We start from the raw sequence: 57,671 nt of genomic DNA on the forward strand, positions 1-57,671 counted from the left end.
ACATATGCTCATGAGAAAAAGACACCTATCAATACTCTTTTGCACGTCGGCTATGGCGGCGATCACCGCACCAGCGTCAGCTCAGAGTGTAGCGACGACTTCAGCGACTGAAGCCAGTGATAACCAGCTTGGCGAAATCGTCGTTACCGCGCAGAAGCGCGAGGAAAGCCTCCAAAAAGTGCCAGTGCCGATTGCCGCCTTCACGGGCGCGACCCTGGCCGCGCGAGGCGTCAAATCCATTGCCGAACTGACCTTCATAACGCCGGGCCTGCAAATTGGCTCGCAGAACGGATCGGTGCAGCCATTCCTGCGCGGTATCGGCAATTCGGGCGCGGCCGTCGGTAACGAGTCGAGTGTCGCAGTCTATATCGACGGCGTATATTATACGACGGTGCCTAGCGGCGCCTTCGCGCTCGGCAATATCGCCCGTGTGGAGGTTCTGAAAGGCCCGCAGGGCACGCTTTTCGGCCGCAACGCCAGCGGTGGCGTCATCCAACTGATCACAGCGGATCCATCCCATAGCCAGAAGCTCAAGGGCAATATCAGCTATGGAAATTACAAGACTGTCAATGGCGATCTCTATGCCTCGACAGGGCTGAGCGAGACAGTCGCTATCGACTTGGCGCTGAGCGCCAACAAGCAGTTCGATGGATATGGCCGCAATGTTGTGACGGGTGCGCGTAACGGCTATGCCGATTATTATACCGCCCGTTCGAAGCTGTTGTTTGAACCGTCAACCGAAACCAAAATTACGGTCGGCGCGGCATATTCCTACTCGAAGCCTAGTTTCCAGGGCGGCACCTTCCCCGGCACGACCCACGGAACCTTCACCGCCCCCTTCGTTCAAACGCCCACCGTGGGCTTTTTCGACCGCACCGATGATATCGAATCCTTTACGAGCTTTAAACAGTGGCTGGTCTCGTTGAAAGCAGAACAGGAACTGTCATTCGCGAAACTGACGAGCACGACGGCCTATATCCACAGCACAAGTTACGGAAGAACCGATGGCGACTTTTCGCCGCGTCCGGATTTCGATATCGTCCTACCTGCGAAGACGAAGCAGTTTACTCAGGAACTGCAGCTATCATCCTTAATGGACAGCCCTTTGAAATGGGTTGCTGGCCTCTATTATTATCATTCTCTGCAAGCCTATTCGGGCGTGGAGTTCCGCGGAACGATCTTTGGTCCAGGCTTTGATACCTATGGAAAGCAGATAGCGGATTCCTACGCTGGCTACGGCCAGGCCAGCTACGAGATCATTCCAAAATTGTCGCTGACCGGTGGGCTGCGATATACCTACGACAAGGCGAAGGGATCGGGAGGTTCGACTGCACCTGGCGCTCCGTTGACGGCCGCCGGCACAGTCACCGATACTGCGAGTACGAAGAAGGTAACATTCAAAGCCGGAGCGGACTACCAGCTGAACGATGATGCCCTGCTATATGCGTCGATGAGCAGGGGATTTAAGTCGCTTGCTTATAATATTATTCCATTCGGCTCGCATAATGAACCTGAGGTACTGGATGCCTATGAGGTCGGCTTAAAGAGTGACCTGCTCGATCATCGGGTGCGGTTGAACTTGTCGGCATTCTACTACCAACTTAAAAACCCGCAGGTTCAGCTGCTCGCTACGGCAGCGGTGATCCTCTCGAACGCCGACAGTGCTCGCGTCAAGGGCCTCGACCTGGACATCACGGCGCTTATTACCAAGGGCCTCACGCTCCGGATCAACGGGACCTATCTCAACGCGAAATACAAGGTCTATGGCGAACTCGATGCGGCGGGCAATTGCACGATCCGTTGCGCGCCTTCCAATCCTCCGGCTCCGGCACCTGGTTACGGCACTTTGCCACCCATCGGCATCCAGGCTGGCGGAAATGCCATGCCGCGCTCGCCGAAACTTTCGGGGGATATCGGCGTGGACTATGTAGCCGATGTCGGCAGTGGAACACTGACCTTTACGGCCGATTATTCGTATAATAGCGGCTATTATTTTGAGCCGGACAACTTTCTGCACCAAAGAAAATTTGGCCTCATCAGCGGTCAGGTCAAATATTCTCCGGAAGGAAATTTCTACGTTTCGGTATGGGGGAAGAATCTGAACAATAAGCATTATGTCCAATATGCAGGCGCGCAAAATGGACCGGCGGGTTATCCCTTCACGGGTGGCGCTCCCCGGACATATGGCCTGACCCTGGGCTTCGCCTTTTAGACCCGCATGATTTGATCGCCCCTCAAAAGTAGGGCGAGCTTACCGCCATTGTCACCGGTCGATTGGTGTCACGTCACCGATCCGACCGTGCCAATGGCGGTATCGCTATTTAGGGCACGGCTAACACCGCAATGTTACGGCGCTGGGGCACCACGCGATGCCATCCCGCCCTCGATCGGTATCCGGCCCAGGAGAGGCACCCGCTACATTGGCGTGTTTGCGCCATTCGTTGATGGCGAAGGCGTCACATGGACCGGAACGGAGAGCTGCAATAATCTGATATCCCGCCTCGCCCGGGCAATTGGGAGATCCACGCACAGGGCATGGTCGCGCCAGACCACGGCTGCAAGCCAGGCTGGAATAGAGGCCGGGAAAGCTGCGCAACTGGCCGACCTCCCATCGGATCAGCATCATGCGAGTATATCGCGATCATTCGGCCGCCCGCCGCTCATGAGCAGGCTCCAAGTCTGACGCAGAAGCTCCGGGCCAAAAATGAAAACATCACGTACGCGACTACGCGCACGTGATGGAGTCTTACAGCTTGTTCCTAGTCTTCGTCTTCACGAATCCCGAAGGATGCCCAATATTTATAGGGCCGGCCGCCAATCGGCGTTCCGCTCTTCCGCTCCCCGCTCGAGCGGGGAATTGGCAAGAACCGTCCAGCTGAAATCGTCCTTGGTCGCGCCGAAGCTTTGCTGCGGCATATTGGCGAACGGAAAGATGCTGTCATCCCACGGAACGCTTGGGCCAACGTCGCGATACCAGTCATACATCACGGCGCGGTGGATAAATTTCCATGTGTCGCCGCGCTTTTCGATGCGATCGGCAAATCGAGCGCCGATGAAAACATCTTTGGTTGCACCGCCCTCACCAATCCGATGGTAAGCAAAAGCATAGGTTTCGGCATTGGCAAAATTACCCCGCAATTCGATGTAGGACTGGCCGATTGTGTGGTTCATCCGCATCGTGGGCCAAATGGCGTCCAGAGATTCACAGAACTCATAGCCTGTGCATTCCAGCATGCCGTGACTATCCCACGCCTCCGGCCAATAGGTCGAGGTTACGAGCGCCATATCCTGACGATCCACGCCGCGCGCATAGCGGGCGATGTTCTGCCGGATTTTTTCGCGATCGAGAAGGTTCTCGAGAGTCGCTATAGTGTCGTCGCTCATAATCTCTCCATCGGTTATATGGTCAGCACTGTGCCCGTGAGCACAAGAGCTAATATGTCCGAAGCTTACCCATAAAACTGAGCCACATTCGGGTTCTGTCGACGGTATGACCCGCCGCTATTTTTTCGTTTCGTAATCGAGCACGGCTTTCTCTTGGGCTTGGGTAAGGCCGCCGATGAAAGCCGGCGCGTTGGCGCCCACCCATGCCAGAGAATTATACCGCGCGGTGTTGGAATGTTGAAAATGCGGCATGACGTAGCGCGCAAAAAGCTCATAGGAGCGCCGGGTCGCGTCGAACGACGCACAATTGTGGGCCAGAAACAAAAATGTTCCGAAGCCTCCCGATCGGGCCTGTAGATTTTCGATATAGGCAATCGCGTCGTCGGGCGTGCCGGCCATCAGGACGCCGAACATTCCCAAGCCCTCCCCGGTCCACAATTTGATCGCGTCATCGGCGTTGGCGACTTGAGTCATCGAAGGCGGGGCAAAATCCCCCAAGAGGCTGCAGAAATATTTCACGAATTCGAAGGTGCCTTCCTTGGCCTCTTCCCATGCCTGTTCACGTGTCGGCGCGATGTGCATCGGTGCGGCAACCCGCCAGCGATCGCGCGAAACATGTTGTCCATGCTTCGCTGCTTCGCTCTCGCAAATGTGCCAATGCTCCGGGAGCGCAGAATAACCGGCAACGCTCGACGCAGCGAGCGACAGCATCGACAAGCCGAGGCGGCCAGCAAGCGCCGGGCCCGACGGCGTGACTGACGCCGCAACCGCTATTTCCATACGCGGGGTCTGATAGGGGCGAAGATGGAGCTGGGCCTCGCGCAATTTGAACCAGTCGGTGTCACGGGAGACAACCTCGCCTTCGAGCAACTGGATGATGCTTTCCAGAGATTCCACCATCATACGACGCTGATCGGTACTCTTTATGCCCATCATCGATGCGTCCGAGGGAAGCTGCCCCGGCCCGGCGCCCAATATGATGCGGCCACGCGTCTGATGGTCGAGTTGGGAGAAGCGGTCCGCCACGATCAACGGGTGATGAAACGTCAGTGATGCCACGCCAGCGCCGAGCCGAATGTGCTTGGTCCTCTCCGCGGCAGCGGCCAGAAAAACCTCTGGACTACCGATAAGTTCGGTGCCGGCGGAATGATGCTCCCCCATCCACGCTTCGTCGTAATCCAGCTTGTCCAAAAGAGCGATCAGCTCCAGATCGCGTTCAATCGCAAGCGTCGGATTTTCTTTGAGCAAGTGATAAGGCGCTATGAATGCTCCAAAACGCATTCGCTGCGAGGACCGTGTCATTCTATTCTCCGGTAACATCAAGGTAATGAGATCTGACAGATCATAATGTTGGGCCGAGCAGCCGAAGCCGACCGGGTTCATTGGTCTATTGGGACTATCTGTTGCCAGGTATCCAGGCCCATGGGCGCTGATACAAAGGGAGGTCGCGAGATGGCTCGTCGCGCAGTGCCGTCCTCTCGCATATCCGCCCCAGCCTAATAATCGAGCTGAGAGCCCCGTTCTGCAACGCAGCTGCCAGAGGCTTATTTTTCTACGGATCCGCCCCTATGCGGTCAAATAATTTATCGTGATCAGACAATAGATATTATGCATTATCACGAGACTTAATCCGGGCTGGCCCAGAGATGAATAACGACAGTTTCCCCTGCAGTACGGCGCCACAGGACCGAAGAGCGTGCGAGGATGGGTACAGTCCACGATCGTAACGTAGCTTAGCCGACTTTCGCCGAAGAAACCCAGAAACACATGCAATCGACGCATTATGTGATCAGTTTATATTATTTGACTGCATTTCTACGCGCTGTGTAATCACCGTGGGCATGCCTTATATCTGGGCGATCGGAGAGACGGCCTAAGGAATCCTGCAGACCGCTCGGCCTCACGCTGATGTCGCAGCATAATATACCCATGCCGTGCTGAAATCAGAAGGAACAATATGCCAAGCGAATTGCCGACAAGCATCATTCAGCCCTGTTATTCTCCCGGGGATGACTGGCTTACGCGCGCGGAGCTGGCAGAACTGACGCCAGACATCATTCGGCAGCGGATGGTCGCTCTTCAACCTCTGATCCGCGAGCATTCGCGCGCGAGCGAAGAAATGCGCCGCCCTGCGGATGAGGTAATATCCGCGCTTCGCCGAAGTGGCTATTTCTACCTTCTGATCCCCAAAAAATATGGTGGTCTGGGCGCTACCCCCGATGAATATGCCCTTGCCACTATCCCAATCGGCGAGGCGTGCACCTCGACGGCCTGGGTGGCGTCCTTCGTCGCTGTGCACAATTGGTTGCTGGGTCATTTTCCCGAACAGGCCCTCCAGGAAACATGGGGCGGGGGATTTCCCTATGTCTTTGCGCCTGTCGTAACAAATCCCGCGGGCAAGGCAGATCCAGTCGAGGGGGGCTATCGGATAAGCGGCCGGTGGAAATTTGGAACGGGCGTCATGCATGCGGACTGGATCGTCGGCTTTGTGCTCGCTCATGGCCCAGATGGGCCGGAGATGAGGATGGCGCTATTTCCGGCAAGCCAGGGGACCGTAATTGATACCTGGCATACCGATGGCATGCGGGGGACCGGAAGCCACGACATCATGGTCGAAGACATCTTCGTGCCGCATCATATGACAACGCCGCTGGCACCCATCTTCAACGCTGAAAGTGGCGCCGCAGAGCGGCACGAAAGCACCAATTATGATTTCCCGGCGATGCCCTTCCTGTCCTTTGCCGCATCGCTTTCCGCGATAGGCGCGGCCAAGGAGGCCGTCGCCGCAATAGCCAAAAGGCTCGCAGTGCATAAATGGATCGGCGAAACCGTTGCCCAGGTCGAAAAGCCGCTTTCGCAAGCACGCCTTGCAAAAGCCGACCTTCTAGCCCGGACGGGCGAATTACTCATCCGTCAGGCAGCGCAGGAAATGCCCGGATACAGGTCGTTGAGCGTGGCTGAGCAGCTTGCGGCGCGGTTGCGCTGGCGCGCCCAGATCGCCGAAGGACTTCACCGGTGCCACGAGGCGATCACCACCGCCTGCGCGTCGGCAGGCTCCAGTCTCCATTTTCTGGACAATCCCCTGCAGCGGCTGATGCGTGACGTCGCGGTCCAATCGACGCATGTCGGCTTCGATATCGACGCGGCGCTGGAGCAATATGGCCGCAACCTGGTCGGTCTTCCGCCCACGGCCGTGCTGTTCTGAGGCTCGAGCGGCGCATCCTTCTCGTTGCGGTGCTCGACCCGCCCGATTTCGCAGCGACGAGGACTGGATAGCCATGCGCGCCGCCATGATTACGGAAAGAGCAGGGACGCCTGCGGTCGGCTACGCGACCGAGCCGGATACGCAAGATGGCTGTTACAAGCTGAAAGTCCTGGCGGCTGGACTGCAGCCAACCGATATATTGCGATCGCGCGGTATCTATAAAGCGCCGGAGCTTCCCTACATTCCGGGGGGCGAAGGTGTTGCCCTTCTAGCTGACGGAAACAGGGTCTATTTCGGGCACGCTATTCCATCCTGCGGCGCGTTGGCCGAATGGACGATCGTACCCAAGGAAGAGGTCTGGCCGCTTCCCCCGGATATCGACGAAGGACAGGCAATCGCCCTCGCGATCGCTGGCACCGGGGCGTTAATTCCGCTCCGGCAAGCCAATATTATGCCTGGGGACAATGTGCTCATTCTAGGCGCCACCGGACCGGTTGGACAGGTAGCGGCGCAGGTCGCGCGAGCCATGGGGGCGGGACGGATTGTCGCCGCCGCGCGTAGCCTGCAGCCGCTCCTCAGGCTTCGAGAGCGCGGCATCGTCGATGATATCGTCCAATTGGGTCTCGGCGACGACGAGAAATCTTTGAAAGACAGCGCGGGTGAAGGATTTACCGTCATCTTCGACGCGGTGTTCGGCGCCCCCCTTCGCGCCGCGCTGCGGGCATCCCGATATCATGCACGGATAATCTGCGTGAATCTCGCCGGCGGCGATGATGTAACGCTTAACGGGGGGGATATCGCCCGCCGCACGCTTCATGCCGTCGGGACGGGTTATCGCCCGCCGGCCGAGCGCCGGGCCGCATGGGAATATCTCCTGCTATTGGCCCGAAAAGGGCGAATGGCGGTCGATTGCGTCTGGTTCGACCTTGGTCAGATATCGTCGGCATGGGCACTGCAGCGCGCCAGCCCCGCCGGGAAAATCATCGTGCGCGTTTCGCAGTGACCAGGCAAAGATCGACCTGATGAACTGATGGTTTGCTGTGCGCGAACATCTTTGACGGCCTGGTGATCCCCCCGATTGCCGCGCCAATATCAAGCGGAGAAAAAAGTGTCGGCGAAATGCTTTACTCCTGAAGCTCTCGGGCCGCTGAGGGATTGGCTCGTGAACAAGCTTCCCGGGCTGAACGACATCGAGATCACAAGCCATGCGAGCCCAGGCGCCGGCAAGTCAGCGGAAACGATCTTGTTTGATGTGCAGGGCAACGCCAATGGATCGAGAAAGAGGGTAGAACTGGTACTCCGTTGCCAGATGGAAGGCATGGAACTGTTCCTGAACGCCGATCTTCGCTGGCAGTATAGGGTCGTCGAAGCCCTATCTGCCTTTTCCCGGATAGCTGTTCCCGAGCTTCTTGGTATCGAGATGGATCGCTCCGTTTTGGGCGTTCCATTTTTCGTTATGAAACGTATGCCCGGACGCGTGCTTCCTCAGGTTCCGAACTATAACCTATCCGGTTGGCTCGTCGACCTGGCCCCGGCTGAGCGGGAACGCGTGTGGCTCAATAATGTCGAAGCGATAGCCGCGGTCCACCGCCTAGCGTGGCGGAACGGATTCGAGTTCATGGGGCAGCTCGACGCGGGCGCTCCGGGGCTCGAGCAATATCTCAATCATATCGCGCGCTGGTTAGACTGGGCCGCCGATGGTGATGAACAGCCGACGATCCGCGAGGCACTGGATTGGCTAGGCCGTAATCGGCCGGCCGCGGCACCCGTCGGGCTGTTGTGGGGGGACCCTACCCCCGCCAATACTTTATTTGGCCCCGACCTGCGCGTGACCGCACTTCTGGACTGGGAGATGGCGTGCCTGGGCCCGGGAGAGATCGACCTGGCGTGGTTTCTCATGTTCGATAGCTTTTACAGTCGCTTGCGTGGGGTATCACGCCTGCCAGGGCTTCCGGACCGAGCTCAGATAATTTCGGCCTATGAGCAGGCAGCAGGGCGCCGGGTGGATAATATCGAATATTATGAAATTCTTGCGCTTGTGCGGTTCGCGATCATCTTCATCCGCGCAAGCGCCAACTTCACGGCGCGCAATCAGGGCGAGATCATTGATGCCCATACCCACAACCCGCTCACCGCTGAAATAGCCAGGCGATTGAGCCTGCCTGTTCCGCAGCCGGGCGATGGCTGGAATCGATTGATGTCGCCCCGACACAACTGAGCGCCGAATGGTCGCGCCTAAGGCCGGCTACACCGCCTGTTCGTCCTGACAGCGAGGACACAGGCTATGGTACGGACGCCCGTCCCGCGCCAGGCAGTGCCGCGCTGCTATCCGTGTACGGTAATATTACCCAAGGCGCGCTCACGCTCGATCGCGTCAAACAATGCCTTGCTCACATCACTGCCTTTTTCCGTGGCCTCTGATTTGACCTGCTCCCAGAGCGCCAGATCTCTGGCGGCCTCTTGAGGGTGGTCGTTCCAGGTCGGATCGAGAGTCGTCGTGATTTCGGACCGGAGCCCGTTATTGTCGGAAAAATAAACGCTGTAGATGATCCCGTGATCGATCGGCCCGGCGATCACGACACCTTGCGATGTAAGCCACTCCGCCCAGGCATCGACATCCTCCCGGCTGTCCACCTCAAGTGCCAGATGGTTGAATACGTGATGGGCGAGATGCGGGACCGGCTGCCGCGCGGGAATCCCCGGGCACTCGAAAAAGGCGATGTGCGAACCGTCGAGCAACCGAAAGAAAATGTGGAAATAGGGCATTGGCTCGCCCGTGGATGGGAGCCGGCTGTCCATGACGGCGCTGCAAAATTCCAATCCCATGACGCGCGTATAAAAGTCCACCGTGGCCTTGGCATCATAGGTTATATAGGCGGTATGATGCACCATATTTGGCGTCGGGTGTAATTTCGCGGCCGGCTGTTGCATATCTTTACCTTGTTATACACGCTGATGATGCAGAACCGTTTTGCTGCTTCTGGGCGCGCTTGTGGGCGCGCTTGCCAAAGCGTCGCTTCCCCCGAATATTAATAACGATGGAAATTCCGTCCAATAATATTCGATAATCGAATTATAGCCTTTCCACATATTGCGATTGCTTGAGGGAAGCTCTGCGAAGGCGATGCGCATCAGCCTCTTTCGCGTTGCACCGCGCGCTCAATACCCCTGATGATCGAACGCTCATAAACATTTTCGAGGAAAGTCACGGTGTCTTCAAGCGAGGCCGCATCCGCGACATCGAACATTGCGCTGCACGTGACGCGCGCACTGGTTTCGCTCAACGCATCGACGAAGGTGGTGGCCATATAGTTGGTCAGACCATCGGGCACGCCATTGAATGTGTAGAAAATCCGGCGTGCCTCGGGATAGGCGTAAAGCAAAGTCTCCTCGAAAGTCGGCGGAAAGCCTGTCGAGGTGTCGAAATGCATGATCCGCGTGCAGGGCAGCATATTGACGTCATCGCCGTCCTTCAGCGTTACATTGAGCAGCGGCGCCGGCTTATCCTCGGTGGGAGTCCATTTCATTACCGCCGGCCAATCGCGCAGCATCGTCCAGAACGCGTCAGCAGAAACGGCGACATCTCCGGTAAAATGGGCAGTTCCGCGAACATATTTCATGCTGTTCTCTCCAGATTATATCAAACGGACGCGCCCGCGAGGTGCCCCTCCTGAACGGCGATCGGCAGCTGGCGCGGTGAATTGGCGTCACCGACCAGTCGGACGTCCGCACAACGGCCGGCAAGCGTGGTGAACAGCGCCCGGTCAGAACGGTTCTGCGACACGAAGATGACGGTGTCGGCGGGCAACACGGTCGTGGGACCACCATTGGATCGGAAGTAGACCGGCCCGATATGAACCGAGTTCTTGTCGATCCGCAGGGCACGACTGCGCAGATGTGCCGTAAAGTCGGTCCCCGTCATACGCTGCAACGCCGGCTCGACCATCTGGGGACTTTCCATGCGCGGCGCGAGCGAGGTGAAGCGCGTCACCAGAGCAACCGCGAGACCTTGGCCGGCCAGGTGTTCCGCACAGGCCAGTGCCTCATAGTGGCCGCTGTCGTCAATCACGACCGCGCTGCTGCCCAGCATATGCGGACCGCCAAGAAACAGGTCGTTGCTCGAGAGAACGTGCGACTGCTCCATGCCCAGAATCGGAGCCCCTGGGTTGGAGTTCTGAACCCCGTCCATCCGAGGAAGCGCGCCCGTCGCCACGATGACCGCGTCCCATTCCGCCGCGTCCACATCGCCTTCCTCGATGTAGGTGGAAAGCCGCACTTCGACGCCGAGCCGATAGACTTCCTCTTCCAGCCAGGTCGTGAAATCGCGCAGCCCATGTCGCATCGGCGCGCGGGATGCAGCGATGATGGTGCCGCCGAGATCTGCGGTGGCCTCGGTCAACGTAACCTTATGGCCGCGCAAGGCGGCCACGCGCGCCGCCTCCATCCCCGCCGGCCCGCCGCCGACGATCAGCACGCGCTTCGGCATCACGGCCGGGACGAGCCTGTCATCCCCTACCCTGAGTTCCGCTCCAACGCCCGGATTGACCGCGCAGCCCAGATGATAGGGCGCCTCCATCACGCGCCCCAGGCAGCCCTGATTGCAAGCGATGCACGGCCGGACCTGTTCAGGATGCCCCGCGGCCGTCTTGTTCACCAGATCAGGATCAGCGATCAGCGCTCTCACATAGGATACCATCGAAGCCTCGCCCGAGCGGATGACCTGATCGCCTTCCTCCAGGGTACGAAACCGCCCGGTGACGATGGTTGGCAAGCCGGTCGCGCGGGCGATGGGGGTGCTCGTCGGCAATTCATATCCGGCCGGTTCGTGCATGCCGCCGATGATCTTGGCGAAATTCTGGTAATTGCCGAGAGATATGTTCACATAATCGACAAGCCCACGATCCTCCAGCGCCTGTACGATCCGCAGCGTCTCGGCGACGTTGATGCCGCCTTCGATCTCCTCGGGCGCCACGCGCACCCCAACCGGGAATCCCCTGGACACCGACGCGCGCACCGCGTTCAGAATCTCTTCGAGAAAACGAAGCCGGTTCTCGAAGGAACCGCCATAGTCGTCATCGCGAAAATTGGTCGACGGGGACAGGAATTGTGCGATCAGATAGCCATGAGCCGCGTGGACCTCGACGCCATCGAGACCCCACGCTTCGCAGCGCCGCGCCATATCTGCATAGGCGCCGACGATCTCATCGATCATCGCCTTCGTCATCGGAATTGGCACCTGGCCAAACATCGGGCTGGGCAAATCCGATGCGGACCATGGCGGGCTCCCGTCCGCCGGCAGGGCGTTATGCCCTCCATGCCACAGCTGTTGGAACAGCTTCATCCCCGTCGGCGCAACGGTATCGACCAGCTTACGATAGCCATCGGCGATATTCGGCGCGAAACCGTTGATCGTCGATGGAGTACTCCAGTGCACGGCGAGGATCTCGATGATGGAAAGCCCTACCCCGCCGCGCGCACGCGCCGCATGATAGGCGATCAGGTCGTCGCCCATTATGCCTCGACCAAGATAGCTGCCATGGGCAGTTCGCACCACGCGGTTTTTGATCTGCGCGGTGCCAAGTTGAATCGGCTTGAGAATGTGGGTCAGCATCGTTGGTCTCGCGCAGGCGGTGCTGATTGGCGCGTCGGCCCATCAACACCGAAAGCCGCTAGAGGAATTGTGTCTCGAGCTCGCCGCTGCTCGGATGATGACTGGACGCGCCGGCCGGAAACGCGTCGAATATGCTTCGATCACTCTCCAGACCACTGAGCATTTGCAACGTCATCGGCTCGGAGCAGCAATCGATCATCTTTGGTATCGCCTCCTTGAAGCGCTCCGTGTTGCGCACCTGCTCGGTCGCTTCCTGGCTCTTCCAGGACTCAATCAGGACAAGCTCATTGGGATTGCGGGCCCAGCCATAGAACATGAAATTGGTGTCACGTTCCATGACGTCGATAAAGCTCTGCCACAGCCCATTGAACACCGATAGAAACTCTTCCCGGCGACCTTCTTTGATCACGAATTTGCAAATGAACGCGCTTTCCTGGGTGAAGATTTTGGCCATCTGCATGTCTCCTGTCGTCGCCTGATCGCCGGAAAAAAGGCGGCTCTAGAACGAATATTGAACCGTCGCGCCGTAGGTCCGCGGCGGTGCATAAGAGACGCCATCGGTAGCCGATGTGATGAAGCTGCTCTGAATTACTGCCTTGTTGCTCAGATTCTTGCCCCACAGGGTGAACCGGAGGCCGGAAGCTGGCAGTTCGTACCAGATCTGCGCGTTAAACAGCGTATATTGCTTCTGCCGCACGCGGTTGCTCTGTTCGAGCGGAACGTCGTCGGTGTGATACATGTTGGCCGATCCGCCAAGCTTACCGAACTCGAACTCATGCTGGTAAGTGGCCGCAAGGTTCAGTGTCCACTTGGGCGCTCGTGATACTTGCTGCCCGCTCAGATCGGCGTTGGGGATGACGACATTGCCGCCGATCGGTACGCCCGCGCCATTGGTGATGGGCACCAGGATGCTGGCGGGGTTATACCGCCGATACCGCGCATGCAGCAACGACAGGCCGCCGTTGAGGCTGAAATCAGGCGTGATCCGCACCGTTGCATCGGCGTCGAGACCATAGTTGCGCGCCGAACCCGCATTCTGCAGCGCGTCGAACAGGCCGTTGTTGAACTGCACCTGGAGATTCGAATAGTTCAGCAGAAACGCGGCGACGTTGAAGTCGAAGATCCGGCTGCTCGTCTTGAACCCGACCTCATATGATTTGATCTTTTCCGGGTTGACTGGGATCGTAGCGAAGCTGTTGAGGTCGTAGACGCCGCTTTTGAAACCTTGGCTGTAAGTGGCGTAGACGTTGGTGCGCGGTGCCACCGCATATTTGAGCGAGAACCGTGGCGTGATCGCATCCCAATGCTTCTTGTGAAGATCCGTGCCGGCGATGAGCGCAGAGATGCCGCCGGTATATTGTACGGTACGGCGCTCATAGGAATAACGAACGCCCGCGATCGCCGTCAGCCGGTCGGTGACGCTGACATTTGCCTCGGCATAGGCCGCATAGGCTCGCACCGTTTCGTCGCCCGGGATCTCTACCGGCACGCCCAGCGTATTGCCCACGCCAAATGCGTAGCCCGAATTGTCCCGATAGTAGAACAGGCCGGCGACGATCTGCACCGCACCAAACTTCTCGGAAGAGAAGTTCAGCTCCTGAGTGAAATTCTTGTCGGGCTGATAGGTCGCGAAACTTACGATCTCAGACGGGCTGGAATCACCGTCTGCGGAAACCCGGATCTTGGAGTTCTGATAAGCGGACAGGGTCGATAGCGTGCCGACGCCCTCTATCGCCCAATAGGCCTTCAGGAACGCATTCCAGCTCTTCACATCCAGCAGCGACGGGAAATTGACCGAAGTGGTGTACGGCTCGGTAGCGATCGGACCTCCGAGCGACTTCCCCGAGGTATTGCCGTCGAGCGCGGCGAACAGGAACAGGCTGTTGTCGATCCGGTGCGAATATTGCCCGCCGACCACGAACTTCAGATCTTCGGTGGGCTCGTAGAGCATCTTGGCGCGGATAAGGCGCGACTGCACCTTGCCTTCGCGCTTGCCGCCATTGAGCAGGTTGTGGATCCAGCCGTCATTATCCTGATACAGGCCGGAGATGCTCACCGCGAGTCGATTGTCGATCAGCGGCGCGGTCACGAAGCCCTTGGCCAGGAATTCGTTGAAGCGGCCATAGCCGAGAGTGAAGGACCCGCTCGGCGTATATTCCGGATCGCGAGTGAATATCTGCAGCGCGCCGCCGGTGGCGTTGCGCCCGAACAGCGTTCCCTGCGGCCCCTTCAGCACTTCCACCCGGACGACATCGGGAAGGTCGATATTATTCGCGGCCTGATTGGGCTGGTATATCCCATCGACATACAGCGCGACATTGGCTTCGGCGCCGGGCGCAGTGGATGCCGCCGTGACACCGCGGATCGACGGCTGGGTGTAGACTCCAAGCCGTTCCATGCGCAGCCCCGGCGTGACCATGACCAGTCCCGTGCTATCGGTGACGCCGGCCGCCTGGAGCTGAGCGCCCGACTGTACCGACACGGTGATCGGCACGTCGGTCAGCCGCTCGGCCCGGCGCTGCGCGGTAACGACGATTTCTCCGGGCACAGCATCGTCAGCCGCGACCTCGGCCGTCTGGGTCTCCGCCGCGGATGGTTGAGCACCTGACGGCACAGCCTGGGCGTAGGCCGCCACCGGCATCAACGCTGACACCGACGCGCAAAGCATCGCCTTCACCGCGGCGTGGCCGATGACTGCACGATCGAGATTGCCTAATACCATGTGTTCCCTCCCAATAGTTCTTTATATTTTCTTCCGCGGAAACCCCTCTCGGCGGAAAACGACGATCCATAAACCATCTCACTCGCCCAACTGAGCGAGTGAGATTTCTACTGTCCTTCTTCCTAAAATGTACTGTACGAGGACATTATCTGAAAGAATTTTGACTGTGGATAATGAGGCATTTCTTTGCAGTTTTGTCGTGCTGACACTCAATTTCGACGAATGTAACCAGGCTTTCCGTCAGGCCGCCACATCGGGCGCTCGCCCGTCAGGCCGCCGCCTCCAGATATTCCTCCAAAAAGTCGATCCGGTCATTGCCCCACCACATTTTGCCATCGGCGATAATGGTCGGAACCCCGAACACACCTTTGGCGACGGCATCGACGTTGCTGGCTTCGTAGCGCTCTGCGGCTTCACCGCCCCCTACAAAGGCGACAAACTCGGCCTGGGACCATTGCAGTCGGGCCGCCATGTCATGCAAAAAGGCTTCATCCCCAGGATCCCGGCCCTCACCCCAGATGCCGTGCCACACCTCCCGGACATAGCGATGGCTCGCGTTGCGATCAGCAGCAAAGAACAGGCCCTTATTCACGCCTGCGGTATCGGCACCAGGCAGAGCCGCCACGATACTGATGCCGTATCGCTCTGCCCAGCGCGCCAGATCAGTGGTGAGATATCGGATTTTGGTCGGGATCTGGCGATTAGTCGGCCCATTATTCCCTGCCGCCAGCTTAAGGCGCGGCAGATCAACCGGATGATAGCGAATCTCAGCCGCGGGGAAGCGCGCGCCGAGGCGCTCGAGACGATGCCGGGCCAGATATCCGAACGGACTGATAAAATCGAAATAGAAATCGAGAACGGGCATTGCCTCTCCTTCGTTACGCCGCGACGAGTTCGAGAAACGCGCAGCCCGTCACCCATTCGTTAATTGCGTTGTACGAGATGATTTCGGTTTGCATCTGTCCGACAGCCGCCATCGCAAAAATCCAGTTTTTGATTTCGAGCGCGCCATTTCCGGCCTGAGCGATGATGTCTTCGTCCCGCAATGCGATAAGGCCCTCCAGGTCATGCGCCTGGACCATGCGGATCACGTCGCGATCCCATGCCTCGTTGACATCGCCCATACGGGCCATGCCGACCCAATGGCTGAGACCGCCGGTCCCGACGATCGCCACCCGTCGCGCAGCGGGAAAACTGCGCACAGCCAGCCCGGTGATCTTTCCGATCGCGCGGGCGCGGGCGCTCGATATCAGCGGCTCGACAGCACAGCTAAGATAGATAGGCACGATCGCCATGTCCGGCGAACCCGCGACGCCAAGATGATATGGCACCATGATTGAATGGTCGAGGACGAGGGATTTCGACACCGCCCAATCGACGCCGTTGTCGAAGCCGAAGTTCATGATGTGGCTCGCCAACGCGCCATCGTTAGGGACCTTCTGGCGCGGAATCCCAAGCCATGGCTCGACAGGACCTTCAACCTCTCCGATGCCGACCAGGCAGCGAGGCAGGTTTTGCGGCCCGAAAATGGTATAATGGTCGTCACCGATCATCACCACGGTATCGACCTCCAGCGCCTTGAGCCGATCACGCAAGTGCGCGAAGCTGTCAGACACCGCTCGCCGCTTGTCCTCAGGCGCCATCATCGGCTCCGACGAGATCAGCGGCACATGTGGAACCAGAAAGCCTCCGACTATTTCGGCCATGATAAATCCAATTCCGATTGTTGGTATCAGCTCGACGCCGGAGCGTTGAGCCGGGCCAGATATTCCCCGATCTTTTCCGGTCCGACGAGAATGTTCCAGGTCATCATGATCAGCATCTGATTGACATCGTAGGCCGCGAGCCCGCGGACGTTCAGCTCGGAGATCATCGATTTTTCATACGAGTCGAGCGGCCGGCCGTCGAAGAAGGCTTCAGGATCGCCGCGCAGGACCGCGCCGTTAGCCGGTTGGGTACAGATCTCCCACAGCGCCTGCTCAACCGAATGTACCGACATCAGACCCCTCCCGCGCGCATACGCATTGGCAACATCACAGTGAGTTGTGTTTGGCCGAGGCGCCATCGTGGCGGCTTTGAGAAAATGAGCATTATATTGGCTCTCTAGGCATAGCCCGACGCCGGCAGCACCGGCTAAAACGGGTAGGCTGGAACGGTGTCCCGCGTGGTCACCCACTGCCATTCGGTAAACTGGTCGGCGTTTACGCCGGTGCCGTAATTGCCGCCATTGCCAGAGGAACCCACGCCGCCAATCGGTCCATAGACCTCGTGCAGCACGGTCTGGTCATTAATATGGATGATGCCCACATGGATCCTGTCGGCGAGACGCCGGGCGCGCGCCTCATTGGCGGATACGATCGACGCGACCAGGCCATAAGCGGTCTGATTGGCCAGCGCGACGGCCTCATCGTCCGTCGAGAAGGTTATGATGGGAGCCACCGGACCGAAGATCTCCTCTTCGAAGGCCGGCATCCCGGGCCGCACGCCCGCGAGTACGGTCGGCCTGAAGAAAAGGCCGTTTCGTGTCCCGCCGGCGATAAGGGTAGCGCCTTGTGCCAACGTTTCCGCGACGATCCGGTCGACATTTTCTGCCTGACGTTCGTTGACGAGCGGACCGAGATGGACTTCTCCCCGGAAGGGGTCACCTACCACCATCCGATCTGCACGCACCGCAAGGCGCTCCGCATAGGCCGCAGCTACGCTTTCATGGACAAGGTGCCGGCCTGCGGTGAGGCATATCTGCCCCTGGTGGAAGAATGCACCCCAAGCACCGGCGCTCGTCGCCCGGTCGAGGTCTGCATCCTCGAGCACGACAAACGCATTGTTGCCGCCAAGCTCGAGATTGACCCGTTTAAGCTGCTCGCCCGCCATCGCGCCCACCCGGCGGCCCGCGCGCGTCGAGCCGGTGAAGGAAATCATCCGCACAAGCGGATCGACGACCAGGGCTTCACCGGTCTCCACACCACCGGGCAGGACATGGAACAGCCCATCGGGAAGGCCCGCCATCTCCAGAAGCCTCGCCAGCAGCACACCACCGCACACCGGCGTCTGGGGGTCGGGCTTCAGGATGACGGCATTGCCCGTTGCAAGCGCCGGGCCGAGTGCGCGGCAGGCCAGCAGGAAGGGCGAGTTCCAGGGCGTGATCACCCCGACGACGCCAATCGGAATCCGCCGCGCGATGCTGCGCCGGTCGCCATCGGCGCTCGCAAGAAGCGTCCCGATCGGCTGGCTCCCCAGCGCCGCTGCTTCAAGCACCTCGCGGGCGGACGTATGTACTTCCCACTGACCCTTGCCGCGGATCGACCCGGATTCGCGCACGATCCAATCGGCAATCTCATCACCATGTTGGAGCATCAGATCAGAAAAACGGCGCAGCACGTCTCCGCGAGACGGTCCGGGAACCGCTGCCCACACGGCCTGGGCGTGGACTGCCGCCTCTGCGGCGCGCGCGACATCGGTTACACTGGCGATTGCGACATTGCCGAGGCTTTCACCGGTAGCCTTCTCGATCACCGACTGGCTGCCCGTTTCGCCCGCCCGCCAGCCAAGACTGAACATATTGCCTTCCCACAACTCGAGCGGCGCCAGCGAGGTCGTGGAATGGGAGATTTTTGCGACTTCGGTCATCGGTCGTTCCTTCGTCAATCGGCCGAGCGGGATGGAGTTGGTACCGGTCAGGATCCGGCCAACGCCACGGGCGCCGAGGTTGCGAACGCGCCCGACAACAATGCTCCGGCATCGGGCACAACCTGGTCCAGGCCGAGCTTCTCCAGCATCTGATGCACCGTGCAGATCGCAGCCGAGATGACAGGGACATCCAGCCTGTGTTCCACCTCGGGAACGGCAGCCAGCGAGGGCATCTGCACACAGGCGGACAGCACTACTGCATCAACGCCCGAAATGTTCAGCTTCTTGGAAATATCGACCAAGGCGAGCGGATCGCGCGCACCGACCGCGATATTATCCGATATCTCGAGCGAGATGCTGTCGAGCACTTCGAAGCCCTCGGCTTCGATATAGTCCACGACCAGCTTGGTGAGCGGTTTCATATAGGGCGTAACGATCGCGATCTTGCGCGCTTTCAGCGTACTAAGCCCGTGGATCAACGCTCCTGCGCTTGTGACGACGGGAGCGGGCGCCCCGTTTTCCACAGTGCGGCCATGGAGCCTCGTTTCTGAAATCCGATGATAGCCGTGACCCATGCTCATGATAGCCACGAGGCAAGCATAGCCAAGTACATCTACGCGGGCATCGGACAGTTCCAGGGCGCAGCGATCGGAATCGCCGTCCATCTTGACCAGTTCCTCCTTGGTCACATGCTTCATGCGCATGCGGCTGGAATGAAAGGTGAAGCGTTCCGCGAACTCCTTTTGCCGCCGTAGCAGCATGGCCGGAATCTCGGTTTCCATCGTGGTATTGGAACTCGGGACGATCTGCCCGATCCGGAAGATACGCTGTGTCATATGGTCTGCTCCATCGGCGTCGAATGGCTTTCCGCCGCAATCCGCTCAGCGATGATCCGCCGCAGGGTAGCGCGGTCGATCTTGCCGACGCGGGTCAAGGGAAAGGAATCTATGATCTCGATCCGCTCGGGGATCTTGAACCGGGCTACGCCGAGCGTTTCGAGGAAATGTGCCAGGGCATCGACATCGGGCGATCGCTTGCCCGCATAAGGCACAATGAACGCGCAGGCTTTTTCGCCATAAACGGGATCGGGCATCGCGACGACCTTCGCGTCGGCGATCGCCTCATGGCGGACGATCATATTCTCGACCTCTTCCGGGCCGAATTTCTCCCCACCGCGGTCGATATTGTCCTTGATGCGCCCTTCGAACGCGAAGTAGGTGCTCGCACCCACCGTCCGGGCGCTCATCAGATCTCCGGTACGGAAAAAGCCATCTGCGCTGAGCGACGCTTCGGTGCTGCCAAAATAGCCGCGGATACTTGACGGCCCTTTGAAGGCGAGCTCCCCGGCTGTGCCCGGCGGAACCTCCTGATCGCTGCGCGGGGCCAGCAGCTTGAACTCATCGAAGGGCGACACCGGGCGGCCCACCGAATTGTGGCGTGCCTCGACAGGATCATCAGGGCTTGATGCCGTCAGGGCGCCTTCGCTGATGCCATAGACATTGACGACCGGGACGTTGAGGTGGGCCTCGATCGCACTCGCGCGGCTCAACGTCGTGAACAGCTTGATGGACGATAGATCGTGACTGGCGGCATCCGCATAATCGAGGATCATCGCGGCGATCGGCCCTATGCTGCCGGTTATCGCAACATGTTCACGTTCGATAGTGCGAAAGAATTCGACGATGTCGAAGCGCTCCATCAGGACGAGCTTGCGGCCCTGCATCAGCGCGGGGACCAGATGGTAGATCATCGCCGCGTTGTGAATCAGCGGCAGTGCCCATAATCCAGGGTCCTCGGCTTTCAGGCCGATCATGTCGGTCCACGCCTGACAATAGCCAAGATATTCCCCATGCAGACGAGGAATGACCTTGGGAGTTCCGGTGGTGCCGCCCGATAGCTGGAATACAAGAACGTCGTCGGGCGCGATCGCGATCTCGGCAAGCCGCCCCCGGGCTTCCGCGTGCGGTATGTCTCGAACGAGGGACGCGATCGTCGGATCTCCTGCATCCGGTAACCCGTCCGTGACGATCAAATGCCGCAAGGTCGGATGGCCTTCGGCCATCGCCCGGGCGAAGCCGACCAGATCAAAGCTCCTGCTGGCCCGCCTCTGGACGAAATATCCCGCAGCGCCGGTGAGGCGGGAAATCGTGCCGATCTCCATCTCACGATGCTGCGGCAACGTGCATACCGGGATCAGGGCGGCCTTGAAGCAGGCCAGCAATGCGATCGCCGTCTCGATCGCATTGCCCATCTGGAAAATTACCCGGTCTCCCGGTTTCAGGCCCAGCGCCAGCAGTGCGCCGCCCAGCCGCTCGCTCTGCTCGTCATATTCGGCATAGCTCAGCCGTTCGTCACCACAGACAAGCGCCACGTCCTGCGGCACACGAGCTGCCGTCGCGCGCAGGGCATCGCCAACGGTCGAGCGGTGCCACGCGCCTTGCGCGATATAGGATTCGGACTCCGCCTCTGATGGATAGGCCACACCTGATATCCGCTCAGTCATCGGAGATGCGAAGCTCGTCGTCGTCGAACCGGACGACCGTGCCCAGATACCCGCCGGTGAGCGCGCCGTACCAGACCGCCTTACCAAGCCCGGCGTCCCTCCGCCGGAGCAGCAGGTCACCCTTGGCCTCGATACGGGTATAATGCGATAGCTCCGTAACCCCGATATCGGGGTTGCTGGCGGAGGCGAGCCGAAGCGGCTCGAATTCAGGCACATTGAGAACAAATAATGTCGCCATATCGTCCCCCTTACGCTGCCTGACCGAGGGCTGCCGCGACCATCCGGCCCTTTCTGCGCCACATGTCGGCGGAGCTGGGATTGCCCGTCGCCACCGTCTCCAGAAGCGCAGCGACAGTCAGTTCGGCATCCGCGGCATCAATCGCCGCCATCGGACGCAGCGGGCGGGTGATCTCAAGCGGATAGCCGTTGGGATCGGTGAAATAGATCGACTCGATCAACTCATGCCGGATCGGGGGCGACACGTTCACCCCATGCGCCTTGAGATGGGCATGCCATGCCGACAACCCCTCCTCGGTGTCGCAGTGGAGCGCCATGTGCCGGCCATTGCCGACATAATCCTTCGACCGCTGATCGCGCGCTTCAACATCGAAATAATAGAAGAAGGCGGCATAATTGCCTCCCCCAATATCGAAGAAGACATGCGCGAAATCAGCATGATCGTCCTGACCCCACCCCTTGGCGGTGATCGCGTGGACCAGCGGAAAACCCAATATGTCGCGGTAGAATTTGACCGTCGCGGCGGGATCCCACATCACGAACGCGTTATGGTTGATCCCCACGGTTTTGGGCGGCTGCATCATATCCTCCATCAACGGTCGAACCGATCGGAAAGCCAGGCTGCGATGGCGCGCCCGGCCGCATAGCGCCCCGGCTCTTCGTCACGGGACAATGCGCGCCCGTGGTGATCGCCACGAATGCGCAGGTGGGTCTTGTCGTCGGTGGCGAGCAGTTCCACGATGCCTCGGATCGTCCCCGGAAAGGTCGAAGCATCGCCGGTATATTCAATCACCAGCGACGGGATCGATACCGACGGCGCGGTCTTCCCGAGCGCGGCGTTGGAGGACAGTCCGGACCAGGTCGACAGCCAGGATTCGGGGGTGCAGAAGCGAGCGAAGCCCACCGCGCCATAGTTGGAATTGAAAGGATTGCGTCCCCAAAGGGTGCCGACTTTCCGGTCAGACGGATCGATCGACAGATCGAAGCACCGCAGGTCGGCGTCGGTGCGCCAGACCGTGAGAACGGGGGTGTGACCCGCAAGCTTCCGACTATCCAGGCTGATCCCGCCCTTGGCCTCCCGGCGTGTCGCGATCATGGCGCGCGCGGTATCATCGAGACGGGCGATACGCGCCCGCTGCGCCGCTCGGTAGATTTCCACAAATTCCGGCGGATAATGGGACGTCGCAGGCGGCTCGACGAAGCCGTTCGCCGGGTTGAACGGATCGAGCGCCGAATCGACCGACAGCGCGTCATGTTCGTCAGTGATCGAGGGATCGATACATCCCATCAGCAATGCGCCCTGCCCCGGATGTGGCGCCATCAGGATGAGGCCATCGACAGGCGGCATTTCCAGATCGCACAGGCCGGTCTTCCTGCCGGCGGGTGTTTTGTCGATCCGAGCGGCACCATCCAGCAGCGATTGCTGGATGTAGAATGTGTACAGGCTCGCGCCGCCGGAATTGCCGAGCAGAATGATCCGCTCATAGCCTTGGCCCTTGAGGAAATTCACGCCGGCAGCGACATCGAACAGCGCGGTTTCATGCTCCAGGCGCAGATCGTTGCCTACCGACCGTGGCGACTGGGACCAGGCCGCAAAGCCGGCACCCGTGATATCGGGTATTGCGTAGTGACACGCCATGAACTCGCGCGGGTGCATCACACATACCACCGTGCGGCTATTCCCGGGATCGTAGAGCGCGCCCGATGTTGCAGCGCCGTCCGCGGTGCGGAGCACGACGTTGCGCGTGGAAACACCCGCGGGAAGATCGCGCGGATTCCAGTCGGTATTGAGAAAACCGGCCACGGGTGCCCGATCAGCCAGGTTCGATACACCCGCGGCTAGGCCGCTCGATGCGCCAGCATCAACCATTGACCACCGCCGCGCTGGCCCGATCGGCGGCCTCGAACTCCTCGGCGAGTTTGGCCCAGAGGCGGCCCGACAACTCGGCATTGGCGACATATGGCTCGGGGATGATGTGATAAGGCGGTCGCACAGGTCCGACCTTCGCCCAGCCGGCGGCATTCATCCGGGCCTTTTCGAGGCCGATATTATACGTCGAGAATTCTTTGAAGCTGCCATTTGGAAACAGCGGGCCGTATGTGGCGCCGATCCGCATCGCCAGCGGCTGCACCGCGCTCCAGTCGCCGGTCCGCGCGGCTTCGGCGACCATGTCGCGCAGCCGGATCGACACACTCGGCCCGCACAGCGCGCCGGAGGTCCAGAAGGCGTTGAGGAATTCGGGCGCCTGGCGCGCGCAGCCATAATAGGCTTCATCGACCGGCATGAACTTTATGCGCCGCTGGGTGAGCGCCATGTCGGTGAGGATCATTCCCGTCGAGGTGTACTTGGCGGAAACGACCTGCGGAATCTCGGAAAGCCGGCGCCAGAAGGAGCGGCCGAACTCGAACTTGAATGCCTCAGGATTGGCATAGGCGCAGATGGCGATCTCGGGGCACGCCTCCGCGACATCGGCGAAGAATCGAACCGCGACATCCTCGCTCGGCGCACACCACATCGGCAGCCCCAGCATCGTGCCGACAGCGCCGATATCGAGCGCGGCTCGGGTCTCAGCGACGGTGTCCCGCGTGTTCAACGTGGTGCTACCCGAAAAGAACGGCACCCGACCCGCGACGGTATCCACGACGCAGGCGATGAACGCCTTCTTCTCCGCCCAAGTCAGCGTCGAAGCCTCGCCATAGGTGCCGAGGCTCATGATCCCATTGATTCCGGCCTGAATCAGGCCCTCGGTGATCCGTGCGGTCTCATCCAGATCGACCGTTTCGGTTTCCCGCCAGTCAGATGCATTGGGCTTCGCCGGTGTCGGCAGAATGGCCCAGGCGCCTTCGATATCTGCTGCGGTGAGCGGGGGAATATTTGCCATATGCGTTCCAGTCAGTTGTTCGGGGCGCCGGATGCGATCCAGGATCGGATCAGCGCGATGGCACCGTTATCGAGCGGCGCGCCGCCGAAGGGCATGCGCGCTCCCCTTCCGCCATGATCGAGATGCGTGCCCTCAACTTTCATGAGCAGATAGCTCTTGTCCGGCGCGCCGGGTTGCACGAGCTTGAATGCGCTTTTTTTAGCGGCGACATTGACCAGGCTTCGATAGGCTGCGGCTGGACTGAGAGCGAGCCCGCCGGCTTCCGCGCCCGTCATGTGGCAACTCATGCACTGGGCTTTGAGCACCGGCACAACCGCCTTCGAGAAGGACGGTCGAAGCGGTGCAGCCGCAGCCGGGTTCGGGAAAGATGCCATCATGAAAAGCGCGATAAGGCGGATCACGCCGCGCTCTCCGCAAGCGCCGTCCTGGCCGCAATATAGCCGAAGGCCATCGCCGGCCCGATCGTGCCCCCCGCGCCATAATAGGCACCACGGGTCGGCGCCGCTATGCAGTTCCCGGCGCCGAACAGTCCAGGAATCGGCTTGCTATCCGCGTCGAGTACGCGCGCCCTGGCATCGATCATCGGTCCACCACTGGTGTCCAGCGCACCAGCCGCCACGACGAAGGCATAATATGGTCCCGTGTCGGCCATGGGGTGCATCGTCACGTTCGGCATCGGATTTTTGGGATATTCCGTCCCTTCGCGCATCGGCGAGAAGAAGGGATGATATTCCCGGTCATAGCGATGCTCGCCCCGGGCGAATTCAAGGTCCTTGCCCGAACGGGCATAGCCATCGAAATCAGCGAGAGTCTTCCTGGTCGTGGCTGCGAAATCGGGAGCCAGGGCGACGCCTCCCGTCTGCGCGGCAAGCGTCTTCAGGCGCTGGTCGATGTTGGCAAACAGCGCATCCCAGCTTTCGCCCTGGATGATATAGGGCTGCTCGCGAACGTCGCGGGGGAATGGGAAATCTCCGCCGAATGCATCAACTGAGCGCCGGTCGAACAACATGAAAAGCAGCTGGTTGGGATATTCTTCCCGGGTCGGATCATATTGGAAATGGACGCGCGTTCGGTCGTTATAATTCCGTTTCTCGTTGACGACGCGGCGGCCATATTTGTTGACGAAAATCATCGAGTCACCGGGCACCAGCAGGATCGTGAAGCCCACCGCCCTGTTCTCCAGCGCCTCGTCGAGCACCACCTGCGCGCGCCATGCGGTGCCCATGCTGCCCATACGGGCACCAGCACTCGATGCGATCCGGATAAAGTCGCCCGTTGCCCCCGTCATGGCGCAGGCGCCGTACAGCGCCTCCTGATGCAGGTCGACGAGCTCCTCATCATGTGAGTAGCCGCCCGTGCCGAAGATCACGCCCTTGCGCGCCCGAATCCGGAGCGTCTTGCCTTCGCTCTCGGCAATCGCGCCCACGATCCTGCCATTTTCGCGCACCACCGCGGTAACGGCAGTGCCTGTCAGGATCGGCACCTTGCGGCTCCGCAGATAGGCCTCGAGTTGGCTGGCAATGGCGGCGCCTCCATGATGGCCCGCGCCGACCGCCGGCTCGAGACAGCGACCGCTCGGCAGCTTGTTTTCGGGCAGATGATCAGCATAATCCGGGGCGTCACGGTTCACCCCGAACAGGCGGAACATGTTGAAGTCCATCGCCTTCACCGAGCGTAGCTGATCGATTGCGGCCGAGCCGTTATCGTAAAAAGCTTCGAGCAGCCGATAGTCGCGATCAAGCAGACCAAGCGTCGGGCTGCCTGGATCATATCGCTGCGGATAGGAGTAGCGCGCCATATAGCGCAGGCAGTCTTCACGGCCATCCACGAGGCCCGCCGCCCGAAGCGCAAAGTTGTTGGGGATCCAAATGATCCCGCCGGACTTGCTCGTCGTGCCGCCAAGCACCGGCATCTTTTCCGCGACCATTACACGGGCGCCGCCGGCGAGTGCCGTCACGGCGGCCGTGCAGGCTGCGGCGCCGCTACCGACGCACAATATGTCGGTTTCAACGTCCCATTGTCCCGCCGGCTTAGCCGCTTCGGCCAACGACTCGCCCAGTGTGGAGGCGCCAACGGCCGCCAGCCCCAAAGATCCCAGCGCCTGCCTACGATCGACACCCTTATTCTTCATTCGTCGTCTCTCTCTCCGGGGATGCTGTAGCCAGTCGCGCCTTAGAGGGGTGCCAATCCGGGCCGGTAGACACCACCGCTCCATCTCCCCGCCACCGCCGGCAAACATGTTGAGCGCACACGGCGCCTGTCGAAAAAGTCGCGCCATTCCATTGTTGTTGGGAAACGTTTCCGGGTTGGGCGGATGTTTAAGCCAATCGCTGTCCGGCTCAACGACGGACACTTTGAAATCCCGCGCGTTGCATTACTTTTATAAGCGTGCGCGGGGCGACCCGGGCTCACCGTACAGGAGCGCCATCGCTGCACTATCCACACAGCGATATGCTGCTCAGCTTTGGAAAGCGTTGCGCGATTCTGGACAGCCGAAGTGCATTTTCAAAGGCCGCTCTGAGCGTACATCCAGAAGCCGGAGCCGATATGGCAGAGGGGATGCTGGCACCCGGCAATCGCGCCGCAGAGACGGCAGCGGTGCGGCGCAGGTGCCAAGTTGGGGCAATGCAAACCACTCTGGCGATGGATCCCCACGCGCGCTCCATGACGGCCACGCGACCGAATATTAAAGGTGATGATGATGACGAACGCTTCCCTGCACGCGCTGTCCAACGGCAACGACATCCCGACACATGACGAACTGGTCGGCCGCGCCCGCTCGCTGTTGCCGAACCTCATCGCCCGCACTGAAGCTGGCGAGGCGGCCGGATTCATCCCGCCCGAAACCATTCAGGACCTCAAGCGGGCGGGCCTGTTCAACATTCTCAAGCCAAAACGCTGGGGTGGCTTCGAGTTTAGCCCCAAGACCTTCTATGCAGTGCAGATGGCGCTTGCCGAAGCGGACATGTCGGTCGGCTGGGTCTATGGCGTCCTCGGCGTCCATAACTGGCAGCTTGCCCTGTTCGACGATCGAGCGGCCCAGGACGTCTGGGGCACAGATCCGGACGCATTGATCGCCTCAAGCTACATGCCGAAAGGCAAGGTCACGCTCGCCGAAGGCGGCTACCGCTTTTCCGGCCGGTGGCAATTCTCGAGCGGCTCCAAAAATGCCGACTGGTTCTTCCTGGGCGGCATCTATCCCGAAGGCGGCGCACACGCACCGGGCATGGGTACCCTGCTCATCCCCCGTGCCGACGTCACGATCATCGACAATTGGGATGTCACCGCTTTGAAAGCCACCGGCAGCCATGATGTCGTCGTCGAAAACGCATTCGTCCCTGCGCACAGGACGCACACCCATCTTGCCGGCTATATGAGTGACAGCCCCGGCAATGCGATCAACACCGCCCCGCTCTATCGGATACCCTTCGGCCAGATTTTCACGCGCTGTATATCGACTGCTTCGATCGGGGCACTCCAGAGCATGCTTGACCACATCACCGACTTCGGCAGCGGTCGCGTGGGGGCATGGGGCGGCAAGACCGCTGAAGATCCATCCTCCCAATATCGATGTGCGGAGGCCGCAGCGCAGCTTGAGCAGATGAAAGTCGTGCTCGATGCCAGCTACGATTTCCTCGATAGGCATGCCGTCGCCGGCACCCAGCCATCCAAGCTGGACCGGCTACGCCTTCGCTATCAGTCGTCTGAAGTCGCTGGACGCTGCGCCGATCTCGCGCGCAGCCTCTACAAGGTTTCGGGTGCGCCCGGTATTTATGCCGACAAGCCTTTTTCGAAGATATTCAACAATATCCTCGCGGCAGCGCAGCATAACGGCAACAGTTTCGAAACCTGGGGCCGTGCTTATGGAGCAGCCCTTCTGGGTCAGCCAAATGAAGAACTGTTCCTTTAGGAAGCTAGCGCACCATCATTGACAACCCTCCGATAGGGCGGGATATTTAATCTAAATAAATTGGACGAGTCCGGCGAGTTAATGCAGGATCGAGACTGTCCTGACTTGGGTGGATGGGAGATGGCGAAGTTTCGATCAGACACGGTGGTCCGCGCGCGCACCGAAAGTGTGTGTGTCGAAATCGTGGATTATCACTGGGATGCCGGTGACGAGATCGATGACGTCGCCGACGATTATCTTCTGCGCTGGCGTACATATCCGTTGCTGCTGGAGAGCAGAGCGTCGCTCGGTGAGAGCAAGGCGGCGGGCTTCGGACAACTCATGTTCGTGCCCCCCAAGGTGCCCGTTCACGGGCGGATGCCCTTCGGTACCAAGCGTGTGCGCAATGTCGTCTGCCGTTTCGATCCCGCATGGTTTGAAAGTACGAACCGGGGACGGCATGCCTGGACCGGGGCTGACCTGAGCCGATGCTTTGATGTCCGTGATTTCAGACTGTACCAGGCGATGCAGCGGCTCGGCACCGAGGTGATTTCCCCCGGGCTTCGCAGCCTGCAGCTTATCGAAGCAATATCCACCACGCTGGCGATCGACGTCGAACGGCATTTCCTGAGCGAAAGCTCGCGGCCGCGCCTTCGTACTCGCAATGGCGAGCTCGCCGACGCGCAGATCAATGCGATCACCGAATATATAGAATCGAACGACCAGGTCTGGCCGAGCGTCGCCTCGCTCGCCGAAATGTGCGGCATCAGCACCGCCCATTTCCGGCGCGCCTTCAAAAATACGACGGGCGAAACAGTCCACCAATATCTGGAAAGCGTCCGCGTCAAGAAGATCAAGGCGCTGTTGTCCGATACCGATCTTGCTCTCAAGGAAGTCGCCTATCGGCTCGGCTTCGCCGATCCGAGCACATTTTCCTCGACGTTTCGCCGTATCACCGGACGATCGCCAAGTGATTACCGCTACGAATCTCGGGTGAGCCTAGTCTCATAGCCTATCCTCTGCTGACCAGCTGTGCCGTCGCACAAAATAGTCGATGTAGACGCGCAAGGCGCTGGATCTTGCCACAAGTGAAGCGGATATCTCCATAGGATCAATCTAGCAGTGCCCCCGTGGCAACGCCAAACGGCGCCGCCAGCTTCTCCACCACCACGATAGTTGGATTTCGCGCGCCGCGCTCGATATCGCTCACATAGGTGCGGTGAATGCCCGCCTCATCGGCATAGGCTTCCTGGCTCCAGCCCTTCGCTTCGCGAAGACGACGGACGTTCTTTCCCAGGCGCGCTCTTATATCCACCTGCGGATGAAGACACGCCTGTCGACGATCGATCTACAGACGATCAGTGACAATTGAGTTGACTGCCGCCCCGGTCCGAGCATTGGTAATGTCACTCATCGACGACATGGCATTTGCCCATCTGTCGCGAGAGCAGGACCGGCGTGACGAGGAGGCTAGCAGCCAAGACGTCTCGCTTGATGCGGGGGCGATGAATGCTGGGACTGAAGGGAGCGCAGGCAACCAGCCAACGCGCCTCTTCGCCCGCCGCACATCAGAATAATATCGGGCTGCTAAGACTGCTGCTCGCGACGGGGGTCGTGTTTGGCCACGCCTGCGGGCAGTTCGGACCCGGCGCACCCTTTGGGGAACCGATCCGCCCGCTGATTCCGAGCAGCATCGACCTAGCGACATTATGCCTCGACGGGTTCTTCATGATCAGCGGCTGGCTGATCACCATGTCGATGCTGCGCTCGAGCAGCATGGTTGAGTATCTGCGCCACAGGATCGTGCGGATCTATCCGGGCTATCTGGTCGCCTATGCGGTGAGCATTTGGCTGATCCACAGCCTTTACGCCGTCACGGCGCCGGCAGAATGGTGGCGGCTTACCATCCTGCAAGCGCCACCGTCGTTCCGGCATGGCGGGACGCTGATGAACGCCAACGCCGCGCTCTGGACGCTCGCCTTCGAGTTCCGTTGCTATCTGGCGGTCGGGCTACTGGGGATGACCGGGCTGCTCGCCCGCCGCGAGCTGATCTGGAAGCTGACCCTGGGTCTGCTCACCCTGTGGCTGCTGTGCAGCTATCCCCCGCTCAGCTGGCGCCTGAATAGAGTCGACTATGGTCAGGACTGGCCGCTGCTCTATGCGCTGATCGGCGACCCGTCAGCCAATCTGCGCCTCTTCACGATCTTCTTCATCGGCGTATCGGGCTATCTCTATCGGGACGTGATGGAGAGGGCCATCGACCATCGCATCGCCCTGCTGTCAGCTATGTGGGCGCTCCTGCTGCTGGGGCATCCCGCGGTGGCGGAATGGTCGATCTGCCTGGTGGGGAGCCCGCTGCTGTACTGGCTCGCCTTCAAGGCTGAGGCTGGTGCATGGGGCCGGATCAACGCCCGGATCGACATCAGCTATGGCACCTACATCTATGGCTGGCCCATCGGCCTGGCGCTGGCGCTCGCCGGCTTCAATTTCTGGACCTACATCGCTGCCACCATAGCGACCAGCTTGGTATGCGGCTGGCTGAGCTGGGTACTGGTCGAGAAGCCAGCGAAAGATGTCGTGCGGGTTTGCACCAAGCTTGGCAGCATTATGGCCCGTCGCCGGTCGCGCCAGTGCGCCACGGCATGCGTGCGGGTAGACCGACCTCGCTAATGCCCAACATCGACAACGCTCGTCCGGCTCCAACGCATCGACCTGATCATCGCCTTCGCCACCTGAAAATGCCACCAGCTCCTCGCGGAGTGATCCAGGCGTTCAATCGCCTGCGCCAGGTGCCCCCTTGCACAGTTTCGGGAACTCCAGCTTTTGGCGGATGAGATCGAGAATATTATGGGGGTCCGCACTAAAAATCATCAACATCGTCGTCATCCAAAATCCAGTCAGGCAGGGGTGGAAGCGATGGCCGGTGATTGGTGCGAATAATCCGTTTTCGCCTGCCGCCAGGCTCATATTCGGTGTCCGCCGTACGCCAATGGTCGCGCAGCCATTCCAGCATCTGGGTAAGGCTATCGACCTGATCATCGTTTTTGCCGCTAGGGAAGGCACGCATCTCGGCTAGAAAGCAGTCGAGACCATCGAGCTCGGCGGGTAGCCAAACCCGACCTTCCTCAATTTGCCCGGTCTGCGCGATCAGCCGGTCGGCCTTGTCGCCCCGCGGACGATAGCCGGTAGGCGTGAACGGGCCATTTTTCCGGAGTTCCTGACAGATGCCGACGCCCGCATTTGATAACTCAATCAGAACCATGTCTGCGCGCCATTTGGTGCGCTGAGCGATGACAGCCCGTTTCAGCTCTGGATATTCTAGCCGCTGCCGCAGGATTTCGAGCAGGAATAGCCGGCCCGCGAGATAACCCCAGCTGGTACAGACCGACCAGTCCGCCGTGGGTAAACCACTCGCAGCGGTGTCCCAGCTCTGGAACACCTTGTCGAAGTGCCCACGCCTGAATTTCCGGGTAAAACGCCGAAAATGCTCGGTTCGGATGAGATTGCCCTCGGGCGCTACTGGATCCTGCAGATACATGGCGGAGAATATCTGTGGCCCGCACTCGATACGCTGCGCGCGGACATCCTCCTCGCTGAACAGCTCAGGGCAAAGCAACTCGCCGCGTTTGAAAAGATAAGTCTGGCCCGGACCAATCTCGATCTCGGCGTCGCGCTGCGCCATGGCGGGCAAGACCAGGCACTCATAGCCCTTGTCGCGCAGATAGGCTGGGAGGTCATCCTCATGCAACCGCTGCTGGATCGATATGATCGAACCGGTCCCACGCCTGGTCAGACGCGTGACCAGCGTCCCATCATACCAGACCTTCATCTTTTCACGTATCGCAGGGCTGTTGGCGTCATCCGCCTTCATAAGATCGTCGAGGATGATGAAGTCGGCGCCGGTGCCGGTGATCGTCCCTGTTACCGAAGCTGAAAGGCAACGACCGTGCTGTGTGGTTAAAGTGTCGAGTTGTCGGTTACCGCGCTTGGCAATGCGCGTGTTGGGATACATGCGCTGATACCAATCGCTTTCCAGGATCGAGCGTCGATGCCCTGCATGTTGCAGCGACAGGTCTTCCGAATATGTCACGACCATGATCTTCAACGACGGGTTGCGACCCAGCAGCCAGCAGGGGAAAGCGACAGCCACGGTAATCGATTTCAGCGCTCGTGGCTGAAGCCAGATCAGCGAGCGGGTGAGGCGCCCGGCCCCGACCTTCTCGAGCCACCAGCACATTGCGCGAAGATACCAGGAGGGCTGGAGCGGCGGCAGGTGAGGGTGGAGATGCGCGAAGACGAGCATTACGAAGGCGAGGAAGCGTGTTTTGGCAAAAGCCTCGACGACCTCGGATTCCGACGGCCGGCTCATGCCACACCTCCCTGGGCGTCCGCCCCGGTCTCGGCGCGCACCTCTTCGGCGAACCAGTCAAGGATGGCCCTGCCGGTGTCGGTGAGCTCACCCGCCGCATCGACGGCAGGGGTTTCGATATCGCCGGTCTCGTCATCGACGTCGACAAGCGCCCAGCGCGCCAGCGCGAACATCGTGCTGCGCGCGCGCCAGTCTCCCTCGAACGCCGCCTTACGCTCCTGCATAACCAGCGCCTGGAAGGTGGTCATCTTCTTCTTGCGCTCACCTTTGACGCGCACGTCGACCGGTTCCAGCAGGACCTTGCGAACGATGGCCTTGCTGCCCTTGGCCTTTTTGGGTCGGCCATAGGGGTTGCCCGACACCCCTTTGGCAAAGCTTCCGCAGTTCGGCTCGCGTTTGCGCCAGGGCTTTTTGTCCGAAGCAGGATCGTTGGCATCAACGTCGTCAGGGGGTAGGTCGGCGACGAGGCGGTTGCCCATGGCAGCGTCCGGGGCCGCGACGATGCGGGTGCGTGGGCGGGGCGAGATGGCGAAATTGGTGCTCATTATGATATCCTCGAAAATTGGGTGCAATGCAGGTGTGATCAGGCGGCGGGCATCCGTTGGCGCGGCGGCGGATTGATCACCGGCATTTCGACGTTGGCGCGCTCAGCCATGACCTCCGCGAAGGTCTGGCCGGTGGCCTCGAGACGGGCCGACAAGCCGCTGAAGGCCTCCAGCCTACGGACAGCGACATCGACATAGACGGGGTCGAGTTCGATGCAGCGGGCAACACGGCCCGTGCGCTCGCACGCGATCGCAGTGGTGCCTGACCCCAGGAAGTTATCGAGCACCAGATCACCGCGATGGGTGACGTCGCGGATCGCATCTGCTATGAGGGCGACATTCTTGGGAGTGGGGTGGTCGGCCAGCTCTTTGCGGTCGTTGCCGAAGCTGTTGGCCCCGGGTGCGATCCACAGATTGGTCCGGTATCGACCGAACTTCCCAAGCTGGATGTTGTTCGTCACCGACGGGCCAGGCTTCTTGAACATGGCGATCAGCTCATGTTGCGACCTCCACAAGGAGCCCATCGAAGCGTTGGTCTTCCCCCACACGCATAAGTTGATCAGTTCGAGACCGATCCCCTCACCGGCCATGATGAGCGGTGCGATCGACCTCCAATCCATGAACGAGGCGAACACCGCGCCGGGGCGGCAATGGTCCGTCGCAAGTTTGAACTGGTTGCTCAGGAAGCTGGCGAACTCAGGCTTCGATAGCTCCCCTGACGCGACCGCGAACTCCCTATGCTGGATCTTGCCAAGGCCGCTAACATGTTTCGTTACCGAAACGTTATAGGGAGCGTCCTGCATTACGAAGTCTGCGAGTTTGCCCTGCATCAGGCTGACATAGGTCGCCGCCTCAAGGCTATCACCGCAGATGATCCGGTGGGCTCCATGGACCCAGACTTCACCCAGCCGCGTGACTGTCTGGGGCAAAGCTGTGGGAACAAGATCGGCGGCATCGCAATCTTCCGATGAAGGGTCGGACGGCGCCTTCAGGCTCTCGATCCTGATGTCGATTTCGGCGTGCTCGAAGCCAGTGGCTTCGATGCTGAAGTCGAAATCGAGTTCGCCAATCTCTTTTAGCTCAACCGCGAGCAGATGGTCGTTCCAATGAGCCTGCGTCGCGATCTGGTTGTCGCTGAGGATGAAGGTTCGTTTCTGAGCCTCGGTAAGCTTGGCGGCTCGAATGACAGGAACATGCTTGAGGCCGAGCATGCGCGCGACCTCAAGGCGCGCATGACCGGCGAGCAAGCTACCATGCTCGTCCAGCATAAGCGGGTTTAAGATGCGGGTGGCGGACACGGCCTGCGCCAGCATGTGGAGCTGCTTCTGAGGGTGTTCGCGAGGATTACGCGCGTTGACGGTAATGTCATCGAGCTTGACCCACTCGACGATGTCGAAGGGAACGGGCGTGAAATCCTCGGGCGGCTCAAACGAGCGGTGCGAAGGCTTCAGCTTCTTGGGCCGCGGTTGGATACCTTTGACTACGGACATGATCTATCTCCAAAAAGGAGCCGATCAGGTTTAAGATGAGGGCGAGCAAAGCCGAAGGCGCAGCGCAGCCCTCATCTAGCGCCCAATTCGGCGATAGGATGATGGCTCGTGCTGCGCGGTGGCCAGATGACCGGTGCTATCTGCTCGAGGTGACCCACCGGGTCACGCGATTTATATACCGGTGATATAACCATCTGACAAGAGACGACATTTTTTGTCAATCGGAGTGCAACTGAGGCGAAGGAGTGCCCGAGTTAGCCGCGAGGGATCCGGTCAGGCAGGATACGGCGGCGGCGAACGCCATCCTGTTATGAGCCTGTAATCCGCAGCCTGTTTTTGACTTGGTAAAAACAAGGTTGGCAGCGTCGCTGGGGTCTACTGACGATCATGTGGGCCGTTAGGACGGTCGGCCAACCCCACCACTGCACAGCAAATATATTTCGCGCCAATCGAACCTGATCCCGGTGCCGTACGCACCTGATACGTGCCTGAAAACAGCCTGTTCGGAGAGACTGCTGTTTTCACCTACGGCAGCGCTTTCTCCACGCAAATCAGCGTTTTTTACGAGCAGTCCAGCCTGATAGGGCATCGTTGATCGCCCCAAAGCCTGTAAAACGGCCTCATAACAGGCTGAGACGAGATCGCTCCTAACTGCCACGCGAGCCACTTCTCAGACGACGTAACGGGCATTCCGAGACCGACGTCGAACTTCAGAATTCCCGCTATTTCCGCCAGCCGGCCGCGATCAGATCAGCTGATGGCAAAGTGAATTATATCGGCGGCCTTCTGAACGCCGCCGGCAGCATTGATTTCTGCCTGAATAACGCTCGCGCGGTTTCGATATTCCCTCTCATTCAGCGCTGCCGAAATGCCGCAGGCGAGCTGCCGCCACGATGCGTTCGGCGATAGGACTCGGGTGACCCCAGCGCGATCGAGCCGAGCTGCGGTGGCAGGCTGCTCGAACGCCAGCGGCAGCGTCACCATCGGCACCCCGAATGAAAGAGCATCAAGCACAGTGTTGAAGCCGGCATGGGTTATGGCCAGATCGGCATGGCGCAGTACCGCACGCTGCGGCACGAACGGCTCGACGACCGGGTTGCCCGGTAGAGCGGCTGTCTCGGATGGAGACAGCAGACCACCGTGCGCCAAGACCAGTTTCGCGCCTAGAGCGTCACAGGCGCGGGCGATTTTGGCGAAGAGTCTCGCGCGTGCTCCCTGCAGCGTGCCGAGCGAAGCGAATATCAAGGGCTGCCCGCTGCCGGCTGGGATTGCGAACTCACCGTCGTCGGGCAGGCGAAGCGGACCTGTATACTGGAAGCTGTCTGGAAGCCTGCGGCGCGGGAAATCGATCGAGGCCACCGCCTGCGAGATCTGAGCCAGGTCCGATCCGTAATCCTCGAAATGCTGGCGCGGATGGATACCCCAACGCGCGGCATGGCAACTCAGCACTTTTGTGACCGGGCGCATCAACCAGTCGGCGATGCGATAGCCGCCCCTGTTGCGCCAGAGGCCGAACGGCGTCGGATCGTAGCGCCAGCCGACATAGGGCGGCGGTATCGCCGGCTCGCGATTGATTGGGAGCGCATTCGCCACGGTTACCAAAGGCAGGCCGAGGGAACGCGCAACGAGCGCGCCTGCCGGCTCGAGCTGATCGACTATCGCCGCATCCGCCCCGATCGCACGCAAGATATCGGGCGCTTCGGTGCAAATCGTCTGCGCGCGTTTCGCGACGCTGCGAATGGTTCTCGCCGTATCGACAGGCCCTCTTCCTGTCGTCGGATGGGTGCCCTGGTCACGGCCCCCGCCGATCAGCGTGACGTCCATAGCGGCGGCCCGGACAAGCGCGGCACCATGAGATTGCTGCAGGAAGGTGACCCGGTGGCCGCGCTCTACCAGGACGCGCGCAAGGGCGAGCATCGGATTGATATGTCCCGCCAATGGCGGCGCGATGATGGCGAAATGAGCCACCTCAGCCCATCGCCAGTCGTGGCGACATCGCCGGGACCGAAAGCCTGGTTTTGCCCGACATCACTTTGATTCTGCATATCATCATGCTCGCGAACATGCGGCGATCGCCCGACCAATACGATGACTTAGGTTAGGGCAATGTTCCTGTTTGTAGGAACTAACCTCGCGATCCTTTCCTCCCGTCTGCACGATCCGCGGATCACCTGCAGTTTTACTGCGTTGAGGCTTCGCAGGGTTCGCGATCGGCCCTATGCTGGCAGCGTTTTTTGCATTGGACAGCAATGAATAACCCGTTCCTCGACGGCGCCCTGATCGCTCTCGTCACGGTCTTCGCGATGGAGGCGGTGGCTTATTGCGTTCATCGTTTCGTGATGCATGGCGTCGGCTGGGTCCTGCATCGCTCCCATCACGAGCCACGGACCGGCTTCTGGGAGCACAATGATCTTTTCGGGATATTGTTCGCGGGGATCAGCATGGCAATGATCTCGGTGTCTTCGGCGGCTGATCAGCTTTTCTGGGTCGGAATAGGCATGGCCTGCTACGGCCTTCTCTACTTCCTGGTCCACGATGGACTCGTACATCGACGGTTCCGATTCGTCGGGCCTCCCCGCAGCGGCTATTTGTCGCATCTGGTCCGGGCCCACCACATGCACCATGCCGTCAAGACCCGTGACGGGGCCATCTCGTTCGGCTTTCTCTATGCTCCTCCGCTCGCTTCGCTGAGCAGAGTGCTGCGATCCCGGCGCGGGCAATGACTAATCGCGCTGCGCAACGAGCCGTTGGCCTCACGCTTGCCGCACTGGTGTTCGGCAGCTGGCTTCTACTCCAGATACTCGCTCTCTTCCTCGTCCAGATCGACACGCTGCACCCGCTGCTGATCATGATACTGGTGGCGACGCTGTGCTGGCTCGACGTCGGCTTGTTCATCATCGCGCATGACGCCATGCACGGGTCACTCGCACCGGGATCGCCGCGCCTCAACCGGGTGATCGGCACGGTGATGCTCGCGGCCTATGCGGGTTTCTCGTTCGACCGGCTTCGCCCAAAGCATATGGCGCACCACCTGACGCCGGGGACCGTGGCGGATCCCGATTTCTGCGAACGATCGCCAGCCAACCCATTCCGCTGGTATGTCGCTTTCTTCCGCGAATATTTCGGGTGGAGGGAAGTCCTCGTCCTCACCCTCCTGGTCGGCGTGATGACCTTCGCCGCCCGCGTGCCCTATGCCAATCTGCTGCTTTTCTGGGCGCTACCCGCGATACTCGCTTCGGTGCAGCTATTCCTGTTCGGCACCTTCCTGCCGCACGCCCACCGCGGCCCGGACTTCGTCGATGGGCATCGCGCGCGTAGCTCGAACTTCGGTTGGATCACGTCGCTGCTGACATGCTATCATTTCGGCTATCATCACGAACATCACCTTCATCCGCATCTGCCCTGGTGGCGGCTGCCGAGTGCTCGATGCCGGGGGTGACCGGCGCACATCGGTCAGCGAGGCCGAGTCCAAAGGCCTTCGCGCGATACGGTGCGCGGCGTAGGCATCAGGCTCGCACCGAGCGCACGTACCGCAAATCCTGCTTTTCTCATGCCGGGCACCGCGACGCGCTCGCGCCACGCCCTGTCGCCACGACGAACGACCTCATGGCCGATGTCGCCATAGATGCCAGCCGCCGACAGAATCGCCCAGCGGCAGCGGAAAGGCAGACGGGCGGCGCCGATGCGGGCCGAGCGTTCATGGCGGTCGGCCATGGTGACCAGGCGCGCCGCGACCGCCGCCAGTTGGGATGCAGCGTGATCCGCGACAAGATCGGCTTCCTCCAACCCGGCCTGATCCAGCCAAGTCGCCGGAATGTAGCATCGGCCGTTTTCGGCATCCTCGCGAATGTCCCGGGCGATATTCGATAGCTGAAACGCAATGCCGAGGTCACATGCCCGGTCCAGCGTATCCTCGTCATCGGGCTCCACGCCCATGACCAGCGCCATCATGCAGCCGACGGCGCCAGCGACGAAATAGCAATAGGATAGGAGATCATCCTCGGTCTTTGGCCGCCAGCCGGCGGCATCGGCGGCGAATCCCGCGATATGATCGTGGATCAGCCGCGATGGTATGCGACATTCGCTGGCCACATGGCGCAGTCCTGCGAACGCCGGATCCACGACGCCGTCGCCGGTCAGAGCAACGTCGGTCTGCGCGCGGAGGGATTCGAGCCGCGCCGGCGCGTCGTAGGCGGTCTCCATGCCATGTCCCAATGTCTGGCCATCCACCATGTCGTCGCAGGTCCTGCACCAGGCATAGAGCAGCCAGGCCCGCTCGCGTGCTTCGCGTCCGAACAGCTTGCTTGCCATCGCAAAGGACTGCGATCCCCTGTTGATCGTCGCCTCGGCAATCTCGACCAGCGCGGCGCGCTCAATCTGCAAGGTCATTGATCATCAGCCCCGCGGTGGCCTTCGCGCTGCCGACCACGCCCGGAATGCCAGCGCCCGGATGGGTTCCCGCGCCTACGAAGTAAAGGTTGGACAGAATATCGTCGCGGTTATGGACGCGGAACCAGGCGCTTTGCGTAAGCCGCGGCTCAAGGCTGAACGCGGAGCCGAGATGCGCGCCCAGATCATTTTTGAAATCGACCGGGGTGTAATGGAATACGGTCATCAGCTTTTCGCGCAGGCCCGGCAACACGCGCTCTTCGATGATGTCGAGAATGATTTCGCGATAGCGTGGTCCCTCGACCGCCCAGTCGATCGGCGCTTGCCCTAGATGCGGCACCGGTGCCAGCGCGTAGAACGTTGAGCACCCAGGCGGCGCCATGGCGGGGTCGGTGGCGCTCGGGTGATGGAGATAGAGCGCTGGATCCGATGCCAGCCGATCGCTCTTATATATGTCGTCGAGCAGCCTCTTGTAGCGTGGTCCGAACAGGATGCTGTGGTGCGGAATCTCGGGAAAAGCGCCGCGTATGCCGAAATGGACGACGAAGAGGGATGGCGAGAAGCGCTTTCGCCGCAGCCTGCGGGCCGCCTGGGCGCCGCGGCGGTCACCGCGGATCAGATCATAGCTTGTGACGATATCGGCATTGGAAGCGACTGCGTCGAAGTCCCCGGACCAGCCCGATTGCGTCGTCACCGAAGATATGCGGCCCTGCCGGGCATGAATGGCGGCAACCGGATCAGAAAGGCGGATCTGGCCACCTATGCGCTCGAAATGCCGGGCCATCCCCGCCACGAGAGCATTGGTGCCGCCTTTCGCGAACCAGACCCCGCCGTCACGCTCAAGCTTGTGAATCAGCGCGTAGATCGAGCTCGTCGTCATCGGATTGCCGCCGACAAGCAGTGTGTGGAAGGATAGAGCCTGCCGCAGCTTCTCACTGCGGACGAAGCCGGAGACGATCGAGTATACCGAGCGCCAGGCCTGGTACCGCGCCAGCGAGGGCGCAGCACGGAGCATCGATTTGAAATCGAGAAACGGCACCGCGCCCAGTTTCTCATATCCCTCGATATAGACCCCTGCCGAATATTGCAGGAAGCGCCGATAGCCATCGACATCGGCAGGATCGAGCCGGGCGATCTGCTCGGTCAGCCGCGCATCGTCGTTGGTATAGTCGAACGTGTCGCCGTCGGGCCAGAACAGCCGGTAGAAAGGCTGGACCGGCTGAAGCGTGACGTCGTCCCGCATGTCAGCGCCGCTTAGGGCCCAGAGATCGGTCAGGCAGGCCGGATCGGTGATAACGGTTGGACCTGCGTCAAAGGTGAAACCGTCGCGGTGCCACACATAGGCACGCCCACCGGGCCGGTCGCGCGCCTCGATGATGATGGTGTCTATGCCGGCCGACTGCAGGCGTATTGCCAACGCCAGTCCGCCAAACCCTGCGCCGATGACTGCGGCGCGCTTCACGCTGATGGGCCCCGGAAGAAAACACTTGCTGCCGCCCGGAGCAGTGGCACAGGCGGACGGCCGCTGAGGATGCGCGCCTTGTCGGAAAGTGTGGAGCGGGCCGCATAGAAGCGGCCCACGAGGTCGGCATCAAGACGGTAGAAATGCTCGAGCACAAGATAACGCTTTGCGGGCTCCGCAGCGCGCAGCAACATGCGATTGAGCAGGCGATAGAAGCTCCGCTCCCGCCAGCGCCGTTCGGCCATCGTCCGGAAAAGCGATAACAGGGCAGCACTCGACATATCAGGCTGTGCAGCTAGCAACCGGGCGTTAGCCAGCGCATCGGGCAGCGAATAACCCGTGGTCGGATGAAAAAAACCGCCGCGCAGGCCCAGCCGCGCGACTGTCGCATTCTGCCACAGGCTGGCGACTGAGCCACCCATTGCAATCGGCAGCACGCCGCGCTCCTCGCGGATCATCTGCGCGCCTGCCCATCCCTTCTGTGCGATATAGTCTTCGATGCGGTCGCCCAATATCAGATCGTCCAGCCTGCTATCCTCGGAATAATAAGTGTCTTCGACGAGCATCTCCGTGGGGGAAAACGGCAGGCAGTAGACGAAGCGATAACCCTCCGATTGATCTACAGTTGCATCCATGATGATCGGCGCGGCCAGACCATGCGGCACGGAAAAGCGATATTCGCGGCCCAGAAACTTCTGCCAGCCGAGATCCAGGCCGTCGACGCTCTCGAAACCGCGAGCGTCGATGACGCCATCGGCGTTGATGCGCTCGCCAGTGTTCAGCGTGATCCCGTGCGGTCCGATATCCGCGATCCCGGCATTCAGCCGGTAGGCGCTGGCCGGCAAGACCGTCTTCAAGAGCCTGTCGAGCCTGTCGGACGTCACGCTGTTATATCCGGTGTCCAAGCTTTTCCGACGCGAGGGGAAGCGGACCTCATGATTCGGCCAGCGATGGACGACCAGATCTTCGACCAGGTCGCGGCTGCCGGCGTCGATGTCGTCATCGAAGAAGGACCAGAGATGATTGCCACCGAAGGAAGACCCTGCCTCGACTACGAGCAGTGGAATTTCGGGTCGGGTTCGGGCCAAAGCGAGCGCCGCTAGACCGCCCGCGAGCCCGCCGCCGGCTATAATCAGTCGATATGCCGTCATAGAGCGGCTATGGCAGAAGTGTCGCGCCGGACCAATCACTAGTCGTTACCGCACGCGGTATCGCCGGAGCTAGGGAAGCAATCATGGGCTGCAATCCCGATATGAAGGCCGTCTCTGTGTCGTCGACAGCCGGCTATGCCGGGTTTGGAGCTGCGCTGCTGCTCGCTGCCGCTCTTGCGAGGCCGCTACCGCTGAGTGCGGCTACAACTGACAGCGAGCTTGAGCTCACCATCGAGAATTTGCGCAGTGTCAGAGGATTTCTGCTCGTCTGCCTGACTCAGAATGAACGCCATTTTCCCGACTGCAAGGGCGACCCAAAGGCGGCCAGAAAGATGGTGCAGGCGAGCAAGGAGGCACGGGTAGTCTTCATGGGGCTCCCGCCGGGCCGGTACGCGCTGTCATTAATTCACGACGAGAATGGAAACGGTAAGCTCGATACAGCGTTAGGGATACCGCGCGAGGGCTTCGGCTTTTCGCGCAATCCGACGATCCGTTTCGGGCCCCCGCGCTTCGACGAGGTGATCTTCACCTTCGCCGGCGGCAAGGAGGATCATGCGGTCCGACTGCGCTACATCCTCTAAGCCGAGGTGGACGCGTCGACATCTTGAAGTTAGCCTCCGCCCGGGGGTGATGGAGCAGATCGATGACCCCTACCGCATCGCCTATTCGCCCCTCCGCCGAAAGAGCCAAGCCCGTAGCCCCGGAGATGCGCGTCGTGCTAGCCGCGCCAAGAGGGTTTTGCGCGGGCGTCCGCCGGGCGATCGCCGCAGTCGAAACCGCTCTCGATCGATTCGGCGCACCGATCTATGTTCGCCGGGCGATCGTCCACAACCTCGACGTTGTCGGGAATCTGGAAAAGCGGGGAGCAATCTTCGTTCAGGAAGTCGACGATGTACCGCCGGGCAGCGTCCTGCTCCTTTCTGCGCACGGCGTCGCACCGCGTATTCGATCGAGTGCCCAAGCGCGCAACCTACGCGTTTTCGACGCGATGTGCCCGCTCGTGGACAAGGTCCATCATGAAGTTCGCCGCCACCATCGGGACGGCCATCATGTCATCCTGATTGGTCATTCGGGGCATCCCGAGATCGAAGGTACGTTCGAACAGGTTCCCGAAAGCGCCATCACGCTCGTGACGGAGATCGGCGATATCGAAAGGCTCGAACATCGAGTCGGGCAACGCATGGCTTACGCAACGCAGACCACCTTCGCCGTGGAGGATGCGAAGCTGATCATTGCAAGGCTGCAAGTGCTCTTTCCGAATATCCGCGGCCCGAAAACGAGTGACATCTGCTTTGCTACAACCAATCGCCAAGCCGCCGTGCGGGCCATCGCGCGCGATGTGGATGCGTTCATTGTGGTTGGCGAGGATTTCTCATCGAACGCGCGCCGACTGGTGGAGGTCGCCCTGGCCGAGGGTTGTCCGCGGGTTCAACTCGTTGCCGACGGACGAATGATCGACTGGGGCGGTCTGGCCGATGCGCACAGTATCGGGGTCACCGCTGCCGCTTCAACGCCTGAACATTCGGTGACATCGGTTCTCGACCAGATCGGCGATCGTTACGCGGTAACGATAGAAGAACATCCCGGTCCGCCCGAACCCGCGAGCTTTCGCGCCGTCGAGTTTGCCTGACGATGGCGACCTTGCTTGAGTTCCAGCCACTGCTAGAGGGCGCGTTGCGACAGATCGCGCAAGACATCGACGCCGCATTCGATACCGTGCTTCATTTGCCGGGCGACGGTCGTGACCGGCTCTTCGCCGCCATGCGTCATGCCGCGATCGGCGGCGGCAAAAGGCTGCGTCCGCTTCTCGTTCGGGCGTCCGCCGATCTTTTCGGGGTCCCACGGAGCTATGTCCTTCAGGCAGGACTCGCGATCGAAAGTCTGCATGTGCAGTCGCTCATCCATGACGATTTGCCCTGCATGGATGACGACGACCTCCGGCGCGGCAGGCCGACGGTGCATTGCGCGTTCGACGAAGCAACGGCAGTTCTCGCCGGCGACGCGCTGCAAGCCTTGGCGTTCGAGCTGCTCAGCGATCCAGCAACCCACCCCGATGGGAACGTCCGATCCCTGCTGGTCGCCCGGCTCGCTCGCTGTGCCGGTGGCATGGGCATGGCGGGCGGTCAGATGCTGGATCTCCTTCCGCCCTCGGCGGATGATGACGAGCGAATGATCGTTCAGCTTCAAAGTCTGAAAACAGGTGCCCTGATCGGATGGGCGGTAGAGGCGGGCGCGATTCTGGCGCAGGCTGAAGAGGATGAGCGCACGCGACTCTGCAACTACGCGCAGTGTGTCGGTCTCGCTTTCCAGATCGCCGATGACCTGCTGGACGTCGAAGGATGCATCGACAAGGTCGGCAAACGTCTCGGCAAGGATCAGGCGCAGCAGAAGGCAACCTTCGTGTCCCTTCTGGGCACCGCCCGCGCGCGCGATCGTGCGAACGAGCTCGCCGACAAGGCGATCGGGCATATCGCGCCATTTGGGTCAGAAGCGGACCTTCTGAGGGAGATCGCGATTTTCGCCGTCCAGCGCGACCGTTAGGCGCGCACGCCGCCGTGATCGAGCCCGACCAGGTTCACACCCCGGCGTGTTCGTACAGCGCCTGATCCACGCTACCCGCAACGAGGTCGCGGTGTCCTCACGACGCCTTAGCTCGTGACGGCTTCTCCGCTGCTCCACTCCAGATGCCCCTCGCCGAAAGGGGCAAGCAAGGCGTCGATGGCGGCGTGCGTCACCGCCTCCAACGTCGGCGGGTCCCAGCGCGGCGACTGATCCTTGTCCACCAGGATGGCGCGCACGCCTTCGGCCAGATCGTGGCCGCCGACCATGCGGACGGCCATGCGGAAATCGTCGGACAGCACGCGTTCGATCGACTGGCCCTGGCTCTCGACCATCCGCCGCCACGTCGCATGCAGACTGGTGGGGGAGGCCCGCCCGATGACGGCATGGGCCTCGGCGATCCATTCGGCATCAGGCGCAGCGGCTTCGATCGCCGCCGCCGCTGCTGCGAGATCGGTGCCGGAAAATAGCCGCGTGATGTCCGCCTGGCGCTCCCCGAGCATACCGCCATGCAGTTCTATCGCATGTGCCGCGATAATCGCATCGACCGCGGCATGGTCGAGCCGCCCGGCCGTGGCGAGATCGGCTACAACGCCCTCGAAAGCCGCAAGCCGCACATGATGAGTGGCCAGGCCCGCCGTCAGCGCGTCGGCCGCGCCGATCTGAGGACCGATCAGGGCCAGATAGCGCCCGATCATCCCCGGACAGCGAGCGAGGAACCAGCTTCCCCCTACATCGGGAAACAGGCCGAGAACGGTTTCAGGCATGGCCATGCGGAGATCTTCGCTCACCACCCGATGGCTGCCGTGGATGGAGATGCCGAGCCCGCCCCCCATCGCGATGCCGTTGATCAGCGCGATAAAGGGTTTGGGGAATGTGTTTATCCGGTGATTGACCCGATATTCGGCGCCGAAGAAGGCGCGGCCCAGCACCATCCTCTCGGCCCTGTCCGGCAGGGTTCCGATCGATCGCATGTCTCCCCCGGCGCAGAAGGCGCGTTCGCTGGCGCTGCGGATCAGCACCGCGTCGATGGCCGGATCGCCTGCCCATCGCGCCAGAACCGCATCGAGTTGATCGACCATGGCGAGATTGAGGGCGTTGAGCGCTTTGGGACGATTAAGAATGATCACCCCAAGCCGCCCCTGAATGGCCGTCAGCACCTCATTAGCGGGATCAGCGGACATCGGCATTGTGGACATGATCGTCTCCCAGCCGGCGGAAGGAGGCGCGGCCGGCCGCTGCTAACAGTTGACATATCCGCACGACCACAGGAGATTTTGCGCAATTTCTGTGAAAGTCTGCACATATGAACGCGCCGCCCTTCAACTGGAACGACCTCCGCTTCTTCCTCGCGGTCGCGCGGTCGCGCACCATATCGCTGGCCGGCCGGCGGACCGGAACCGACCATGCGACAGTCGGTCGCCGGATAAGCGCGCTCGAGGCCGCATTGGGGTTGCAACTGTTCGAGCGCAATCCGCGAGGTTACAACCTCACCCAACATGGGGAGGCTCTGCTCGGCATGGCCGGCGCCATGGAAGCCGAAGCTGTGCGGATCGAGGAGACGGTGGCCGGTCAGCAGCAAGGTATCGTTGGCGCGGTCCGGATCAGCACGCCCGAAGGCTTCGGCAACTTCTTCCTCGCGTCACGAATTGGCGCGCTGGTGGCGGCGCATCCCCGCCTCGCGGTGGAAATGATCACCATCCAGCAGATCGTGGCGCTGTCGCGCCGCGAGGCCGATGTCGCGGTGACGATGACGCTGCCGCCGGCCGGGAATTTCGTCCACGAGCATCTCACCGACTATCGCCTGTTCGTCTATGGCTCGCGGGCCTATCTCGCCTCCGCGCCGCCGATCCGATCGCGGGATGACCTCGGGGACCATCCCTTCATCGGCTATGTCGACGACCTGATCTTCACGCGCGCTCTCAACTATCTGCCCGAAATCCGTCCGCATCTCCGCGCACGGCTTCAAAACAGCAGCCTCCACGCGCAGCTCAGCGCGACCGTCGCCGGCTTCGGCCTATGCGTCCTGCCGGCCTATGTGGCTTGTACCGCGCCCGAGTTGGTGGCGGTGTTGCCCGACGAAGTTTCGCTGCAACGCTCCTATTGGATGGTCGCCGATTCCGAGATGGCGGAAACTGCCCAGGTCCGGCTGACCCAGCGCTTCCTGCGGACCCTGCTCGCCGAAGCCGGTGATTTCTTCACAGGCTCGCCCATCGATCCGTGACGCCGACCGCGGTCAATCTGGATGCGGCCAGACTCAGTAATTGAGGCTGAGATTCATGAAGCCACCCATCCACGCGATCCAGACGATGCCAATCAGCGCCAGCGCCACGACGACGCTGCGCAACCTCACGCCCCATCCGGCGCCGGCACGGGTGACGAGAACCGCGTTCCACACTCCGATCGCCGCCGCCACGATCGGAATGATCGCCGCGCACTGCATGACCCTTACCAGTCCGTTCATGCCGTCATTATAGACATCCAGATTGGTTTCGAGCAGCGGCCCGACGATCATATACCAGCCGCCCAGATAGAACAGGTCCGCAGCCGCGGCGACGCGCGTCAACCGGCGTGCCAGCGCCGGGCGTCCCGTAACCGCGGCTGGGATCGGATAGGCGCGGCGCAGCCATGCGACGACGGGCCACGCCAAAACAGTGGCCAGGATCACAAGCAGCGAAAGGCCGGCGACCCAGCTGTTGAACGCGGAGTTCCGCGTCAGCGGCGCGGCCTGCATCACCGAGACTGGATTGGTGCTGTCGAGGATCGTGCGGCGGCCGCCCTCATCCGTCACCTGAAGCAGTCTGGTCCCGCCGACCTCGCGCCACAGACCGGGGGCGATTTCACGAAAGCGTTCATCCTCGATCGAAGCGAGGCTGATCGAGCCATCGTCATTGGCGGTGATCTTGTCCTGCTGGAGCAGGTAGAACAGGCTGATGAAGCCCGATTCCACGCGCCGCGAACTTTCGTAATGCCCGGCAAGCGCCTGGGCATGCGCGGCTGCGCCCGCGATTGCCGGCGGGTCCTTGGCCTTCGGCGCCGGGAAATAGCGATCCATGAACAGATCGAACAGGCGCGACCGTACGCCATAGACCGAATCATTCTCGCCGCGGCTGTTGAAGCTCACGAAGATCCCGACCCCCTGATCGGGCAGGAGGTTCATATCGGTATGGAACACGATCGTATCGCCGCCATGGCCGATGACGAGGCGTCCGTTGCGCTGTCCATGGAAGAAGCCGTGCGCCATGGTGTCAAAGCCGGCGCGTGGCGCGACCGCCGGGCTGTACATGAGCCGCGCGGTTTCGGGCTGAAGGATCCGCGTTGCGCCGAAGCGGCCCGCTTGGAGATGGGCGATCATGAAATTGGCCATGTCCGCGCCTGTCGCGCTGACGCTGCCGGCGGGCGCGGTGGCGATGAGTTCGAACTTGGCGGGCGGCTGGTCGCTCTGACGATAGCCCTTGGACATCGAGCCGGCGAGGCTCGCGGGCAGCGGCTGGACGAAGGTCGTCCGGCGCATCTGCAACGGGGCGAGAATGTGCCGCTGGACATAGGCTTCGAACGGCTCGCCCGAAACGCGCTCGACAATATAGCCGGCCAGCGCGGTGCCGTAGTTGGAGTAGGCCGGAACCGCGCCGGCCGGGAACAGCAGCGGGCGGATATTTTCCTTCAGATAGCGTTCGTTGGTCTTCAGCCGCGCGGGATCGGTCGCAAGAATGTCCTTGAGCCCTTCCTCGAAGCCCCCGCGATGCCTCATCAGGTCGTTCATCGTGACCGCGCGGCCCGACGCCGGCGTGATCATGAAGTCGAGATATCGGTTGATGTCGGCATCGAGATCGATCTTCCCCGCCTCGACCAGCTGCATCACCGCCGTCCAGGTGAAGAGCTTCGACGTCGATCCGATCCGCATCAGCGTACGATCGGGATCCATTGCCGCCCCGGTGGCGACATCCGCGACGCCATAGCCCTTCTTGAAGAGCAGCTGCCCGTCCTTGACGATGACGATCTGCGCTCCGGCGATCTTGCCCTGTTTCAGCGCCGCCGGGAAATAGCCATCGGACCAGGCGGCGACATCGGTGGCGGTGAGCGCGGGCGTCGCCGCTGCGGGCGCGGTTTGGGCGGATGCGGGCTCGGCTTCGGCTGCGGGTACCGGAGGCACCGGCGCAAGCGACGACTTTATCTGCGAAACGGCCGGTATTGCGATCAGCGCGCAGGCGAGCAGCGCGGCCAGAGCTTTTTTCCCCATCATCACTCTCTCCGTTCGATACACTATACCGGCACCGATATCTGGCGTCCGAAGCTCATTGCCCGGCCCGTTCCGGCTCAAAGGCGAGATCGCCATAATCGAAGCTGAAATCGGCAATCGGCGATACCGCCTTCGTGGTGATCCGCGCCACCTTGCCCTCGGCGTCGATCGCGAAGGTCAGATAGGCAGGCTCCAGCGTCGGATCGTCGAACCGCGTTATGAAGCTGTCATATTGATAATGTTCGAGCCGGCCCGCCATGCGGGGCGTGGGCACGAAGTTGACCGTGAGCCCGCCAGCGTCCGATGTCACGTCGATGGGTCCGTACCAGGGATCGACATAGCGGCCGGCATAGCGCGCCAGCGGCAGCGATGGTCCTATTTTCGCGGGTGTCGCCGCCTTCTGCGTGACCGCCCTCTCCGCCGCGGCGACGCGCTGCTTGCGATAAACACGGAAGCGGGCCGGCCAGTCCTGGCCGGGCAGCCCGAGATAGTGGTCGAGCAGCTCGTACATCAGGCCGTGGCGCGGCTCAGCTTCCTCGCTATTGAGCTCGATCGCGAAGCCGACCTTCTTCTCGGGGATCAGCACCACGACCGAGGTCAGGCCATAGAGGCCGCCAGCATGCCAGACGATCTTATGGCCGCGATAGTCGCGCACCTCCCAGCCAAGCGCATAGGACTGGAACGAAGGCTGCGCACCGCTGACCGGGGCGGGCAGGTCGGCGATCGGAATTGGCGTGACCGGAGTCCACATCTCGCGCGCCTGGGCCTCGCTGAACAGCCGCCCGCCACCGGGTATCGCGCCTTGGGCAAGCTGGATCTGCAGCCAGCGCGCCATATCGTTCGCACTGGCCCCCACCAGGCCGGCCGGCGCGGAGGATTGCGGCAGATGATCCTGTTCATCGAGTATGCGCTGCATCCCGGTGCCGCGCACCGCCCCGCCATAGCGGGCATGCGGCTGGGCACGATTGGCGTTGGCATATACCCGCGCATATTCCGCCGCCGCGGTCTTCATGCCCGCGGGCTTGAAGATATGCTCGCGGACATAATCTTCCCACGTCTGCCCGCTCACCGCCTCAAGCAACTGGCCGGCGACGATGTAGAGGACATTGTCGTAGGCATAAGCGCTGCGGAAACTCGTCGCGGGCCTGATGTAGCGCAGCCTGCGGACAATCTCGGCGCGCGAATAGCTCCCGCGCGGCACATAGAGCATGTCGCCCGCACCGAGCCCCAGCCCGCTGCGATGGACGAGCAGATCGCGCACCGTCATCTCGCGCGTCACCCAGGCGTCGTACATCTGGAAACCGGGCAGGCGATCGATCACCTTGTCGTCCCAGCCGAGCTTGCCCGCATCAACCAGCGTCGCCAGCGCCGCCGCCGTCATCGCCTTCGCGGTCGATCCGATCATGAAGACCGTGTCGGCGTCTACCTTCTGCGGTGCGCCCAATTTGCGGACGCCATAGCCCCTTGCGAGTGTGACCTGCCCGTCTTCGACGATCGCGATGGCCATGCCGGGGGTGCCCGCCGCCTCACGCACGGCGTCGACACGGGCATCGAAGCCGGCGGGCGGCGCGGAGAATGCCGGCATCGCTAACGCGAGCAAAGGCAGTGCGGCGACGACGATGCGCTGTTTCATGATGGCTCCGGCTGAGGCATCACCGGGCGCGGCGCGCGCCGAAGCACGACGACGACGAGCAGCGGCACAACGTAGATGACGATGATCGCCCAGGCGATCGCGCGATAGCCCGACGCGATCAGCGTCACGAGGCCGATCCGGTCGGCGATCAGCATGCACGGCACCAGCAGAGCCAGGGCAGCTGCGGCACGGATCGCGGGGGTGAGGGTTACGCCCCGCGTGCGCGCGAGACGTTCGTTTACCGCATGGACGGCGCCGGTGCCGCTTTCGAGCAGTGCAGCGAAGATCATGAACTGGAAGATCAGGTGGAAGACCGGGTGGCCGAGGCGCACCAGCATATAATCGGACGGCAGCACCTCGCCGGCGATCTCCGGCATGAACGCCATCATTCCGACGAAGAACAGCATCGCCGGCAGCATTGCGAGCGGCCCGGCGATCAGGCCCGCCACCACCGCATCACGCCCACTGCGGAAATGGCGCGTCACGGACAGCACGATCACTGCGCCGATGACGTTATAGCCGGCATAGGTAACGCCGCCGAGCGCCCAGTCGCCGGACGGCAAAGTGTCGAACGCCGTGACGACCTTGTCGCCCACCCCGGCCAGCATCAGCAGGAAGAAGACCGCATAGGTGGCGTAAAGCAGCACCGACACCCAGACGAAGACACGCTCCACCCCGGCATTGCCGAAGGCGACGCAAGCGACGATGCCGAACATCAACGCGAGCGTGCCGACAAGCGGCGGAAGGCCGAGCGTGGCGGCGGCGATCGCGCCGGCTGCCGCGCCGAATACCGAGAGGATCAGGACGATGAAGACCGCATAGGCGACTTCGAACAAAACCCAGGCGCGGCCCAGCAGCGCCTGGAAAAAATGGCGATAATCGCGTGCGCCGGTCTTGTAGGCGAAATGGAAGGTGGCGGCGGCGACCAAGGCCCAGATCATCGTGGCGAGCAGCATCGCGGCCAGCCCGCCCCACGGCCCGGCGGGCAGGAAGAATTCGGCGATCTCGCGGCCAGTGGCATATCCGCCGCCGATGATGACCGCCTTGAACGCCAGCCCAGGCAGCAGGTAACGTCTGAAGCGGTCGCGCGCGATGCTCATGCCTGACAGGCGTCGAGCAGCACTTCAAAGGCGGGCCCGCCCCGCATGGGGTCGGCAGCAGGCAAGCCGAGCCGCGCCGTGGTAGAGGCGATGAGACCGTCTGCCGCATCCTGCGTCATATCGGCGGTATTGAGGCTGACGCCGATGCAGCGGATCGCGGGATTGGTGAGCCGGCCCAGCATCACAGTCTGCTCAATCACCGCCTCTATCGTCGGCACTGGAAAAGCGGAATGACCGAGAATCGTCTCGCGCTCCGGCTGATGGCACACGATGAACAGGTCGGGCTGGCTGCCATGCAGCAGCGCCAGCGACACCGCCGCGTAGGAGGGATGGAATAGCGACCCCTGCCCTTCGATCACATCGAAATGGTCGGGTGCGGCGGTGGGGCTCAGCAATTCGGCCGCACCCGCCGCGAAATCGGCGATCACCGCGTCGATCGCGATACCCTCACCCGCGAGCATGATGCCGGTCTGCCCACTGGCTCTGAAAGTGGCGTCGACGCCGCGCGCCGATAGCCCGCGGGCTATCGCCAGCGCAGTGTACTTCTTGCCGAGCGCACAATCGGTACCGACCGTCAGCAGCCGCTTTCCCGATCGCTTCACCCCGGTGGCGATCGGCAGATCGGCCGGCGGCACGCGCAGATCGATCAGCGCACGTCCGCGCCGCCCAGCCGCTTCCCGCAGCACGGCGATGCCGTTCAGCTGGACATGCATCCCGGCGACGATATCTAGCCCGGCTTCGATCGCTGCGAGGAGTTCGGGAATCCATGTCGGGGGTATCACGCCGCCCGGGTTCGCCACCCCGATCACCATGGCGCGCGCGCCCTTTGCCGCCGCTTCCGCCGGCGTGAGACGCGGCAGTCCGGCCGTCACCCTGGCGGCGGGCAACCCCCACTCGCCAAGACAACGATCCCCGGCCCAGTCGCGCAATCCAAACGCCGTCTTGGCGAAGCCCGGCTCGACCGTGTCGCCGAGGAACAGAAGATAGGGAGCGGGCAGCGCATGAACCGAGCCCGTCTCCCTGGAACGCGTCGGCAACTCTACATGGGTCATCGCATCAGAAGCCTGCGCTAAGCGTGACGCCGATCGTGCGGGGGCGGATGATGCCGGTGCCGACGGAGCCGAATGGGAAATTACCTTCGCCGACGGTGCTGGTCTTGCCTTCGGTATCGAGAAGATTCTTGGCATAGACTTCCAAAGAGAAGCGGCCAAAGTCGACACCGCCGCGAAGATCGACGACGGTGTAGGACGGGACGTTGAACTGACGTCCGGTGGCGGCGAGGAAGGCCGCGCTGTACTCTCCCTGCTGATCGCCCAGGAAGCGCAGCGACCCGCCGATCGACGCCTTCGTGTCGTCGGCGACATTCCAGCTGTAATCGCTATTAAGCGATACCGCGAACTTCGGAACGAAGGGCAGACGATCGCCATCGCGGCCGCCGACCAGCGGATCGGTATCCTCCTTGAGCTTCGCCTTGGTATAGGCGCCGTTGACCGACAGCTCCCAACCGCGCGTCGGGCGCATCGTCGCGGTGAACTCGACACCGTCGCTCGTCGCCTTGCCGCCATTGGCGTTGACGCCGAAATTGTTGATCACCGCGAACAGCTGGATGTCGGTCCAGTCGATATGGAAGGCGGCGACGTCGATACCGAAGCTGCGATCGCTGGTCTCGGCCTTGACGCCGATTTCGTAGCTGATGACCGAATCCGAGCTGTAGGTCTTGATGTCGGTCGGTGCGCCCGGAGGAACGATGTTCGGGCCGCCGGCACGGAACCCCTTGGCCACGCGCGCATAGATCGCGCCGGTCTCGTTAAACTTGAACTTGGGCGCGACCGACCAGGTGAAGACATTTTCCTTCGAAGTCGAATCGAGGGTGGGCGGTGCGAGCAGGCCGGTGCCGAACTGATCGGCATATTGGTCGTTATGGCTGTAACGCCCACCGAAGGTCAGATCGAAGTGCGGCCCCATATGGAGCGTGCCGTTGGCGAACGCCGCATATTCTTTATATTTCGAGCTCGTAGCCCCATCGAACAACTGGGGGATAAGCGGCGATATCGTCAGCGCGCCCTGATCATAAGCGTCCAGACGCTGGATGATCGCGCCCTTTTCATGGTTATAATAGCCGCCGAGCAGCCATTCGAAACTATCGCTTTCGGGGGAGGCCAACCGCACTTCCTGGGTGAAGCGCTCGACATTGGTCTGCTGGACGAGGCCGATATCGACCAGCGGCCCGGTAGCATCGGAATAGACACCAAGCGCGCCGCCGTAGAAGACCGTCTGATCGTCGCGCAACGACGCCTTCAATGTGCTGTAGCTGGTGACGGACGTCAGCGTCGCAAAGCCCAGATCGAGGTCGGCCACACCGTTGTACAGGCGATAGCGGACGTTGGTGTATTCGGGCACATATTGCGAAAGAGTCAGTCCGCGCCCAGCCGTCGAAAGCGAAACCGGATCGCTCTCGACAACGGTCGCGCCATCACTGTTCAGGTTCTGCAGCACTGCTGTGAGGCGCACCGAGAGCGTCTCGGTCGGTTCGAACAAACCGGATATGCGGCCGCCATAGCTCTTCGAATCGTTGATGTTCTTTTCGACGTCCGATCCGCCCAGCCCGGTCGAATCGATGAAGCCGCCATAGGAGCGATAGAAGCCGGACGCCCGGATTGCCGCATTGTCCGCGAGGGGGACGTTGATCATCGCCGAACCGCTATAGGACATATCGCCGCCCTTCACGGTTTCGGCGCTGGCACGGCCTTTCGCTTCGAAATTATCGAAGCGGGGAGCGGTGGTGACGAACTTCACGACGCCGCCCAGCGAACTTGCGCCGTAGAGCGTACCCTGCGGCCCGCGCAACACCTCGACGCGCGCGATGTCGAACGTGTCGAGCTCACCCGCGAGAATCGCCGAGTTCACCTGACCGCTCGACGACCCGAACGGCGTTTCGTCGATATAGGTCGCGACCGTCGCCGCGACGCCGCCGGTGTTGAGGCCGCGCAGCACGATCCGCGCTTCGCCCGGATTGCTCTGCGAAATCTGCAGGCCCGGGATCAGCTTGGCATAGTCCTGGAAATTGAAGGCCTGGTTACGCTCGAGGGCATCGCCGCCCACGACCGAGACCGACTGCGGCACGTCGATCAGCATCTGCTCGCGCTTCTGCGCAGTCACGATGATCTCTCCCGGCTGCCCCGAATCCGCTGCGGCCGATCCCTGCGCGGCGGCGGCGCTCCCGATGAAGGCCATGGCCATCGCCGTGGACGCCGACAAGGTTGTCCGAATGAGTTTCATCGAAGGGCCTCCCAAGCCAATTTAGATATTTTTTGAGTTATTTGTCCTGATCAGAGAATTGTCAACCTGATTTGGACGAATTTGCTACGGCCCGCCGCGCCCTGTCGGTTAGCAGCAGCATCGCGGCCGCGGTTGCAGCGATCAGGGCGAGCAGAAGGAAAAAGCTGCTATGCCCGGTCCGGCTCCACACTGTTCCCACCATGCCGGCGGCCAGGCTGCCCGCGAAGCTGGCGAGGAACCAGGCGGCGACGGTGGTCGCTCCCAGCCCTTGCGGCGCCAGTCGCGCGAACAGGCCGAGGCCGGTCGGCAGGATATGGAGTTCGCCGAGCGTCAGGATGACGAAGAACAGGACCAGCCATAGCCAATGTGCGGGACCGCCGATCGCCTCGACCGCCGCGAGGATCAGATAGGCGCCGGCGACCATGGCGGCCCCCACCGCCATACGGCGGGTCGGGCGATCCTCCTTGCCCGCCGCCGCGCGTCGCCGCCACAGCGCGAGCAGCGGCGGGGTCATGACCATCACCAGCAGCGGGTTCAGCGACTGGAACCAGGTCATCGGGATCGTGACCGCGCCTGCGCGCCGGTCGACCCCGACATCGGCCCACAGCGCAAGCGTATTGCCGATCTGCTCATAAGCGCCCCGAAAGACCGTTACAGACAGCGCGATTGCCAGCAGCAGCAACAGTGTCTTGCGCGGGAAGCGAATCCGCGGTGCCGGTCTATGTTCGGCTTCGGCCTGCGGGCTGCGCACCTCCTCCGGAAGATAGCGCTGCCCCGAAATATAGATGGCGAGCCCGCCAAGCATGCCGACGCCCGCCGCGCCGAAGCCCCAATGCCAGCCATAGAGTTCGCCCAGCGTCCCGCAGATGAGCGGCGCGAGGAATCCGCCGATGTTCACGCCGACATAATAGACATTATAGGCCGAACCGGCGCGCGCATCATCTTTGGCATAGAGCGCGCCGATCTGGCTCGGCAGGCTTGGCAGGAACAGTCCGTTGCCGAGCGCGATCGTCGCCAGCGCGGGATAGAAGAGCGGCTCGAACGCCATCATGAAATGGCCCACGGCCATCACCGAGCCGCCAATCAGGATCGCGCGCCTTTTGCCCAGGAAGCGGTCGGCCACGATGCCGCCCACGATCGGGGTGAAATAGGCGCAGGCGGTGTAGGCGCCATAGACGAGCGATGCGCTGCCCTGCGACATCAGTAGCTGCTTGGTCATGTAATAGACGAGCAGCGCACGCATGCCGTAATAGGAGAATTGCTCCCACATATTGGTGAGGAACAATATGGTCAGCCCGCGCGGGTGGCCGAACCAGCTCTGCTCGGCGGTCATGCCGCGCTCGCCGCGCCCGAGCCCCAGACCTCCGGCCCGGCATGGAGCGTTCCGTCGGCATAGACGACGCCGGGACTACGGTCCCGCGCCAGGAAGGTAGGCCCGTCGAGATCGACGAGATCGGCAAGCTGACCAAGGATGAAGCCCGGGGCGGTCGCAAGGCTGGTGCCGATCATCGTTCCGACCATGACCCCCAGGCCAAGCCGGCGCGCCTCGGCCGCCATCAGCAATCCTTCGGTAAGGCCGCCGCACTTGTCGAGCTTGATGTTGACGACGTCGAACCGCCCCCTGGCGCCGGGCAGGTCGGCCAGCGACAGCAGGCTCTCGTCGCCGGCGATCGGAATGGGCGAGCGATAGCCGTCGAGGTCGGCGTCGCGGCCGCGCGCCAGCGGCTGCTCGAGCAGCGATACGGCGTGGCGGCGCAGCCCCGCGACGAGCGCGTCCAGATCGTCGCGAACGAAGCCCTGATTGCCATCGACACCCAACCAGACCTCGGGCCGCGCCGCGCGGATTGCCGCCACGCGGGCGAGATCGAGTTCCACATCGCCGGTCAGCTTGACCTTCAGTGATCGGGCGCCCGTGTAGCCAGTCGCGGTCGTCGCCATCGCCTCGGGCGTATCGGCACTCACCGTGAAGGTGGTAACGATCGGGCCGGGAGCGGATTCCAGCCCGGCCAGCGCCCACACCGGCCTGCCGGCGCGGGACGCTTCGAGTTCCCACATCGCTGCATCGACAGCGTTTCGCGCGCCGCCGGGCGGCAGGATTTGGCGCAACTCCTCACGCGTCGGCCCTGCCTCGATCGCGGCGCGCGCGCCCTCGATCGCGGCGCACATATGGTCGATGTCGTCGCCCAGATAATAAGCACCCGCACCTTCGCCCCGGCCGATATGGACGCCGTCGTTCAGCGTCACGATCAGGACGTCGGCCGTCTCGAAGACATAGCCGGCGATGCGGAAGGGCTGCGCGAGCCGGAGCTTGGCGGTAGCGGTGCCGATGGAAAGACGCGGCATCAGTAGTGCACCGTCAAGGCGAGCAGGCTGTAGGCCCAGGCGGCGAAGAAGACGATCAGCACCGCCAGCAGGACAAGAGTGTTCCACAATTTGCGCGCCCAACCCCGCCCGTCGCGCCAGGTTAGCCACGCATTCCAGGCGGCGATTCCGGTCGCGCCGATCAAAATGATCCAGCCGCCGATCTGGAGAAGCCATAGCCAGGGCGCAGCATTGCCGATCTTGTCGCCGAACAACATGCTGACGAAACCGGTCCAGCCGGCGAGCAGACCGAGCACCAGAGCCGAGGCGAGCCGGGTGGCGCGATAAGCGGTGAACGACTGTCCCGATGTTGAGCGCTGTGCGTGACGGCGGCGGACATACCAGCTGACCGGCCAATAGAGCAGGGTCAGCAGCAATATCCCGATGCTGGCGTATAACGCGGGCATCAGCCAGCCGGCGGAGCGCCAGACCGGCACGCGGTCGAAGACCATGAAGGGCGCAACAAGGTCGAAGCTCCACCGCACCACTTTGCCGTCGACGACCTGGGCTGCGAGCCGATCATGCCAGTTGCGGTCACGCCAGACGAAGGGGGCAATCTCCACCCAATTCTGTACCGCGCCGCCCGGTCCCTTCAGCGAGGGCACCACCAGATTACCCTCGGCATCGACAGTGATCTCGATCTGACCCACAAGGTTCAGAATATTGACGAAGTTGGTCGATGACCTGCGGCTGACCTCCCAATGGCCGGTCATCATCCGGGCATGCTCGGCTGCAGTCTTCGCATCGACGCGCCCGTCCCGGATCGCCGACGGGAAATAACGATCGGCGAAATCGTGAAAGAGCTGGATGCGCGCGACATGCGCCGCGGCGTCCCGTCCCGCGCTGTTGAACGAAACGTAGAGACCGACATTCTCATCCATGAACAGGTGCATGGACGTATGGAAATCGTTGGTGTCGCCGAGATGGGCGATCACGTGGCGGCCGTTTATGTTGGTCTGGAAGAAACCTAGTTCCATCCGGTTAAGCGGTGGGATGAGCGACACCGGGTCGATCTTGTCCAGCGGACTATTGT

Annotated in this window: 49 protein-coding genes and 1 pseudogene (1 of these 50 running past the window's edge); 14 read left to right on the forward strand and 36 right to left on the reverse strand. The window is 61.5% G+C overall.

Translation table 11 applies throughout. The annotated features are described in order from the left end of the window. The first annotated feature begins 52 nt into the window (after positions 1 to 52). Complete coding sequence (locus tag WP12_RS10330) at positions 53 to 2,212, forward strand: TonB-dependent receptor (RefSeq protein WP_052730308.1); 2,160 nt, start codon at positions 53 to 55, stop codon at positions 2,210 to 2,212. A gap of 587 nt (positions 2,213 to 2,799) precedes the next feature. On the opposite strand, the gene WP12_RS10335 is transcribed toward WP12_RS10330, so the two are convergent. Further along, positions 2,800 to 3,384, reverse strand: a complete 585-nt coding sequence (locus tag WP12_RS10335; RefSeq protein WP_052730309.1) for a nuclear transport factor 2 family protein — start codon at positions 3,382 to 3,384, stop codon at positions 2,800 to 2,802. A gap of 117 nt (positions 3,385 to 3,501) precedes the next feature. Further along, the gene (locus tag WP12_RS10340; protein WP_046193637.1) at positions 3,502 to 4,686 is read right to left on the reverse strand and encodes an LLM class flavin-dependent oxidoreductase; all 1,185 of its coding nucleotides are present in this window, start codon (positions 4,684 to 4,686) and stop codon (positions 3,502 to 3,504) included. Positions 4,687 to 5,503: 817 nt separating this feature from the next. On the opposite strand from WP12_RS10340, the pseudogene WP12_RS26455 reads away from it, so the two are divergent. The 4 genes and pseudogenes from WP12_RS26455 to WP12_RS10355 all read left to right on the forward strand — a co-directional run. After that, positions 5,504 to 5,671 (forward strand): annotated as a pseudogene (locus WP12_RS26455) (acyl-CoA dehydrogenase family protein); the annotation flags it as partial. A 294-nt stretch (positions 5,672 to 5,965) separates the two neighbouring features. After that, positions 5,966 to 6,589 carry a hypothetical protein gene (locus WP12_RS25805; RefSeq protein ID WP_235399091.1) on the forward strand — a complete coding sequence of 208 codons (624 nt, stop codon included), beginning with the start codon at positions 5,966 to 5,968 and terminating at the stop codon, positions 6,587 to 6,589. Positions 6,590 to 6,674: 85 nt separating this feature from the next. Next, a complete protein-coding gene (locus WP12_RS10350) occupies positions 6,675 to 7,592 on the forward strand; it encodes a quinone oxidoreductase family protein (protein WP_160299203.1) in 918 nt (305 codons plus the stop codon). Between the two features lie 159 nt (positions 7,593 to 7,751). Then, a complete protein-coding gene (locus WP12_RS10355; protein WP_046193640.1) occupies positions 7,752 to 8,807 on the forward strand; it encodes a phosphotransferase family protein in 1,056 nt (351 codons plus the stop codon). A 107-nt stretch (positions 8,808 to 8,914) separates the two neighbouring features. Here WP12_RS10355 and WP12_RS10360 read toward each other — a convergent pair whose 3' ends face one another. From WP12_RS10360 to WP12_RS10445, 17 genes are all read right to left on the reverse strand, one after another. Continuing rightward, complete coding sequence (locus WP12_RS10360; protein WP_046193641.1) at positions 8,915 to 9,520, reverse strand: VOC family protein; 606 nt, start codon at positions 9,518 to 9,520, stop codon at positions 8,915 to 8,917. A gap of 200 nt (positions 9,521 to 9,720) precedes the next feature. Further along, positions 9,721 to 10,209, reverse strand: a complete 489-nt coding sequence (locus WP12_RS10370; RefSeq protein WP_046193643.1) for an SRPBCC family protein — start codon at positions 10,207 to 10,209, stop codon at positions 9,721 to 9,723. A gap of 20 nt (positions 10,210 to 10,229) precedes the next feature. Continuing rightward, positions 10,230 to 12,200 (reverse strand): oxidoreductase, encoded by a 1,971-nt coding sequence (locus WP12_RS10375; RefSeq protein ID WP_046193644.1) that lies wholly within the window; start codon positions 12,198 to 12,200, stop codon positions 10,230 to 10,232. Between the two features lie 58 nt (positions 12,201 to 12,258). Then, entirely contained in the window at positions 12,259 to 12,654 is a 396-nt protein-coding gene (locus WP12_RS10380) for a putative quinol monooxygenase (RefSeq protein ID WP_160299204.1), read from the reverse strand. A 45-nt stretch (positions 12,655 to 12,699) separates the two neighbouring features. Beyond that, a complete protein-coding gene (locus WP12_RS10385) occupies positions 12,700 to 14,922 on the reverse strand; it encodes a TonB-dependent receptor (protein WP_046193646.1) in 2,223 nt (740 codons plus the stop codon). 268 nt (positions 14,923 to 15,190) lie between these two features. Further along, a complete protein-coding gene (locus WP12_RS10390; RefSeq protein WP_046193647.1) occupies positions 15,191 to 15,787 on the reverse strand; it encodes a 2-hydroxychromene-2-carboxylate isomerase in 597 nt (198 codons plus the stop codon). A gap of 13 nt (positions 15,788 to 15,800) precedes the next feature. After that, complete coding sequence (locus WP12_RS10395; RefSeq protein WP_046193648.1) at positions 15,801 to 16,628, reverse strand: protocatechuate 3,4-dioxygenase; 828 nt, start codon at positions 16,626 to 16,628, stop codon at positions 15,801 to 15,803. A gap of 26 nt (positions 16,629 to 16,654) precedes the next feature. Then, complete coding sequence (locus WP12_RS10400; protein ID WP_046193649.1) at positions 16,655 to 16,921, reverse strand: hypothetical protein; 267 nt, start codon at positions 16,919 to 16,921, stop codon at positions 16,655 to 16,657. Between the two features lie 134 nt (positions 16,922 to 17,055). Then, the gene (locus WP12_RS10405) at positions 17,056 to 18,549 is read right to left on the reverse strand and encodes a benzaldehyde dehydrogenase (RefSeq protein WP_046193650.1); all 1,494 of its coding nucleotides are present in this window, start codon (positions 18,547 to 18,549) and stop codon (positions 17,056 to 17,058) included. A gap of 47 nt (positions 18,550 to 18,596) precedes the next feature. Further along, positions 18,597 to 19,331: a maleate cis-trans isomerase family protein gene (locus WP12_RS10410; protein ID WP_200894488.1), complete on the reverse strand. Its 735-nt coding sequence runs from the start codon at positions 19,329 to 19,331 to the stop codon at positions 18,597 to 18,599. Positions 19,332 to 19,381: 50 nt separating this feature from the next. Then, on the reverse strand, positions 19,382 to 21,031 hold the full coding sequence (locus tag WP12_RS10415; RefSeq protein WP_200894489.1) for an AMP-binding protein: 1,650 nt from the start codon (positions 21,029 to 21,031) through the stop codon (positions 19,382 to 19,384). A gap of 13 nt (positions 21,032 to 21,044) precedes the next feature. Beyond that, positions 21,045 to 21,290, reverse strand: coding sequence for a hypothetical protein (locus WP12_RS10420; RefSeq protein ID WP_152663951.1), 246 nt, complete (start codon positions 21,288 to 21,290; stop codon positions 21,045 to 21,047). A 10-nt stretch (positions 21,291 to 21,300) separates the two neighbouring features. Then, a complete protein-coding gene (locus tag WP12_RS10425) occupies positions 21,301 to 21,870 on the reverse strand; it encodes a VOC family protein (RefSeq protein ID WP_160299205.1) in 570 nt (189 codons plus the stop codon). 11 nt (positions 21,871 to 21,881) lie between these two features. Beyond that, positions 21,882 to 23,093 (reverse strand): hypothetical protein, encoded by a 1,212-nt coding sequence (locus tag WP12_RS10430; RefSeq protein ID WP_200894490.1) that lies wholly within the window; start codon positions 23,091 to 23,093, stop codon positions 21,882 to 21,884. 58 nt (positions 23,094 to 23,151) lie between these two features. Then, on the reverse strand, positions 23,152 to 24,171 hold the full coding sequence (locus tag WP12_RS10435) for a dihydrodipicolinate synthase family protein (protein WP_046193654.1): 1,020 nt from the start codon (positions 24,169 to 24,171) through the stop codon (positions 23,152 to 23,154). A gap of 11 nt (positions 24,172 to 24,182) precedes the next feature. Then, positions 24,183 to 24,572: a hypothetical protein gene (locus tag WP12_RS10440; protein WP_046193655.1), complete on the reverse strand. Its 390-nt coding sequence runs from the start codon at positions 24,570 to 24,572 to the stop codon at positions 24,183 to 24,185. Next, positions 24,569 to 26,302, reverse strand: coding sequence for an FAD-dependent oxidoreductase (locus WP12_RS10445; protein ID WP_046193656.1), 1,734 nt, complete (start codon positions 26,300 to 26,302; stop codon positions 24,569 to 24,571). The genes WP12_RS10440 and WP12_RS10445 overlap by 4 nt, the downstream gene beginning before the upstream one ends. Before the next feature lie 570 nt (positions 26,303 to 26,872). Here WP12_RS10445 and WP12_RS10450 point away from each other — a divergent pair. Together WP12_RS10450 and WP12_RS10455 are read left to right on the forward strand one after the other, a co-directional pair. After that, positions 26,873 to 28,081 carry an acyl-CoA dehydrogenase family protein gene (locus WP12_RS10450; RefSeq protein ID WP_160299206.1) on the forward strand — a complete coding sequence of 403 codons (1,209 nt, stop codon included), beginning with the start codon at positions 26,873 to 26,875 and terminating at the stop codon, positions 28,079 to 28,081. Between the two features lie 120 nt (positions 28,082 to 28,201). Next, on the forward strand, positions 28,202 to 29,071 hold the full coding sequence (locus tag WP12_RS10455) for a helix-turn-helix transcriptional regulator (RefSeq protein ID WP_052730313.1): 870 nt from the start codon (positions 28,202 to 28,204) through the stop codon (positions 29,069 to 29,071). Between the two features lie 100 nt (positions 29,072 to 29,171). On the opposite strand, the gene WP12_RS10460 is transcribed toward WP12_RS10455, so the two are convergent. Continuing rightward, complete coding sequence (locus WP12_RS10460) at positions 29,172 to 29,375, reverse strand: helix-turn-helix domain-containing protein (protein ID WP_046193657.1); 204 nt, start codon at positions 29,373 to 29,375, stop codon at positions 29,172 to 29,174. Between the two features lie 194 nt (positions 29,376 to 29,569). Between WP12_RS10460 and WP12_RS10465 the strand changes: the two genes are divergently transcribed. Then, positions 29,570 to 30,730: an acyltransferase family protein gene (locus WP12_RS10465; protein ID WP_046193658.1), complete on the forward strand. Its 1,161-nt coding sequence runs from the start codon at positions 29,570 to 29,572 to the stop codon at positions 30,728 to 30,730. 190 nt (positions 30,731 to 30,920) lie between these two features. Here WP12_RS10465 and terL read toward each other — a convergent pair whose 3' ends face one another. The 4 genes from terL to WP12_RS10485 form a co-directional block, all read right to left on the reverse strand. Further along, on the reverse strand, positions 30,921 to 32,210 hold the full coding sequence (gene terL / locus WP12_RS10470) for a phage terminase large subunit (RefSeq protein ID WP_160299207.1): 1,290 nt from the start codon (positions 32,208 to 32,210) through the stop codon (positions 30,921 to 30,923). Between the two features lie 215 nt (positions 32,211 to 32,425). Beyond that, complete coding sequence (locus tag WP12_RS10475) at positions 32,426 to 32,974, reverse strand: DUF5681 domain-containing protein (RefSeq protein ID WP_046193659.1); 549 nt, start codon at positions 32,972 to 32,974, stop codon at positions 32,426 to 32,428. A gap of 38 nt (positions 32,975 to 33,012) precedes the next feature. After that, positions 33,013 to 34,464, reverse strand: coding sequence for a site-specific DNA-methyltransferase (locus tag WP12_RS10480; RefSeq protein ID WP_052730315.1), 1,452 nt, complete (start codon positions 34,462 to 34,464; stop codon positions 33,013 to 33,015). A gap of 750 nt (positions 34,465 to 35,214) precedes the next feature. Next, positions 35,215 to 36,432, reverse strand: a complete 1,218-nt coding sequence (locus WP12_RS10485; RefSeq protein WP_046193660.1) for a glycosyltransferase — start codon at positions 36,430 to 36,432, stop codon at positions 35,215 to 35,217. Between the two features lie 281 nt (positions 36,433 to 36,713). Between WP12_RS10485 and WP12_RS10490 the strand changes: the two genes are divergently transcribed. Next, positions 36,714 to 37,187, forward strand: a complete 474-nt coding sequence (locus tag WP12_RS10490) for a sterol desaturase family protein (protein WP_046193661.1) — start codon at positions 36,714 to 36,716, stop codon at positions 37,185 to 37,187. Beyond that, positions 37,184 to 37,903, forward strand: a complete 720-nt coding sequence (locus WP12_RS10495) for a fatty acid desaturase (RefSeq protein ID WP_046193662.1) — start codon at positions 37,184 to 37,186, stop codon at positions 37,901 to 37,903. Before WP12_RS10490 ends, WP12_RS10495 begins: the two co-directional genes overlap by 4 nt. Before the next feature lie 14 nt (positions 37,904 to 37,917). On the opposite strand, the gene WP12_RS10500 is transcribed toward WP12_RS10495, so the two are convergent. Genes WP12_RS10500 through crtY form a run of 3 tightly spaced genes read right to left on the reverse strand, consistent with a single transcriptional unit; the run spans position 37,918 to position 41,466 of the window. Continuing rightward, a complete protein-coding gene (locus tag WP12_RS10500) occupies positions 37,918 to 38,853 on the reverse strand; it encodes a phytoene/squalene synthase family protein (RefSeq protein WP_235399092.1) in 936 nt (311 codons plus the stop codon). Further along, entirely contained in the window at positions 38,837 to 40,315 is a 1,479-nt protein-coding gene (locus tag WP12_RS10505) for a phytoene desaturase (protein ID WP_046193663.1), read from the reverse strand. Before WP12_RS10505 ends, WP12_RS10500 begins: the two co-directional genes overlap by 17 nt. Further along, the gene (gene crtY / locus WP12_RS10510) at positions 40,312 to 41,466 is read right to left on the reverse strand and encodes a lycopene beta-cyclase CrtY (RefSeq protein ID WP_046193664.1); all 1,155 of its coding nucleotides are present in this window, start codon (positions 41,464 to 41,466) and stop codon (positions 40,312 to 40,314) included. Before crtY ends, WP12_RS10505 begins: the two co-directional genes overlap by 4 nt. A gap of 101 nt (positions 41,467 to 41,567) precedes the next feature. Between crtY and WP12_RS10515 the strand changes: the two genes are divergently transcribed. From WP12_RS10515 to WP12_RS10525, 3 genes are all read left to right on the forward strand, one after another. Continuing rightward, positions 41,568 to 42,047, forward strand: coding sequence for a DUF2141 domain-containing protein (locus WP12_RS10515; protein WP_084691098.1), 480 nt, complete (start codon positions 41,568 to 41,570; stop codon positions 42,045 to 42,047). Between the two features lie 125 nt (positions 42,048 to 42,172). After that, the gene (ispH, locus tag WP12_RS10520) at positions 42,173 to 43,096 is read left to right on the forward strand and encodes a 4-hydroxy-3-methylbut-2-enyl diphosphate reductase (RefSeq protein WP_235399097.1); all 924 of its coding nucleotides are present in this window, start codon (positions 42,173 to 42,175) and stop codon (positions 43,094 to 43,096) included. 2 nt (positions 43,097 to 43,098) lie between these two features. Beyond that, positions 43,099 to 44,007 (forward strand): polyprenyl synthetase family protein, encoded by a 909-nt coding sequence (locus tag WP12_RS10525; RefSeq protein WP_046193666.1) that lies wholly within the window; start codon positions 43,099 to 43,101, stop codon positions 44,005 to 44,007. Positions 44,008 to 44,114: 107 nt separating this feature from the next. Here WP12_RS10525 and WP12_RS10530 read toward each other — a convergent pair whose 3' ends face one another. After that, on the reverse strand, positions 44,115 to 45,224 hold the full coding sequence (locus WP12_RS10530; protein WP_052730316.1) for an enoyl-CoA hydratase/isomerase family protein: 1,110 nt from the start codon (positions 45,222 to 45,224) through the stop codon (positions 44,115 to 44,117). Between the two features lie 107 nt (positions 45,225 to 45,331). Here WP12_RS10530 and WP12_RS10535 point away from each other — a divergent pair, with 107 nt between their 5' ends. Continuing rightward, complete coding sequence (locus WP12_RS10535) at positions 45,332 to 46,249, forward strand: LysR family transcriptional regulator (RefSeq protein ID WP_046193667.1); 918 nt, start codon at positions 45,332 to 45,334, stop codon at positions 46,247 to 46,249. A 33-nt stretch (positions 46,250 to 46,282) separates the two neighbouring features. On the opposite strand, the gene WP12_RS10540 is transcribed toward WP12_RS10535, so the two are convergent. From WP12_RS10540 to WP12_RS10575, 8 genes are all read right to left on the reverse strand, one after another. Next, positions 46,283 to 48,268, reverse strand: a complete 1,986-nt coding sequence (locus tag WP12_RS10540; protein ID WP_052730317.1) for a serine hydrolase domain-containing protein — start codon at positions 48,266 to 48,268, stop codon at positions 46,283 to 46,285. 52 nt (positions 48,269 to 48,320) lie between these two features. Next, positions 48,321 to 49,898, reverse strand: coding sequence for a serine hydrolase (locus WP12_RS10545; protein WP_046193668.1), 1,578 nt, complete (start codon positions 49,896 to 49,898; stop codon positions 48,321 to 48,323). Then, on the reverse strand, positions 49,895 to 50,998 hold the full coding sequence (locus WP12_RS10550; RefSeq protein WP_046193669.1) for a YkvI family membrane protein: 1,104 nt from the start codon (positions 50,996 to 50,998) through the stop codon (positions 49,895 to 49,897). The genes WP12_RS10545 and WP12_RS10550 overlap by 4 nt, the downstream gene beginning before the upstream one ends. Continuing rightward, complete coding sequence (locus tag WP12_RS10555; protein WP_046193670.1) at positions 50,995 to 52,050, reverse strand: DUF1611 domain-containing protein; 1,056 nt, start codon at positions 52,048 to 52,050, stop codon at positions 50,995 to 50,997. Before WP12_RS10555 ends, WP12_RS10550 begins: the two co-directional genes overlap by 4 nt. Positions 52,051 to 52,054: 4 nt before the next feature. Continuing rightward, positions 52,055 to 54,277 (reverse strand): TonB-dependent receptor, encoded by a 2,223-nt coding sequence (locus WP12_RS10560; RefSeq protein ID WP_046193671.1) that lies wholly within the window; start codon positions 54,275 to 54,277, stop codon positions 52,055 to 52,057. A 61-nt stretch (positions 54,278 to 54,338) separates the two neighbouring features. After that, entirely contained in the window at positions 54,339 to 55,610 is a 1,272-nt protein-coding gene (locus WP12_RS10565; RefSeq protein WP_046193672.1) for a peptide MFS transporter, read from the reverse strand. Continuing rightward, complete coding sequence (locus WP12_RS10570) at positions 55,607 to 56,620, reverse strand: dipeptide epimerase (protein WP_046193673.1); 1,014 nt, start codon at positions 56,618 to 56,620, stop codon at positions 55,607 to 55,609. The genes WP12_RS10565 and WP12_RS10570 overlap by 4 nt, the downstream gene beginning before the upstream one ends. Continuing rightward, a protein-coding gene (locus WP12_RS10575) for a serine hydrolase domain-containing protein (protein ID WP_046193674.1) crosses the window boundary here: on the reverse strand, positions 56,620 to 57,671 show its 3' portion. Its footprint extends 934 nt past the window's final position; 1,052 of the gene's 1,986 nt are visible here — the last part of the coding sequence; its start codon lies off the right edge, out of view — the gene reads right to left on this strand; its stop codon occupies positions 56,620 to 56,622. The genes WP12_RS10570 and WP12_RS10575 overlap by 1 nt, the downstream gene beginning before the upstream one ends.

The sequence above is a fragment of the Sphingomonas sp. SRS2 genome, from assembly GCF_000971055.1.
Taxonomy (GTDB): Bacteria; Pseudomonadota; Alphaproteobacteria; order Sphingomonadales; family Sphingomonadaceae; genus Rhizorhabdus.

Coding starts and splice junctions, on each gene's coding strand:
- WP12_RS10330 (WP_052730308.1), top strand. CDS start 53: ATGGCGGCGATCACCGCACCAGCGTCAGCTCAGAGTGTAGCGACGACT.
- WP12_RS10335 (WP_052730309.1), bottom strand. CDS start 3,384: ATGAGCGACGACACTATAGCGACTCTCGAGAACCTTCTCGATCGCGAA.
- WP12_RS10340 (WP_046193637.1), bottom strand. CDS start 4,686: ATGACACGGTCCTCGCAGCGAATGCGTTTTGGAGCATTCATAGCGCCT.
- WP12_RS25805 (WP_235399091.1), top strand. CDS start 5,966: ATGCGGGGGACCGGAAGCCACGACATCATGGTCGAAGACATCTTCGTG.
- WP12_RS10350 (WP_160299203.1), top strand. CDS start 6,675: ATGATTACGGAAAGAGCAGGGACGCCTGCGGTCGGCTACGCGACCGAG.
- WP12_RS10360 (WP_046193641.1), bottom strand. CDS start 9,520: ATGCAACAGCCGGCCGCGAAATTACACCCGACGCCAAATATGGTGCAT.
- WP12_RS10370 (WP_046193643.1), bottom strand. CDS start 10,209: ATGAAATATGTTCGCGGAACTGCCCATTTTACCGGAGATGTCGCCGTT.
- WP12_RS10375 (WP_046193644.1), bottom strand. CDS start 12,200: ATGCTGACCCACATTCTCAAGCCGATTCAACTTGGCACCGCGCAGATC.
- WP12_RS10380 (WP_160299204.1), bottom strand. CDS start 12,654: ATGGCCAAAATCTTCACCCAGGAAAGCGCGTTCATTTGCAAATTCGTG.
- WP12_RS10385 (WP_046193646.1), bottom strand. CDS start 14,922: ATGGTATTAGGCAATCTCGATCGTGCAGTCATCGGCCACGCCGCGGTG.
- WP12_RS10390 (WP_046193647.1), bottom strand. CDS start 15,787: ATGCCCGTTCTCGATTTCTATTTCGATTTTATCAGTCCGTTCGGATAT.
- WP12_RS10395 (WP_046193648.1), bottom strand. CDS start 16,628: ATGGCCGAAATAGTCGGAGGCTTTCTGGTTCCACATGTGCCGCTGATC.
- WP12_RS10400 (WP_046193649.1), bottom strand. CDS start 16,921: ATGTCGGTACATTCGGTTGAGCAGGCGCTGTGGGAGATCTGTACCCAA.
- WP12_RS10405 (WP_046193650.1), bottom strand. CDS start 18,549: ATGACCGAAGTCGCAAAAATCTCCCATTCCACGACCTCGCTGGCGCCG.
- WP12_RS10410 (WP_200894488.1), bottom strand. CDS start 19,331: ATGGAAACCGAGATTCCGGCCATGCTGCTACGGCGGCAAAAGGAGTTC.
- WP12_RS10420 (WP_152663951.1), bottom strand. CDS start 21,290: ATGGCGACATTATTTGTTCTCAATGTGCCTGAATTCGAGCCGCTTCGG.
- WP12_RS10425 (WP_160299205.1), bottom strand. CDS start 21,870: ATGCAGCCGCCCAAAACCGTGGGGATCAACCATAACGCGTTCGTGATG.
- WP12_RS10435 (WP_046193654.1), bottom strand. CDS start 24,171: ATGGCAAATATTCCCCCGCTCACCGCAGCAGATATCGAAGGCGCCTGG.
- WP12_RS10445 (WP_046193656.1), bottom strand. CDS start 26,302: ATGAAGAATAAGGGTGTCGATCGTAGGCAGGCGCTGGGATCTTTGGGG.
- WP12_RS10450 (WP_160299206.1), top strand. CDS start 26,873: ATGACGAACGCTTCCCTGCACGCGCTGTCCAACGGCAACGACATCCCG.
- WP12_RS10455 (WP_052730313.1), top strand. CDS start 28,202: ATGGCGAAGTTTCGATCAGACACGGTGGTCCGCGCGCGCACCGAAAGT.
- WP12_RS10465 (WP_046193658.1), top strand. CDS start 29,570: ATGCTGGGACTGAAGGGAGCGCAGGCAACCAGCCAACGCGCCTCTTCG.
- WP12_RS10475 (WP_046193659.1), bottom strand. CDS start 32,974: ATGAGCACCAATTTCGCCATCTCGCCCCGCCCACGCACCCGCATCGTC.
- WP12_RS10480 (WP_052730315.1), bottom strand. CDS start 34,464: ATGTCCGTAGTCAAAGGTATCCAACCGCGGCCCAAGAAGCTGAAGCCT.
- WP12_RS10490 (WP_046193661.1), top strand. CDS start 36,714: ATGAATAACCCGTTCCTCGACGGCGCCCTGATCGCTCTCGTCACGGTC.
- WP12_RS10495 (WP_046193662.1), top strand. CDS start 37,184: ATGACTAATCGCGCTGCGCAACGAGCCGTTGGCCTCACGCTTGCCGCA.
- WP12_RS10500 (WP_235399092.1), bottom strand. CDS start 38,853: ATGACCTTGCAGATTGAGCGCGCCGCGCTGGTCGAGATTGCCGAGGCG.
- crtY (WP_046193664.1), bottom strand. CDS start 41,466: ATGACGGCATATCGACTGATTATAGCCGGCGGCGGGCTCGCGGGCGGT.
- WP12_RS10515 (WP_084691098.1), top strand. CDS start 41,568: ATGAAGGCCGTCTCTGTGTCGTCGACAGCCGGCTATGCCGGGTTTGGA.
- ispH (WP_235399097.1), top strand. CDS start 42,173: ATGCGCGTCGTGCTAGCCGCGCCAAGAGGGTTTTGCGCGGGCGTCCGC.
- WP12_RS10525 (WP_046193666.1), top strand. CDS start 43,099: ATGGCGACCTTGCTTGAGTTCCAGCCACTGCTAGAGGGCGCGTTGCGA.
- WP12_RS10530 (WP_052730316.1), bottom strand. CDS start 45,224: ATGTCCACAATGCCGATGTCCGCTGATCCCGCTAATGAGGTGCTGACG.
- WP12_RS10535 (WP_046193667.1), top strand. CDS start 45,332: ATGAACGCGCCGCCCTTCAACTGGAACGACCTCCGCTTCTTCCTCGCG.
- WP12_RS10540 (WP_052730317.1), bottom strand. CDS start 48,268: ATGATGGGGAAAAAAGCTCTGGCCGCGCTGCTCGCCTGCGCGCTGATC.
- WP12_RS10545 (WP_046193668.1), bottom strand. CDS start 49,898: ATGAAACAGCGCATCGTCGTCGCCGCACTGCCTTTGCTCGCGTTAGCG.
- WP12_RS10550 (WP_046193669.1), bottom strand. CDS start 50,998: ATGAGCATCGCGCGCGACCGCTTCAGACGTTACCTGCTGCCTGGGCTG.
- WP12_RS10555 (WP_046193670.1), bottom strand. CDS start 52,050: ATGACCCATGTAGAGTTGCCGACGCGTTCCAGGGAGACGGGCTCGGTT.
- WP12_RS10560 (WP_046193671.1), bottom strand. CDS start 54,277: ATGAAACTCATTCGGACAACCTTGTCGGCGTCCACGGCGATGGCCATG.
- WP12_RS10565 (WP_046193672.1), bottom strand. CDS start 55,610: ATGACCGCCGAGCAGAGCTGGTTCGGCCACCCGCGCGGGCTGACCATA.
- WP12_RS10570 (WP_046193673.1), bottom strand. CDS start 56,620: ATGCCGCGTCTTTCCATCGGCACCGCTACCGCCAAGCTCCGGCTCGCG.